We start from the raw sequence: 57671 nt of genomic DNA, 5'->3' as shown, positions 1-57671 counted from the left end.
TCAGGCGATTGCCACTCGTACCGAGCGCAGAAGCGGATTAAGCGCGATATTTGAATCTGTCTGAGTGAACGCCCTCTCCAGCAGGAGAGGGTGACTGTTATCCCAGGTCCGCCATTAACACCTTCGAGCGGCGCTGGTAGTTGTACATCTCTTTCTTACTTTCCGGCAGGGAATCAATATCCACCGGCGTGAAGCCGCGCTCCTGGAACCAGTGAATGCTGCGCGTGGTAAGCACGAACAGCTTGCTCAGACCCATCTGGCGCGCCTGTGCCGCCACGCGTTCAAGCAGCAGCTCCCCCCGTGAGGAGCTACGGTAATCAGGATGCACGGCGACGCACGCCATTTCGCCAATCTGCTCTTCCGGGAACGGATAAAGCGCCGCACAGGCAATGGTCAGGTTATCCCGCTGAATGATGGTGAACTTGTCGATCTCCATCTCCAGCTGCTCGCGGGATCGGCGAACCAGAATGCCCTGTTGTTCCAGCGGACGGATCAGCTCCAGAATGCCGCCGATATCGTTGATGGTGGCACGGCGGATCTGCTCGGCGCTCTCCATGACGATCTGCGTACCGATCCCGTCACGGGAGAACAGCTCCTGCAACAGCGCGCCGTCTTCCTGATAGCTGATCAGGTGGCTGCGGCGCACCCCGCTACGGCACGCTTTAACGGCGCCGCGCAGAAAACGCACGGTACCGGAATAGTAATCGCCTTCTGCTTCCAGCGCTTCGACGCGCGCCTGGGCTTCATTCGGAAAAAGTTCTGGCACAATCACGCCCTCATCGTTCACGACACCCTGTGAGGAGCAAAAGCCGATCATTTTTTCCGCTTTCAGCTTGATGGCCAACTGGGTGGCAATCTCTTCTGAGGTCAGATTAAAACTTTCACCCGTTACGGAGACGGCAACAGGGCCCATCAGAACGATCGCGCCATTGTCTAACTGGCGGTGAATGGCTTCTTCATCAATACGGCGGATGCGGCCGCTGTGGCAGTAGTCCACGCCATCGTCCACGCCGAGCGGCTGAGCGATGATAAAGTTGCCGCTCACCACGTTGATGTGCGCGCCCTGCAACGGCGTATTGTTCAGGCTCATCGACAGGCGGGCGGTGATATCGAGCTGCAACAGACCCGCCGCCTGTTTGACCAGCTCGAGGGTTTTCGCATCCGTCACGCGCGTGTGTTTGTGGTAGATCGGCTCATGGTGATGGGCGGCCAGGTTGGCTTCAATTTGCGGACGTGCGCCATACACCACCACCAGACGGATGCCGAGGCTGTGCAGCAGGCCGATATCATTGACGATGCTGGAAAAGTTTTCATGCTCAATGGCTTCGCCGCCAAGCATGATGACAAACGTTTTTCCCCGATGGGTGTTGATATAGGGAACAGAATGGCGGAATCCCTGGACCAGTTCGGTTCTGCGTTCCTTAACCATGACACAACCCTTTGTGAATGTTTATTCGTAATTTCTGTATTTTTATTCGATTGTGGCCGCGTGTGCAAGCCTAAATTTTCTGCGACCCACAGAAAATAATAAGTAATCCGTGCGTTAACGTATGATTGTTTACCCTTTTATAGATGACAGTTTATGCGTCATTCGTTAAAGTTTTCGGTCAATTTGGGCGTTTTGTTCATCAATCAGATTTCTTGCTCGGGAGAAGCATGTCGGGATCCAATTCAGCAATAAGCCGCCGCCGCCTGTTAAAAGGGGCCGGGGCGATGTGGTTGCTTAGCGTCAGCCAGGTGGGTCTTGCCGCCACAAGCCAGGTAGTCGCGGTGCGCGTCTGGCCGTCGTCGACCTATACGCGCGTGACGGTCGAGTCCAATCGCGTGCTGAAATACAAGCAATTTGCCCTCAGCAATCCTGAACGTGTGGTGGTTGATCTCGAAGGTGTGAACCTCAACTCCGTGCTTAAAGGCATGGCAGCTCAGATCCGTGGCGACGATCCGTTTATCAAATCGGCGCGCGTCGGGCAGTTCGATCCGCAAACCGTGCGCATGGTGTTTGAGCTGAAGCAGAACGTGAAACCTCAGCTCTTTGCCCTTGCGCCTGTAGCCGCCTTTAAGGAGCGTCTGGTGATGGATCTCTATCCGGCGAATGCGACGGATATTCAGGATCCGCTCCTGGCATTACTTGAGGATTACAACAAAGGCGATCTCGACAGCCAGGTTCCGCCAGCGCAAAGTGGCCCACAGCCGGGTAAGGCGGGGCGCGATCGCCCGATTGTGATCATGCTCGATCCTGGCCACGGCGGAGAAGATTCCGGCGCCGTCGGGAAATATCGCACCCGCGAAAAAGATGTGGTGCTGCAAATTGCCCGTCGTCTGAAGGCCTTGATCGACAAAGAGGGCAATATGCGCGCCTACATGACGCGCAACGAAGATGTCTTTATCCCGCTGAAGGTCCGCGTGGCAAAAGCGCAAAAGCAGCGCGCGGATCTGTTTGTCTCTATTCACGCGGATGCCTTCACCAGCCGCCAGCCGAGTGGATCTTCAGTGTTTGCCCTGTCAACGAAAGGGGCGACCAGTACCGCCGCGAGATACCTGGCGGACACGCAGAACGCCTCGGATTTAATCGGTGGCGTGAGCAAAAGTGGCGACCGTTACGTCGACCATACGATGTTTGATATGGTGCAGTCGCTGACCATTACCGACAGCCTGAAGTTTGGTAAAGCAGTGCTGGGCAAGCTGGGCCGGGTCAACAAGCTGCACAAAAACAGCGTCGAGCAGGCCGGATTTGCGGTCCTGAAAGCGCCAGATATTCCATCCATTCTGGTCGAAACCGCGTTTATCAGTAACGTGGAAGAGGAACGTAAGCTCAAGACGGCTAAATTCCAGCAGGAAGTGGCGGAGTCGATTCTGGCGGGGATCCGGGCCTACTTCTCAGACGGGGAAACGCTGGCGCGGCGGGGGTAGGGCATTAAGCCGGGTATCATGCCCGGCATTTTCACAAACGCCAGATACAAAAAAACACCCTTCAGGGTGTTTATTGTTTTAAGAAGTGTTGGTTGCGGGGGCCGGATTTGAACCGACGACCTTCGGGTTATGAGCCCGACGAGCTACCAGGCTGCTCCACCCCGCGTCCGTCTTTCTACACTTGTAGAAACTTACTTCTTCAAATTTGATTGGTTGCGGGGGCCGGATTTGAACCGACGACCTTCGGGTTATGAGCCCGACGAGCTACCAGGCTGCTCCACCCCGCGTCCGTCTTTCTACAGTCGTAGAAGATACTTCATCAAATTTTAATTGGTTGCGGGGGCCGGATTTGAACCGACGACCTTCGGGTTATGAGCCCGACGAGCTACCAGGCTGCTCCACCCCGCGTCCGTGGAAGCGCACTATACTCGGATAGGTTTGTGATGCAACCCCTTTTTCACATAATTCATTATTTTGTATGCAAAATGAACGGCAAAAGCCACTTTGGACTATTTTTTGTGCAGAATTTGCCAAAGGGAAGGCGATTGCATTTCATTAACACGGTGGGTTTGTTATCTTCATCTCGCGGAATTGGGCAACTAAAAGACGAGATATAATGAAAGGACGTTGGGCGAAGTATCTGATGACAGGCGCAATGGTGGCGATTCTTGCGGCCTGCTCTTCCAAACCGACCGATCGCGGTCAACAGTATAAAGACGGGAAGTTATCCCAGCCTTTCTCTTTAGTTAACCAGCCAGACGCCGTGGGCGCTCCGATCAATGCCGGAGACTTCTCCGAGCAGGTCTACCAGATCCGCACTGCTTCTCCGCGTTTATACGGTTCGCAGAACAACGTCTATAGCGCCGTGCAGGACTGGCTGCGTGCAGGCGGTGATACCCGCAATATGCGCCAGTTTGGTATCGATGCCTGGCAGATGGAGGGGGCGGATAACTACGGTAACGTCCAGTTTACCGGTTACTACACCCCGGTTGTCCAGGCGCGACACACACGCCAGGGCGAGTTCCAGTATCCCATTTACCGTATGCCGCCGAAACGCGGTCGTCTGCCGTCCCGCGCCGAGATCTACGCTGGCGCGCTGAGCGAAAATTACGTGCTGGCCTACAGCAACTCCCTGATGGACAACTTCATTATGGACGTGCAGGGCAGCGGCTATATTGATTTTGGCGACGGCTCGCCGCTGAACTTCTTTAGCTACGCCGGGAAAAATGGCCATGCCTATCGCAGCATCGGTAAGGTGCTCATCGACCGTGGCGAAGTGAAACGAGAAGATATGTCGATGCAGGCGATCCGCGAGTGGGGCGAAAAACACAGCGAAGCGGAAGTGCGTGAGCTGCTTGAGCAGAACCCATCGTTTGTCTTCTTCAAACCGCAGAACTTTGCGCCGGTGAAAGGGGCGAGCGCCGTCCCGCTGATTGGCCGCGCTTCTGTGGCATCGGATCGTTCGATTATCCCGGCAGGTACTACGCTGCTGGCGGAAGTTCCACTCCTCGACAACAACGGCAAATTCAATGGCAAGTATGAATTACGCCTGATGGTGGCGCTGGACGTGGGTGGGGCGATCAAAGGCCAGCACTTCGACATTTATCAGGGCATCGGCCCGGATGCCGGCCATCGTGCAGGCTGGTATAACCACTACGGACGCGTGTGGGTGCTGAAGGCAGCGCCGGGTACCGGAAACGTATTCAGCGGCTGATTGTGGTATTCTGAGGGCAAGACGGATTACGGTTCAGGGTGAGGAATACCTCACCCTTTTTACATCTGAGGTTTTATGTCTGTGGTAATCAGCGATGCCTGGCGCCAGCGTTTCGGCGGCACGGCACGGTTATATGGTGAAAAAGCCCTGCAACTGTTCGCGGATGCGCATGTCTGCGTGGTGGGCATTGGTGGTGTGGGTTCGTGGGCGGCAGAAGCGCTGGCGAGAACCGGCATTGGCGCAATTACGTTGATTGATATGGATGACGTCTGCGTCACTAACACTAACCGTCAGATCCACGCCCTGCGTGATAACGTCGGTCTGGCGAAGTCCGAGGTGATGGCGGAGCGTATTCGTCTCATCAACCCGGAGTGTAGGGTGACGGTGATCGACGACTTTGTGACGGCAGATAACGTCGCGGAGTACATGAGCAAAGGCTACAGCTATGTGATTGATGCCATCGACAGCGTGCGGCCAAAAGCGGCGCTGATCGCTTACTGTCGTCGTTACAAGGTGCCGCTGGTGACAACGGGCGGCGCGGGTGGACAAATTGATCCGACGCAGATCCAGGTGGCGGATCTGGCGAAAACCATTCAGGATCCGCTGGCCGCTAAGCTGCGCGAGCGCTTAAAAAGCGACTTCAACGTGGTGAAAAATAGCAAAGGCAAGCTGGGCGTGGACTGTGTGTTCTCGACAGAAGCGCTGGTTTATCCGCAGGCGGATGGTTCGGTCTGTGCAATGAAAAGCACGGCGGAAGGGCCAAAGCGGATGGATTGTGCCTCAGGGTTTGGAGCGGCCACCATGGTGACCGCCTCCTTCGGCTTTGTGGCGGTCTCTCACGCCCTGAAGAAGATGATGGCGAAGGCGGAACGTCAGGCCTGAGCCTGACGGGCGGCATCCAGTACCGCGTCGTTTAGCGCAATCAGTCCCTGACCGCGCGAGGCGCTAAGCTGCGCGCGAAGTCCCAGCTCATCAAACAGCGCCAGCGGAGAATGCGCCAGCAGCTCTGCGGCGCTTTTCCCTTCGATTGCGGTCAACAGCACCGCCAGCAGACCGCGAACAATGCGTCCCTCGCTGTCGCCGAAGAAATGCAGTTTCTCTCCGGATACGCTAAACCCAAGCCAGACGCGGTTCTCGCAGCCTGCGATCTCCTTCGCCTGTGATTTCAGCTCGTCTGACAGCGTGGGCAACTGTTTACCCAGCAGGATCAGCTGACGATATTTATCTTCCCACTGCGTGAGCGGGACGAAGGTCTGTTTTAACGTCTCTTCAGTAATAACGGTGCCGAACGGGTGCCCGGCTAAAGCTGAACTTGTCATTAATCCACCAGTAATTCCAGGGCGCGGTCGACGGCGGAAACCAGCGCATCGACGTCACTTTTTGTATTGTACGGTGCAAACGAGGCGCGCAGGGTACCGCTCACGCCAATAGCCGCCAGCAGCGGCTGGGCGCAGTGCTGTCCGGCACGCAGGGCAATGCCGTATCCGGCAAGCAACGTCACCATGTCGCTATGGTGCACGCCCGCGAAATCAAAGGCGAGCAGGCTGGAGTCCTGGACGCGGAACGAGCGAAAACCCGGACGTTTTTTCAGTTCTTCTTCCGCCAGCGTCGCCAGACCCCGGCTCCAGCTTTCAGCTTGAACCACGTCCGTTTCTGCCAGCCATTCGAGCGCTGCGCTCAGACCGATAACCCCGGCCACGTTTGGGGTACCGGCTTCCAGGCGGTAGGGCACATCCTGCGTTTTAAAACCGTCGAAGGTGACTTCGGTAATCATCTTGCCGCCGCCGAGCCACGGCGTCATCCGGGCCAGCAGTTCAGGTTTGCCGTACAGCGCGCCGATACCGGTTGGCCCGTACAATTTGTGTCCTGAGAAGGCATAGAAGTCGATATCCAGCGCCTGAACGTCAGCCGGAAAATGCACCACACCCTGCGCACCGTCGACCATCACCACCACGCCGCTGGCATGGGCAATCTCAATGGCACGCGCCAGATCCGGGCAGCCGCCGGTGACGTTGGACATCTGCCCCAGCGCCAGAATACGGCTGCGCGGCGTAATCAGCTCAGGCAGACGCGCCACGTCAGGCAGGAAGTCCGCACCCAACGGGAGCTTTACAACCCGTGCCCCGGTTTGTTCGGCCACCATCAGCCAGGGTACCAGGTTGGCGTGGTGTTCCGCCTCGCTGACGATGATCTCATCCCCGGGCTGCAATAGCGGACGCGCGTAACATTGCGCCACCATGTTAATGGCCTCTGTGGTGCCCCGCGTCCAGACGATGTTCTTACCGCTGTCAGCATTGATCAGGCGCGCGACCTGATCCCGTGCGGCTTCGTATTGCGCCGTTAAGCGCTGCGCGTCGGCATACTGGCTGCGGTGCACGTTCCCGGCGCTCAGGCTGTAAAACTGGCGGGTTGCCTCAATCACCGCCTGCGGTTTAAGGGCCGTGGCGGCGCTATCAAGATAAATGCCGGCATCGGCCAGCGCAGGAAACTGTGCGCGAAACTGCGCAGGACTGAAAGCGTTCATGGAATTCCTCATATCGATTCTACGATCGTCGCGCAAATTCATCGGCAGGGCAAGGAAGTTGATATCTATCAGATTTGTCTGCTTATCCTGGCGAGTCTGAAAAAGCAGGTTATGCTAAATAGTGTTAGGCGGATGTTTTAGCCTGTTATAAATCGAGGTTTGAATAGCATTAATTGCTAAAGGAGATAAACATGAAAAAGACAGCTGCAATCATTTCTGCCTGTGCGTTGACCTTTGCCCTGAGCGCCTGTTCTGGAAATAACTACGTAATGCATACCAACGATGGTCGATCTATCGTCTCTGAAGGGAAACCGACAACCGATAATGATACCGGGATGATTTCATACAAAGATGCTAACGGGAACAAACAGCAGATCAATCGCACTGACGTGAAAGAGATGAAGGAAATCGAGCATTAATAGTTAGATAAGCGAAAAAAAAGCACCGCAAGTTGGCGGTGCTACATTAATCACTATGGACAGACAGGGTAAATGTACAGGAAGTGAAAAATTGGTAGCGTTGCTACCGTGGTCTGAATCGCAGACCAATTGCAAACACAACAACACAACATCACAACCGTAAGCCAAAAGCCCTTCAGAACACGCATTCCAAAAAAAGCTTTTCGTTCCGGCTCAGGAAGTGCCGCCACTATAGGTATTTGCTGGTAGTTCCTCAACGGACAAATTATAATGGCTCAGATAAAAAAAACTAATAGGTTAAACGTTGTTTCCTATATGTTAAATCTCGTTAACATCTAAGCCAGATAACCATGTCCAAGCGATTGCCACCCCTTAATGCATTACGTGTTTTTGATGCAGCAGCACGCCACCTCAGCTTCACCCGCGCAGCCGATGAGCTTTTTGTGACACAGGCCGCAGTAAGTCATCAAATCAAGTCTCTGGAGGATTTTCTGGGGCTTAAGCTGTTCCGTCGACGCAACCGTTCGTTGCTGTTGACCGAAGAGGGGCAGAGCTATTTTCAGGATATTAAAGAGATTTTTTCCCAGCTGACGGAAGCCACTCGCAAGCTTCAGGCCCGGAGCGCAAAAGGCGCTCTGACTGTGAGTTTATTGCCCAGTTTTGCCATTCAGTGGCTGGTGCCGCGACTCTCAAGCTTTAACTCAACTTATCCGGGAATCGATGTCCGAATCCAGGCGGTGGACCGTCAGGAAGACAAGCTGGCAGATGATGTGGACGTGGCGATTTTTTACGGTCGCGGTAACTGGCCGGGCTTGCGTGTGGAAAAATTATACGCAGAATATCTGTTGCCGGTCTGTTCACCGCTGCTGCTGACGGGGGATAAAGCGCTCAAAACGCCCGCCGATCTGGCGCAACATACGCTTTTGCACGATGCTTCGCGTCGCGACTGGCAAACTTATACCCGCCAGTTAGGTCTTAATCATATAAACGTGCAGCAGGGGCCCATTTTTAGCCACAGCGCGATGGTGCTACAGGCTGCCATTCACGGGCAGGGCGTGGCGTTGGCAAACAACGTTATGGCGCAGTCCGAAATTGAGGCAGGCCGTCTGGTTTGCCCATTTAACGATGTACTGGTCAGCAAGAATGCATTTTATCTGGTTTGTCATGACAGTCAGGCAGAACTGGGTAAAATAGCCGCTTTCCGGCAGTGGATACTGGCGAAAGCGGCAAGCGAGCAAGAAAAATTCCGCTTCAGGTATGAACAATAACGTTTGTGTGCCGGGCACGCATCAATTCAGGACTTAAACATGACCAGCCGATTCATGCTGATTTTCGCCGCGGTGAGTGGCTTTATTTTTGTAGCTCTGGGCGCGTTTGGCGCGCATGTCTTAAGCAAATCTCTGGGCGTTGTGGAGATGGGTTGGATCCAGACCGGCCTTGAATATCAGGCGTTCCACACGCTGGCAATTTTTGGGCTGGCGGTGGCGATGCAGCGCCGCATCAGCATCTGGTTTTACTGGAGCAGCGTCTTTCTGGCGCTGGGTACCGTACTGTTCAGCGGCAGTCTTTACTGTCTGGCGCTGTCGCATTTACGCCTGTGGGCGTTTGTTACACCTGTCGGCGGCGTCAGCTTCCTGGCGGGTTGGGTGTTAATGTTTATCGGAGCTATCCGTCTGAAACGCAAGGGCGTTGTTCATGAATAAGGTTGTTTTATATTGTCGCCCGGGGTTTGAGAAAGAGTGCGCCGCGGAAATCACCGATAAAGCGGCGAAGCGTGAAGTCTTCGGATTCGCTCGCGTCAAAGAGAACGCGGGCTATGTGGTATTTGAATGCTATCAGCCTGATGATGCCGACAAGCTGGCGCGCGAACTGCCGTTCAGCTCATTGATTTTCGCCCGTCAGATGTTTGTCGCGGGCGAACTGCTGAAAGATCTTCCGCCGGAAGATCGCATCACGCCGATTGTTGGCCTGTTGCAGGGTGTGGTGGAGAAGGGCGGCGATTTGCGCGTGGAAGTGGCCGACACCAACGAAAGCAAAGAGCTGATGAAGTTCTGCCGTAAGTTCACCGTGCCGCTGCGCGCGGCGCTGCGTGATGCGGGTGTGCTGACAAACTACGAAACGCCAAAGCGCCCGGTCGTGCATATCTTCTTTATTGCGCCAGGATGTTGCTACGCCGGCTACTCGTATACCACCAATAATTCGCCGTTCTTTATGGGGATCCCGCGTCTGCGCTTCCCGGCAGATGCGCCGAGCCGTTCAACCCTGAAGCTGGAAGAGGCGTTTCACGTCTTTATCCCGGCGGACGAGTGGGACGAACGTCTGGCAAACGGCATGTATGCCATCGACCTTGGCGCGTGCCCGGGCGGCTGGACCTATCAGCTGGTGAAACGCAATATGTGGGTTTCGTCTGTGGATAACGGCCCTATGGCGCAAAGCCTGATGGATACCGGGCAGGTCACCTGGCTGCGTGAGGACGGCTTCCGCTATCGCCCGAACCGCAACAACATCTCCTGGATGGTGTGCGACATGGTAGAAAAACCGGCGAAAGTCGCGGCGCTGATGGCCTCATGGCTGGTGAACGGCTGGTGTCGTGAGACGATTTTCAACCTCAAGCTGCCGATGAAAAAGCGCTACGAAGAGGTGTCGCAGAACCTGGCCTATATTCAGCAGCAGCTGGACGAACACGGGATTAACGCGGAAATCCAGGCGCGTCAGCTTTATCACGACCGCGAAGAAGTGACGGTCCATATCCGTCGCTGGTGGGCGGCAGTGGGTGGGCGTCGCGACGAGCGATAACGTTTGTAACGCCCGGTGGCGCTGCGCTTACCGGGCCTACAAAATCGTGTAGTTGTTTTAACGTTCTAACCTTAACTGCTGTAAATTCCCGTCCAGCTGTAAATCCGTCTGTAGCGTCGCCACCTCCCGGCAGATAAACGCCATCTCTTTATGCGCCTCCAGCTTTTTGCGCCATTTTTCCGGCACTTCATCAAGCCTGGCGTAAATTCCTTCCAGACTCTGAAACTCCGTCAGCAGCTGTGCGGCGCTTTTGGGTCCAATACCGGCGACACCCGGCACTTTAGAGCTGCTGATCCCCGCCAGCCCCCAGTAATCCGGCAGTTGCTCAGGCGATACGCCAAACTCGCTGGCAATGAATGGCGCGTCCAGCCAGCGTTTTTGAAAGTAGTCCCGGATGCGGATCGTTGGAGAGAGCAGCTGGCAGTAGCCTTTGTCGGTTGAAACGATAGTCGCCTGATGCCCGGCGCTCGCGACTTTAACCGCCAGCGTTGCGGCTAAATCGTCAGCCTCATTACCGTGGGCGCCCCAGCACGGAACGCCGCGCTGCTCAAAGGCCGCGCGGATAGCGGGCATTTCTGCGTGCAGATCGTCCGGCATCGGCGCACGTCCGGCTTTGTAGTCCGGCAGGCGCTGGTGCCGCCAGCCGGTATTGCGTGCTTCATCGTCGAATACGGCAACAGCGTGGGTGGGTTCGCTATGGCGAATGAGCTGCTCCAGCGCGTGTAAACAGGTGTCCTTGCAGGGGGGGCCCTGTACCGCATGAATACGGCGAATCAGGTTAAGTGCATCGACGATAAGCAAATGAACGGCCACAGATAATCTCCCTTCTGTCTGATAGGTGAAGGGTAACACTGAGCGCAGCATGAAACTATGAATGGTGGCGAAAACAGGAAGAAGCCTCGCAAAACGAGGCTTCCTGAGAGGCTTAATCGCAGGTGACGATCTTCATCGCCAGGCCACCGCGGGAAGTTTCGCGGTATTTGGCGTTCATATCTTTACCGGTTTCGTACATGGTTTCGATAACCTTGTCGAGGCAGACGCGCGGTTCGCTGGTACGACGCAGCGCCATACGGGCCGCGTTCACCGCTTTCACAGAGGCGATGGCGTTACGCTCGATGCATGGCACCTGGACCTGTCCGCCGACCGGATCGCAGGTCAGCCCCAGGTTATGTTCCATGCCGATTTCCGCCGCAATACAAACCTGCGCAGGACTTGCGCCCAGTAATTCGGCCAGACCCGCCGCCGCCATAGAGCAGGCGACGCCCACTTCACCCTGACAGCCCACTTCCGCGCCGGAAATCGAGGCGTTCATCTTGTACAGTGAGCCAATCGCACTGGCGACCAGCATATACCGCGCGAGTGAGTTTGCATTCACTTCACGGATAAACTTGTCGTAATACGCCAGAACCGCCGGAACAATTCCGCACGCCCCGTTGGTTGGCGCGGTGACGACGCGGCCACCCGCGGCGTTCTCTTCGTTCACCGCCAGCGCGAACATGTTGATCCAGTCGACGACGGCCATCGGGTCGGTGGTGGTTTTGTCGGTGCTGACCAGCATGCGGCGCAGCGCAGCCGCACGACGCGGAACACGCAGTTTACCCGGCAGCACGCCTTCGGTGGTGATCCCGCGCTCAATGCCGCTGCGCATCACTTCCCAGACGTTAGCGAAGTGCTGTTCCAGCTCCTCTTTGCTGTGCAGGGCCAGCTCGTTTTTCATCATCAGGCCGGAGAGAGAAAGCCCTGTCTCCTGGCAGTGACGCTGTAAGTCGGCCGCGTTTTTATAAGGGTACGGCACATCAACGGCAGAATTGGTGCTTTGACCAAAATGGTCCTCGTCGACGATAAACCCGCCGCCGATGGAGTAATACGTCTGGCTGTAAACCGCTTTGTCGCCGGCCAGCGCGGTAATGCGCATGCCGTTTTCGTGAAGCGACAGGTTATCCGCATGGAAATTCATGCAGTGATCAACCGGGAATTCAACCTCATGCTCGCCGTTCGCCAGCAGCAAACGACCGTGGGTGTTCACGTCCTGGATAAAGCCAGGTATTGCATCAATATCAACGGTATCCGGCAGATTACCCGCCAGCCCCATGATAATGGCAATATCGGTATGGTGGCCTTTACCGGTCAGGGAAAGGGAACCATATACATCGACAACCACGCGGGTGATGTCGTGCAAAATGCCGCGTGCAATCAAGTCATCCGTGAATTGTTTACCGGCTTTCATTGGTCCGACGGTGTGAGAGCTGGAAGGACCAATACCGATTTTGAAGATATCGAATACGCTAATCATGATGCGTCCATTGCTTCAGTCAGAGGGGAGAAGTGCGCCGTCCGCAGACGGCGCAGGAGGTATTAGCTGAACAGCGAGTAGAAAATAGCGGAGATGGCAATCAGGCCCATCACAACAACGAACACGTTGCTGATATGGCCGCTGTATTTACGCATCGCAGGCACTTTCTGAATCGCGTACATCGGCATCAGGAACAGGATCATCGCGATAATCGGGCCGCCCAGGGTTTCAATCATGCCCAGAATGCTTGGGTTCAGGGTGGCTACCGCCCAGGTGGTCACCAGCATGAACAGCGCAGTGATTTTGTTCAGACGGTTGATTTCAATGGTCTTGCCTTTACCACGCAGAGATTTAATCACCATGCCGTTGAAGCCTTCACGTGCGCCCAGGTAGTGGCCCAGGAAGGATTTGGTGATGGCGATAATCGCGATGATCGGCGCCATCCACGCAATCAGCGGTGCGTTAAAGTGGTTTGCCAGGTAAGACAGAATAGAGATGTTCTGCTCTTTCGCCGCCGCCAGATCCGCCGGGGAGAGGCTCAGCACGCAGCTGAACACGAAGAACATTACGGTCAGTACCATCATGATGTGCGCGCGAGCCAGGATGCTGGAGCACTTCTTCTCTGCGCCATTGCCGTACTCTTCACGCTTCGCTACCGCGAAGGAAGAGATGATTGGCGAGTGGTTGAAGGAGAACACCATCACCGGGATTGCCAGCCACAGGGTCAGCAGCAGACCGTTGCCGGTCGTGGATGCGCTGCTCAGAGACAGGGTTTCCAGCGCAGCGCCGTTCCACTGTGGGATCAGGTACAGAGCCAGCACCATCAGGGCCGCAACAAACGGGAACACCAGCACGCTCATCGCTTTCACAATCATCTGCTCGCCGAAGCGCACGATGGTCATCATACCGACGATCAGGATCAGGGACAGAATCGCACGCGGCGGCGGGGTCATCTGAAGCTGGTGCATCATAAAGCTTTCTACGGTGTTGGTGATAGCAACGCTGTACACCAGCAGAATCGGGTAAATCGCGAAGAAGTAGAGCAGGGTAATCAGCTTACCTGCGCCGACGCCGAAGTGTTCTTCAACGACTTCAGTGATATCTTCGCCCGGGTTTTTACCGGACAGCACGAAGCGGGTCAGGCCTCGGTGCGCAAAGAAGGTCATCGGGAAGGCGATGAGAGCCATGATGATCAGCGGGATCATACCGCCGACACCTGCGTTGATAGGAAGGAACAGTACACCAGCGCCGATTGCTGTGCCGTACAGGCCAAGCATCCACATGGTATCCGTTTTGCGCCAACCGCTTCGGGATTCAATCGAAGCAACGGTGCTGGTTTGAGTGGTTTCCATCTGTATCTCCTGGAGGAAGCAAATTGTCAGGTTTTTAGTCAAATCCGATGAAAAAGCGCCTGACGGTAATATGAAATTCGTTCAGTGACGGTTTTTTAATAATTTTTGCCCGTAACTATTGGCGGGCGGAAAGATACATTCTAGTTATGAATCTATCAGTGATCGCGATCCCAAATGCAATAATCCACTTGTGATGTGGGTATCTTTAGACCATTTATCTGTTAAAAAAACATCAAAGAGAATTTACGGGCGCGAAGGCTACCATTAACGACATGTTTTCGAAAAGGTCGACCCGCGAGATAGGTGTCTTTCGCTGTAAAGAAATGGGATTTTAGGATTTTCTGGCGGGTAATTTCGATTAAGGCTGATTATTTATGGTTTCAAAAACGAGGTAATCGTTTGCGCAGACGTCAGATTTGTTAATAACATTGAAGATCGCTATGAATTGCAACACGAATAAAAAAGCCGGATGACGATCCGGCTTGAGAGGAGAGGAATGTCGCTTTACTTGATGATTTCGTAACACGGAATATAGGCAGAGCCTGGAAGCTTCATGCGGTGCTGAGCGACAAAGCCCTGCAACATATCATCCATGCGGCGCATCATCTCCGGATCACCGTGGATCTTATACGGGCCAAACTCTTCAATTGCGCGTATCCCCACCTCTTTCACGTTCCCCGCCACGATGCCAGAGAAGGCGCGACGCAGGTCGGCAGCCAGCACTTCCACCGGCTGATCCGGATAGAGTTTGAGGTTCGCCATGTTCTCATGCGACGGCTCGAAGGGGATCTGAAGATCCGGTGCGATACGGATGGACCAGTTAAAGCTGTAGGCATCCCCGGTATCACGACGATTCTCTTTCACCAGCGGCATTGCTTTTTTCATCTGACGGGCCACTTCTGCGGCATCGTCAATAATAATGCGGTAGTGACGGCGCGCGTCTTCGCCCAGCGTATGCACGATAAACTCGTCCAGCACGCGGAAGTAGTCGGCGCTCTCTTTCGGGCCGGTCAGGATCAGCGGCAGAACCTGATCTTTGTTGGCCGGGTTCATCAGGATCCCGAGCAGATAAAGCAGCTCTTCCGCCGTACCTACGCCGCCCGGGAAGATAATAATGCCGTGCGCGATACGGACAAACGCCTCAAGACGTTTTTCGATATCCGGCATAATAATCAGTTCGTTAACCAGCGGGTTAGGCGGCTCAGCGGCGATGATCGACGGCTCGGTCATGCCGATAAAACGGCCTTCTTTATAGCGTTGCTGCGCGTGACCTACTGCCGCGCCTTTCATTGGTGCTTCCATCGCGCCAGGACCGCAACCGGTACAGATATTCAGTTCGCGCAGGCCGAGCTGCGTCCCCACGCGGCGGGCATACAGGTATTCGGTTTCGTTAATAGAGTGACCACCCCAGCAGACGACCATGTTCGGCGCTTCGCCCACGTGCAGGGCGCGGGCGTTACGCAGAATAGAGAAGACCAGGTTAGTGATATGAACGGAACTTTCCAGGTCAAGATGCTGGAATCGTCCGGCGTTGCTGATCTGTCCGTTAACAAACAGAATGTCGCGCAGCACGGCAAACAGGTTGGCCTGAAGTGAGCGAATAATACGCCCGTCGACAAAAGCGTCTTCCGGCGGGTTGATCACTTCCAGCTTCACCCCGCGCTCGCGGCGCAGCACGTTGATATCAAAACTTTCGAAGCGGGACAGCAGCTCTTTACTGTTGTCGGTCAGGCTTCCGGAGTTCAGTACGGCAAGTGAACAGTTACGAAACAGTTGATAAAGGTCGCTACTGGCGGTGCGTTTAAGCATGTCCACTTCCAGCTGCGACAACATATCCATAGAGCCAAGCGGGCTAATATGTGTAATCAAGTGAGCTCCTTATGGGACGATTATCGTCTTTCCCTGTTGATTACAATAGCCCTGGCTTATGACGTTTCACAACACTTCGGGCGGAATACCGCCCGCATATTGTGAAAATATTTATCTTACTGGCGCACCAGCCGTCCGGTGGCAGGCACAAAATCGGTATTGGTGCGCCACGGATTGATATCCAGACCGCCGCGACGGGTGTAGCGGGCGTAAACGCTCAGCTTTTCGGGCTGGCAGAAACGCTGGATGTCGTTGAAGATGCGCTCCACGCACTGCTCGTGGAATTCGTTGTGATGACGGAATGACACCAGGTAACGCAGCAGCTTTTCACGGTCAATCTGCGGGCCGCGGTACTGGATCTGTACCGAGCCCCAGTCCGGCTGATGGGTGATAAGGCAGTTGGATTTCAGCAGATGGCTGACCAGCGTCTCGTTGACCACTTTTCCGCCCGCCGCATTTTCCAGGTAGTCGGTGCTAAATTCATAGCTTTCCACCTCAATGTCCTGATCGTCGATGCAGGTGCCGTGGAAATGGGCGACAGGCTGTCCTTCCAGCTCATGCAGACGGTATAACGAGACGGTTACGTTCCCCTGCGCGCACGCGCTTAAATCACGCTCAAGCGTCTGTTGCACCTCGTCCCAGCTGTTGAATTTGGTCTGGTTAAAGCTGTTGAGATAGAGCTTAAAGCTCTTGGATTCGACCAGGTTTACGCTGGCGTAATCCAGCTCGACGTGGCCCACGGCCACCTGCGGCAGACCGCGCGCATTCAGCCAGGAGAGTTCGTACAGCGTCCAGATGTCGCCGCCGACAAACGGCAGCGCGTCAGCGTGCAGCCCGAGCGGATCGCGGTTCAGACTGCGCGGCACGCCCTGCAACAGGCTTGCATCGTAGGTGTCGCGGTAATCGGTCGATTTACCCAGCGTTAAGCCCGTTAACGCCTGATGATTTTCGTAAGACATGTTTCATAGCCACTTTACAGGTACACTTATGGGCTGAGTTTATCCTGTCTTACAAGAAGAGAGAAATCGGTGGATATCGAAACTGCAAATGCCCTGACGTCCTTCACGACCCGCTATTGCGATGCCTGGCATGAAAAGCGGGGGACGTGGCCGCAAAGTGCTGACTTATATGGCGTGCCGTCACCGTGCATTATCGCTTCGCAGGATGATTACGTTATCTGGCAACCGAAACCGTTCACGGGCGAGCAGAATGTAAATGCGGTTGAACGCGCGATGGACCTTGTGATACAACCTGCGCTTCATACATTTTATACCACGCAGTTTGCCGGGGATATGACTGCATGTTTTGCAGGACAGCCGCTGACGCTGCTGCAAACCTGGAGCGAAGACGATCTGCAACGCGTTCAGGAAAACCTCATTGGTCACCTGGTCACGCAAAAACGCCTTAAGCTCTCTCCGACTCTCTTTATTGCGACGCTCGACAGTGAACTGGACGTCATTTCAGTCTGCAATCTGTCTGGCGAGGTCATCAAAGAGACGCTCGGCACCCGCAATCGCGACGTTCTCGCGCCTTCACTTGCGGATTTTCTTACCCGAATTGAGCCGCTTCTGTAATCCATGATGCTACTGGACGTGTGAGAGATCTCTTACACGCTCTGTGAGACATCGCCGAAACAATTAGCATTGTCTTAGGGATTTCAGATTAATATTAACTTCTCTTTCAACAAGTTAGTGGTTTTCTGAAAGGAAATCCCCCGTTTCGCCTGGCTTACATTGCTCACAAGGTGGGTTGTAAGACGAAGCAGAATAGCGGATTCTATCTGTGTCGACAGGATGCCGACACGAGAAACGAACATCAGGATGATGGCGTTTCTTACCAGGGACACGTCAGGATGACGCCGCAGGAAGGCTTCAGGATGAAGCAAAGTGGATCACGCAGGATGCGTAAGGGACACCTCCAGGAAGGAGAACGAGAGCCGGTCAGGATGGTCGGTGGGTCAGGATGGCCAGGACGTTTCAGGATGAAACCTACACATCAGGACGATGTGAGCAGGAAGCAAAAGGTAAAGGGATGACCAGGCCTTCGGGCATCAGGAAAAGTTGTCACGGATGAGCAGGGAGCACGTATTGTAGCTGGAATGCTGCGAAACGAACCGGGAGCACTGTTTTTACAGTGCTCCCTTTTTTTATTTCTGTCTTCCGCAATGCTATGCTTCGCGCCATTCCGTTTTTCAGTTGAGGTATATATGTCGCATCATGACAACGTTCGTGCGCAGTTGCACGCCATCGAAGCCCTTATGCGCCAGCATCAGCTGTGGCAGGATAACGCGCCGCAGCCAGACGCGTTCGCCAGCACCCAACCGTTTTGTCTGGATACGCTGGCCCCGTTCGAGTGGCTCCAGTGGGTCTTAATTCCGCGTATGCACGCGCTGCTGGAAGGTGGTCACGCGTTGCCCGCGTCTTTTGCCGTCTCTCCCTATTACGAAATGGCGCTGGAAGCGACCCACCCGGCGCGTGCCATGATGCTGGTGGAGCTGGAAAAGCTCGATGCGCTTTTCGCCGGTGACGATGCATGACGCTTGAGATCCTTTATCAGGATGAGTGGTTAGTGGCGGTGAATAAACCGTCCGGCTGGCTGGTGCACCGTAGCTGGCTCGATCGCGATGAGAAAGTGGTGGTCATGCAAACCGTGCGCGATCAGATCGGTCAGCACGTCTTTACTGCTCATCGTCTGGATCGGCCAACCTCTGGCGTTCTGCTGATGGGGCTTTCCAGTGAGGCGGGTCGACTGCTTTCGCAGCAGTTTGAGCAGCACCAGATGCAAAAGCGCTACCACGCCATCGTGCGTGGCTGGCTGACGGATTCCGCCACGCTTGATTATCCGCTGGTGGAGGAACTGGATAAAATCGCCGATAAATTTGCCCGCGAAGATAAAGGCCCGCAGCCTGCGGTGACCGACTATCGCGGTATGGCGACCACAGAACTGCCGGTGGCGACCAGCAAATTTCCGACCACGCGATACAGTCTGGTTGAGCTTTTGCCCAAAACCGGGCGCAAGCACCAGCTTCGCCGCCATCTTGCACATCTGCGCCACCCAATTATCGGCGACAGCAAGCACGGCGATCTGCGCCAGAACCGCAGCGCGGCCGAGCACTTTGGCTGTAACCGGCTGATGCTGCACGCCAGCGAGCTACGCCTGGCGCACCCGTTTACCGGCGAACCGCTGACTATTCGCGCGGGGCTGGACGAGGTCTGGATGCAGGCGCTGTCACAGTTTGGCTGGCTGGGACAACTCCCCGAAAATGAAAGGGTTGAGTTTGCCGCAGTCAACGTTCAGGATGAACAGCAAGCGCAATAATTACGGGAGCAAAGCATGGCTGAAGTAGGCATTTTTGTCGGCACGATGTACGGCAACTCGCTGCTGGTGGCGGAGGAAGCGGAAGCAATCCTTGTAAACCAGGGCCATAAAGCAACGGTCTATGAAGATCCGGAGCTGGCGGACTGGGAAAAGTATAAAGATAAATACATCCTGGTGGTGACCTCCACCACCGGGCAGGGCGATCTGCCGGACAGCATCGTCCCGCTTTTCCAGGGCATTAAAGACCAGCTCGGCTATCAGCCAGATGTTCACTATGGCATCATCGCCCTCGGCGATAGCTCTTACGCTAATTTCTGCGGTGGCGGTAAACAGTTCGACGCGCTGTTGCAGGAACAGAGCGCTCAGCGCGTCGGAGAGATGTTGCTGATTGATGCGGGTGAACACCCTGAGCCAGAAAGCGAGTCAAACCCGTGGGTCGAGCACTGGGCAACGCTGCTTAAATAACCCTGCGCTATACCAATGGTAGGCCGGGTCAGGCGTAGCCGCCACCCGGCATTACACCCCGCCCCAAACGCCATTTCCGTGAACCACCTTCCACTCCTCTGGGCTTATGCCCTAAACAACCTCCCTCACGCCCTTCAATACTGTGTTTTTGCACGGTGAGGTGAAGAGGCACTCCTTCATATACTTTTCCCGTCACTATAAAACGGCTTCTGGCCGTACCAAAACCAAACACAAATCTCTCATTCTGATTACCCTACAGGTGCTGTACAGAATGAACCAGGCGAAAGCTATGTTTCAGGAGTGCAACAATGAGTACATTAAGCCACGCGGCGAGCAGCGCTGAGAAGCGCACCAACGCCCGCTACTGGATAGTGGTGATGCTGTTTATCGTCACCTCTTTCAACTACGGCGACCGTGCCACGTTATCCATTGCCGGCTCTGAGATGGCGAAGGACATCGGACTTGATCCGGTAGGTATGGGTTATGTTTTCTCCGCATTTTCATGGGCCTACGTAATCGGCCAAATCCCTGGCGGCTGGCTGCTGGACCGCTTTGGTTCAAAACGGGTCTATTTCTGGTCCATTTTCATCTGGTCGATGTTTACCCTGTTACAGGGCTTCGTGGATATCTTCAGCGGCTTCGGCATTATCATTGCGCTCTTTACCCTCCGCTTCCTGGTGGGCTTAGCGGAAGCGCCATCGTTCCCTGGCAACAGCCGTATTGTGGCCGCCTGGTTCCCGGCGCAGGAGAGGGGAACGGCGGTAGCCATCTTTAACTCGGCGCAATACTTTGCGACGGTTATTTTCGCGCCAATCATGGGCTGGCTGACGCACGAAGTGGGCTGGTCGCACGTCTTCTTCTTCATGGGCGGGCTGGGGATCGTCATCAGCTTCATCTGGCTGAAAGTGATCCACGAACCAAACCAGCATCCGGGCGTGAACAAGAAAGAGCTGGACTACATTGCTGAAGGTGGGGCGCTGATCAACATGGATCAGAAAACCCAGAAAGCTAAAGTTCCGTTCAGCCAGAAATGGGGGCAGATCAAACAGCTCGTCGGCTCACGAATGATGATCGGTATCTATCTCGGCCAGTACTGCATTAACGCCTTAACCTACTTCTTTATCACCTGGTTCCCGGTTTACCTGGTGCAGGCGCGTGGGATGTCGATTCTGAAGGCGGGGTTTGTCGCCTCCGTGCCGGCCATCTGCGGCTTCGTGGGTGGGGTGCTTGGCGGGGTCATCTCCGACTGGCTGATGCGTCGTACCGGTTCGCTGAATATTGCGCGTAAAACGCCAATCGTACTCGGCATGCTGCTCTCCATGACCATGGTGTTCTGTAACTACGTCAGCGCGGAGTGGATGATTATCGGCTTTATGGCGATGGCCTTCTTCGGTAAAGGCATTGGCGCACTGGGCTGGGCGGTGATGGCAGATACCGCGCCGAAAGAGATCAGCGGCCTGAGCGGTGGTATGTTCAACATGTTTGGCAACATTTCCGGCATTGTCACCCCAATCGCTATCGGTTACATCGTCGGCACCACTGGCTCCTTCAACGGCGCGCTGATTTATGTAGGCGTCCATGCTCTGGTGGCGGTGCTCAGTTATCTGGTGCTGGTGGGTGACATCAAACGAATCGAACTGAAACCTGTTGGGGAGCGCGGATGATGACAACGCAATCAAGCCCGATCGTGACGGAGATGAAGGTCATTCCGGTGGCGGGGCAGGACAGCATGCTGCTCAACATTGGTGGCGCGCATAACGCCTGGTTCACCCGCAACATTGTGGTGCTGACCGACAGCGCAGGGAATACCGGCGTCGGGGAAGCGCCTGGCGGAGAGGTGATTTACCAGACGCTGGTCGACGCCATCCCGCAGGTGGTTGGGCAGGAGGTCGCCCGCCTGAACAAGGTGGTTCAGCGGGTGCATAAGGGTAACCAGTCGGCGGATTTTGATACCTTCGGCAAAGGCGCCTGGACGTTTGAACTGCGCGTTAACGCGGTGGCGGCGCTAGAGGCGGCCCTCCTCGATTTACTGGGCAAGGCGCTGAACGTGCCGGTCTGCGAACTGCTGGGGCCAGGCAAACAGCGTAATGCGGTAACGGTGCTGGGCTATCTTTTCTACGTTGGCGACCGGACGAAAACCGATCTGCCGTATCTGGAACGCTCGCCGGGCAGCCACGAGTGGTATCACCTGCGTCATCAGGAGGCGCTCTCTGGCGAGGCGGTGGTACGCCTTGCAGAGGCGGCGCAGGATCGCTACGGCTTCAAAGACTTCAAGCTGAAAGGCGGCGTTCTGCCCGGCGAGCAGGAGATTGACAGCGTGCGCGCGTTGAAAAAAGGCTTCCCGGAGGCACGCATCACCGTCGATCCGAACGGCGCCTGGCTACTGGATGAAGCTATCGCGCTGTGCAAAGGGCTGGGCGACGTGCTGACCTACGCGGAAGATCCGTGCGGCGCCGAGCAGGGATTTTCTGGCCGCGAGGTGATGGCCGAATTCCGCCGCGCTACCGGGCTGCCGGTTGCGACCAACATGATCGCCACCAACTGGCGTGAAATGGGTCATGCGGTGATGCTGAATGCGGTGGACATACCGCTGGCGGACCCGCACTTCTGGACCCTTTCCGGCGCGGTGCGCGTGGCGCAGCTGTGCGATGACTGGGGGCTCACCTGGGGCTGCCACTCCAATAACCATTTCGACATTTCGCTGGCGATGTTTACCCACGTTGGCGCGGCGGCGCCGGGCAACCCGACCGCCATCGATACGCACTGGATCTGGCAGGAAGGCGAAGCGCGCCTGACCAAAAATCCACTTGAAATCAAAAACGGCACCATTGCCGTACCGGATGCGCCGGGGCTGGGCGTGGAGCTTGACTGGGATCAGATCCACAAGGCGCATGAAGCGTATAAAAAACTGCCGGGCGGCGCGCGCAACGACGCAGGCCCGATGCAGTACCTTATCCCCGGCTGGACATTTGACCGTAAGCGCCCTGTATTTGGACGTCACTGATAAAAGGATCGAACGATGAGCACATTTTCTACCCCTGTAGTCACCTCCATGCAGATCATTCCTGTCGCGGGACATGACAGCATGCTGATGAACCTGAGCGGCGCCCATGCGCCGTTCTTCACCCGTAATATTGTGGTGATCAAGGACAACTCAGGGCATACCGGTGTCGGTGAAATCCCGGGCGGGGAGAAGATCCTTAAAACGCTGGAGGACGCCATTCCGCTGGTGGTGGGTAAAACGCTGGGCGAGTACAAAAATGTGCTGACTCGCGTGCGTACGACCTTTGCCGATCGTGATGCGGGTGGCCGTGGTCTGCAAACGTTTGATCTGCGCACCACTATCCATGTGGTCACGGGCATTGAAGCCGCGATGCTGGATCTGCTGGGCCAGCATCTTGGCGTCAATGTCGCCTCCCTGCTGGGCGACGGCCAACAGCGCAGCGAAGTGGAAATGCTCGGCTACCTGTTCTTTATCGGCAACCGCAAACTCACCCCGCTGCCGTACCAGAGCCAGCCGGACGAAAAATGCGACTGGTATCGTGTGCGTCACGATGAAGCGATGACCCCGGACGCGGTAGTGCGCCTGGCGGAAGCCGCGTATGAAAAATATGGCTTTAATGACTTCAAGCTGAAAGGCGGTGTACTGGCGGGTGAAGAAGAAGCAGAGGCGATCGCCGCGCTGGCGAAGCGCTTCCCGCAGGCGCGCGTCACGCTGGATCCGAACGGTGCCTGGTCGCTTGATGAGGCGATAAAAATCGGTAAGCAGCTTAAAGGCGTGCTGGCCTATGCGGAAGATCCGTGCGGTGCAGAGCAGGGGTTCTCCGGACGTGAAGTGATGGCGGAGTTCCGTCGCGCCACCGGGCTGCCAACCGCCACCAACATGATCGCGACCGACTGGCGTCAGATGGGGCACACGCTCTCGCTGCAATCGGTGGACATTCCGCTGGCAGACCCGCACTTCTGGACGATGCAGGGCTCGGTTCGCGTGGCGCAGATGTGCCATGAGTTCGGCCTGACCTGGGGCTCGCACTCCAACAACCACTTCGACATCTCGCTGGCGATGTTCACCCACGTGGCGGCTGCCGCGCCGGGCAACATTACCGCCATCGACACCCACTGGATCTGGCAGGAGGGCAACCAGCGCCTGACCAAACAGCCGTTTGAAATCAAAGGCGGTATGGTACAGGTTCCTGCTACGCCGGGTCTGGGCGTAGAGCTGGATATGGACCAGGTCATGAAAGCACATGAGCTGTACCAGAAACACGGCCTGGGTGCGCGTGATGACGCGCTGGCGATGCAATACCTGATCCCAGAGTGGACATTCGACAATAAACGTCCGTGCATGGTACGATAAGCACATTGGGACCGCTCCCATGAGTGGTCCCTTACGTGGTGTATGCTTAACGTAACTAACATGCGTAAGGATGGCTTATGAAAATTGTTATCGCTCCGGACTCGTATAAGGAAAGCTTGAGCGCGCTGGAGGTGGCGACAGCGATAGAGGTCGGTTTTCGCGACATTTTCCCGTCAGCGGACTATGTCAAATTACCGGTTGCCGATGGTGGCGAAGGGACGGTGGAAGCGATGGTGGCAGCCACGCATGGGCGTCTTGTCCATGTTCCCATTACCGGGCCTTTGGGTGAACGCGTGGAAGGGTTTTTCGGGTTATCCGGAGACGGGAAAAGCGCCTTTATCGAGATGGCGGCAGCGAGCGGTCTGGAGCTTGTTGCTCCGGCAAAGCGTAACCCGTTAATCACCACCTCCTGGGGAACCGGGGAACTGATCCGTCATGCGCTGGATGCGGGCGTTAAGCATATCATTATTGGCATTGGAGGCAGCGCGACCAATGACGGTGGCGCAGGCATGGTGCAGGCGCTGGGCGTAAAACTGCTGGATGCGAAAGCGCAGCCCGTAGGGCCGGGCGGCGGCGAACTGGCAAGCCTTGCGCATATCGATCTTAGCGGGCTGGATAAGCGGCTGGCAGACTGTCGAATTGAAGTGGCCTGCGATGTGACCAACCCCCTGATCGGCGAAGCTGGCGCTTCTGCGGTATTTGGTCCGCAGAAAGGGGCGACGCCGGAGATGGTCAGGACGCTGGACAACGCGCTGGCGCATTACGCAAAAATTATCGCCCGGGATCTGGATATTGACGTCTTAAACCTGGCGGGCGGCGGTGCGGCTGGCGGAATGGGGGCGGCGCTGTATGCATTTTGCGGCGCACAGCTCCGTCAGGGGATTGAGATTGTCACCGATGCCCTGCATCTTGATGAACAGGTCGCGGACGCCGATCTGGTGATCACGGGCGAAGGGCGTATCGACAGCCAGACGATCCACGGCAAAGTGCCCGTTGGCGTGGCGAGAGTCGCGAAACGCTATAACAAGCCGGTTATCGGCATTGCCGGCAGCCTGACGGCGGATGTTGGCGTGGTGCATGAGCATGGACTGGATGCCGTATTCAGCGTGATCTACACCATCTGCTCGCTGGAGGATGCGCTGGAAAATGCGCAACAGAATGTACAGATGGCCGCAAGGAATATTGCGGCGGTGATAAAGATGGGGCAGGGGATGTCGCGTTAACGTTCGTGCTTCTGTAGGCCCGGTAAGCGAAGCGCCACCGGGCTTTGGTCTTAGCTCCCCAACACCTTCATTGCTTCCCGCGTCACGTTGTCCATCTCGTCCAGCAGCTCCAGGAACTCCGGTTCGAGATCGGATTCTGGCGTACCCGCGCGGAGCTGCTGTTCAAGCAACTGGCAGAGATTTTTCAACCGCGGTACGCCGCTGTAGCCGCAGCTGCCATGCAGTTTATGAATGGCTTCCAGCAGTCCTTCGGGGTTTTCACCCACCAGCTGTTCTTCAACCTTGTTACGGATCTCAGGCAGGAAGTCCACCAGCATTTGCAGCATATCGCGGGCCAGATCGGGTTTGCCCGCCGCCTGGCGCAGCGCCAGTTGCCAGTCAAACGTGGCATTCTGGTTAACGCTGATCTCCGGCGATTCAGCTGTAATGGTGTATGTCCCGCCAATGTGCCCCGGCTTGTAGCGCAGCAGCAGGCTGTGCAGCTTCTCTTCGTCGATCGGTTTCGCCAGATAATCGTTCATGCCCGCACCCAGCAGTTTCTCCTTTTGCCCCGCCATCGCGTGCGCCGTCACGGCAATCACCGGCGTCTGCTGCTGGTGCGGAAGCTGGCGAATCAACTCGCAGGCGCGGATGCCATCCATGCCCGGCATCTGAATATCCATCAGGATCAGGTCGAACTGCATCTGTTTGGCTTGTTCCACGGCTTCGGCGCCGCTGGTACACAGCTCAACATGCTGAACCTGATCCTCAAGCAGCACGCCAATCAGCTTCAGGTTCGCCGGGTTGTCGTCCACGGCCATCACCGTCATCGGCAGCTTATGTTCGTCGTTTTCCAGCGGCAGGGACTGATGCGTCAGACGGCAATATTCGGTCAGCGCAGGTAACAGCCGTGTGGCGGTGAGGGGTTTCAGCAGACACGCCGCCGCTCCGTCGTTTTTCAGCTCTTCGGCGTTGATTTGGGCGTGGCACGGCAGCGCCAGCAGCAGGTAGTCCGTCATTGAGGCCGCCTTCGCCAGGCGTTCCTGCTGCATGGTCAGTTCTCCGGTAAACGTCACCGGAATCCCCAACAACAGGATATCGTAATGATCGTTAGCCAGCGCGGAGAAGGTCGGGCTGTAGATGACCTCCAGCGGCGTGCTGCTTAATACATCAAGCGTACACTGCGCCGCCGCGGCGTTCGGTTCCACATAGGCCAGACGCATCCCTTTCAGGCAGCCGGTGACCGGGCCGTCGGTCTGCACGTTCGGGTTAAGATCAAGGTTGATATGGAACCAGAAGGTTGAGCCCCGGTTAGGCTGGCTATGGAAGGAGATATCGCCTCCCATCTCTTTCACCAGCTTTTGGGTGATCACCAGCCCCAGGCCCGTTCCGCCGTGACGACGGGAAATGCTCGCATCGGCCTGGCGGAAAGCCTGGAACAGACGCGTCTGATCGCGCTCCGGAATACCGATGCCGGTATCCCGGATCTGCACTTCAATCTGGACTTTGTTATTACTGAGCGCCCTTTTTTCGACCAGAATGTCGATGTTGCCGCTCTCGGTGAACTTAATCGCGTTGCCCACCAGATTGGTAATGACCTGTTGCAGGCGCAGCGGGTCGCCAATGACGTTATCCGGCACATCATTTTTAATATTGAGCGTCAGTTCCAGACCCTTATCATGCGATGAGTGGGCAAGAAGCGTGACCACGTCATCCAGCGTGCTGCGCAGCGGGAAGGGAATACTCTCCAGAATCAGCTTGCCCGCTTCCAGCTTCGAGAAGTCCAGTACGTCGTTAATAATGGTCAGCAGGTTGTTGGCTGAGCGTTCAATGGTATGCAGATGGTCACGCTGGGTCGGGTTCAGCTCGCTTTTGAGCGTCAGACGGGTGAAGCCAATCACCCCGTTCAGCGGCGTGCGCAGCTCGTGCGACATGTTCGCCAGGAACTCAGACTTAATACGTGCCGCCTCCTGCGCACGTTTTTTCGCCAGATCCAGCTCCACGTTCTGGATCTCCATCTGCTCCAGCGTTTCGCGCAGGTCAGAGGTGGCCTGGTCAACGTTGTGCTGCATCTCTTCGTGATAAGCCGCCAGCGACATCGCCATTGAGTTGATGCCATTTTTCAGCATATCCAGCTCGCCGAGCATAAAGCCTTCCACGCGGCTGTCGAGCTGACCCCGGCGGATCCGGTCAACGGTATTCACCATGTTGCGGATAGGCCCCGTGACGTCGCGCATCAGTCGCCAGCCGAAGATCAGCGCGATGCCGATACAGAACAGCATCATCACGCCGGAGATGAATATTTCTTTGTACTGCTGGAGCCGTACCGACTTAAGATCCAGCTCCAGCGCCACATATCCCAGCATATTATTGCTGGACTTCGCATCGGACTGGGCGGATTCATCGGGTGAATAGCTTTCGGAGATAATCGGCGTGCGCAGGATCATGATATCGCCGCGCCGCAACACCGTAAGGTGACGCGGGAAGGGGGTACCATCCGGGATTTTCAGCGACGTGGGATCCAGATGGAAATTCGAGGTGACGAACAGACGGTTATGCTCATCGTAAACGGAAATGGCGCGCACAATCTCTGAATGACGGCGGTGCAGCACGCTGATTAACTGACCAATGGATTCACGGTTTTGCAGGTTCATACCGTACTCGCTGGAGACGGCCAGCGGTTCGATAATGCTGGCCCCGGCATCTTCAAGCTGTCTCTGCAAATCGTTATAGCGATGCACCACAAAGAAAATGCTCAGCAGCAAACCGATGAGAACGGTAGGAGCGAGGATCAAAATCATCATGCGCGCGCGCAGGCTGTAGTTGGTCATGGAGTTCCGTTATGGGACAATCAGGCTAATTATGTTTATTTGAGAACAATCTCGGCGATGGCGCAATTCTACTCTGCAAAACGACGCGTGACGACGCGTCAGATCATAACTGTTGAAGCCACGGACCTCGATCCTTTTGGACAGGGGGTGGCGCGTCACAAGGGTAAGACACTGTTTATCACAGGTTTGCTGCCAGGAGAACGCGCAGATATTACGCTGACGGAAGAAAAACGTCAGTATGCGCGCGGTCAGGTCAAGCGCCGTCTTAATGATAGCCCGGAGCGCGTGATGCCTCGCTGCCCCCATTTTGGCGTCTGCGGTGGCTGCCAGCAACAGCATGCCAGCACAGAATTACAGCAAAAAAGTAAAAGCAGCGCGCTGGCCCGCCTGGTCGGACACGACGTGAATGACATCATTGCCGATCGGCCCTGGGGCTACCGTCGCCGCGCTCGCCTGAGCCTCAGCTACCAGTCCAAAACCGAGCGGCTGGAGATGGGTTTTCGCAAAGCCGGCTCCAGCGATATCGTCTCTGTCACGCAGTGCCCTGTTTTGGTGCCCCATCTTGAGGCGTTGCTCCCGGACGTGCACCACTGTCTTGCATCGCTGGATGGCGTGCGTTCGCTGGGCCATGTCGAACTGGTGCTGGCCAACAGTGGCCCGCTGATGGTACTGCGCCACACCGCGCCGCTGTCAAAGGCAGATCGCGAAAAACTGGAACGCTTTTCGCATTCTCATGAGCTTGCGCTTTTCCTCGCGCCGCAAAGCGAGATACTTGAGCAGGTCAGCGGAGAAGCGCCCTGGTATGCGTCAGACGGGCTACGCTTAACGTTCAGCCCGCGGGATTTTATCCAGGTTAACGACGGCGTGAACCAGCAGATGGTAGCGAACGCGCTGGCGTGGCTGGACGTACATCCCACCGATCGGGTGCTCGATCTGTTCTGCGGTATGGGGAACTTTACCCTGCCGCTGGCCCGCAAAGCAGCAAGCGTGGTCGGGGTGGAAGGCGTTGAGGCGCTGGTGGTGAAAGGCCAGGAAAACGCCCAACAGAACGGCTTGCAAAATGTGACATTCTTTCATCAAAATCTTGAGGATGATGTTACTCAGCAACCGTGGGCTAAGCAGGGCTTTGATAAGATCCTGCTCGATCCGGCGCGCGCAGGTGCGCCGGGCGTGATGCAGCATATAATTAAACTCGCGCCTGAACGCGTGGTCTATGTTTCCTGTAACCCGGCGACGCTTGCCCGTGACAGCGAAGCATTATTGAGCGGGGGTTACCAGATTCGACGTCTGGCAATGCTGGACATGTTCCCGCACACTGGTCATCTGGAATCGATGGTGTTGTTCGAGCACATCTAATGAGTTTGGCTTGTCGACTTCGACAGGCCCTTGTCCCTAAAGGAGAGGACGATGGTTGCGGTAAGAAGTGCACATTTAAATAAAGCTGGTGAGTTTGACCCTCAAAAATGGATCGCAAGTCTGGGGATTTCCAGCCAGCAGTCGTGTGAACGCTTAACCGAAACCTGGGCCTATTGTTTACGCACAACGCAGGGGCATCCGGACGCTGAACTGCTGTTGTGGCGCGGCGTGGAGATGGTTGAAATTCTCTCCATGCTGAACATGGACATCGAAACGCTACAGGCCGCACTGCTGTTCCCCCTGGCGGACGCCGACGTGGTGACGGAAGACGTCCTGCGTGAAAGCGTCGGCCAGTCCGTCGTGGCGCTCATCCACGGCGTGCGTGACATGGCAGCCATTCGTCAGCTTAAAGCCGCGCAAACGGACTCTGTCTCTTCCGAGCAGGTGGATAACGTCCGTCGCATGCTGCTGGCGATGGTAGATGATTTCCGCTGCGTGGTTATCAAGCTGGCCGAACGGGTTGCCCATCTGCGTGAAGTGAAGGATGCGCCGGAAGACGAGCGCGTCCTGGCCGCTAAAGAGTGTACGAATATCTATGCGCCGCTGGCGAACCGTCTCGGTATCGGGCAACTGAAGTGGGAGCTGGAAGATTACTGCTTCCGCTACCTGCATCCGGCGGAATACAAACGCATTGCAAAATTGCTGCACGAACGCCGCATTGACCGCGAGCACTATATCGAGGAATTTGTCGGCGGGCTGCGCCAGTCGATGAAAGAGGAGAATGTGCGCGCCGAGGTTTACGGGCGTCCGAAGCACATCTACAGCATCTGGCGCAAAATGCAGAAGAAACACCTCGCCTTTGACGAGCTGTTTGACGTGCGCGCCGTACGTATCGTGGCGGAGCGTCTTCAGGACTGCTATGCCGCGCTGGGGATAGTGCATACTCACTTCCGCCATCTGCCGGATGAGTTCGATGACTACGTCGCCAACCCCAAACCAAACGGCTATCAGTCTATTCATACCGTGGTGCTCGGCCCTGGCGGCAAAACGGTGGAAATTCAGATCCGTACCAAACAGATGCACGAAGACGCCGAGCTGGGCGTGGCGGCGCACTGGAAATACAAAGAGGGTACCTCCGGTGGCGGTCGCTCCGGTCACGAGGACCGTATCGCCTGGCTGCGTAAGCTGATTGCGTGGCAGGAAGAGATGGCCGACTCCGGCGAAATGCTCGACGAAGTGCGCAGTCAGGTCTTCGACGATCGCGTCTACGTCTTTACCCCGAAAGGGGATGTTGTTGATTTGCCGGCAGGCTCTACGCCGCTCGATTTTGCCTACCACATCCACAGCGATGTGGGACACCGTTGCATCGGGGCGAAGATCGGCGGACGTATCGTACCGTTTACCTACCAGCTCCAGATGGGCGATCAGATTGAAATCATCACCCAGAAGCAGCCAAACCCAAGCCGCGACTGGTTGAATCCGAACCTCGGTTACGTTACCACCAGCCGTGGGCGCTCTAAAATTCACGCCTGGTTCCGTAAGCAGGATCGTGACAAGAACATCCTTGCCGGTCGCCAGATCCTGGACGACGAGCTGGAACATATTGGCATCAGCCTGAAAGAAGCGGAGAAATTCCTGCTGCCGCGCTACAACTTCAACGAGCTCGACGAACTGTTAGCGGCGATTGGTGGCGGCGATATCCGCCTGAACCAGATGGTGAACTTCCTGCAAGCGCAGTTCAACAAGCCAAGCGCAGCGGAGCAGGATGCGGCAGCGCTGAAACAACTCCAGCAGAAAACCTACGCTCCGCAGCAGCGCAGCAAGGACAATGGCCGCGTGGTGGTTGAAGGGGTGGGTAACCTCATGCACCATATTGCCCGCTGCTGCCAGCCGATCCCGGGAGACGATATTGTCGGCTTTATCACCCAGGGGCGCGGGATCTCGATTCACCGCTCCGACTGCGATCAGCTTGCAGAGCTGCAATCGCATGCGCCGGAACGTATCGTGGAAGCCGTCTGGGGGGAGAGCTACTCGGCGGGTTACTCGCTGGTGGTGCGCGTCACTGCCAACGACCGCAGCGGCCTGCTGCGCGACATCACCACCATTCTCGCCAACGAGAAGGTCAACGTGCTGGGCGTTGCCAGCCGCAGCGATACCCGCGAGCAGCTTGCCACCATCGATATGACTATCGAAATCTATAACCTTCAGGTGCTGGGCCGCGTACTCGGCAAACTGAATCAGGTGCCGGATGTGATTGACGCGCGTCGTCTGCACGGCGGCTAAACATCCTCTTCTGTAGGCCGGGTAAGGCAACGCCGCCACCCGGCTCAGGCATTTAATGGAATCTGTTATGACTCAAATCGACCGCCTGCTTGGCATCATGAAACGCCTGCGCGACCCGGAAAACGGCTGCCCGTGGGATAAAGAGCAGACTTTCGCCACCATTGCGCCTTACACGCTGGAAGAGACCTACGAAGTGCTGGACGCGATTTCGCGCGAAGATTTCGACGACCTGCGCGGTGAGCTGGGCGACCTGCTGTTCCAGGTTGTGTTCTACGCGCAGATGGCGCAGGAAGAGGGGCGCTTTAACTTTGACGATATCTGCGCCGCTATCAGCGACAAGCTGGAGCGTCGTCATCCGCATATTTTTGGCGATGCCTCCGCAGGCAACAGTGCGGAAGTGCTGGCGCGCTGGGAGCAGATAAAAAGCGCCGAACGCGCTGAAAAATCCCAGCACTCGGCGCTGGACGACATTCCCCTGAACCTTCCCGCGCTGATGCGCGCGCGCAAAATTCAAAAGCGCTGCTCGGCGGTAGGGTTTGACTGGAACTCTCTCGGCCCGGTGCTGGAAAAAGTGCACGAAGAGATCGACGAAGTGATGCATGAAGCGCAGCAGGCCGTTGTGGATGAAGCAAAGCTGGAAGAGGAGATGGGCGATCTGCTGTTTGCGACCGTCAACCTTTCGCGCCACCTCGGTGTAAAAGCGGAAACCGCCCTGCAAAAAGCGAACATTAAATTCGAACGACGCTTTCGCGAAGTTGAGCGGATTGTGGCCTCGCGCGGCCTGGAAATGAGCGGGATTGACCTCGACGCGATGGAAGAAGTCTGGCAGGAAGTAAAACGCCAGGAACATGATCTCTAACGAGATTTTGCGATCAAGCGCAATTTGTGTGATTTTTTAAATGACAAGCGCTTGATTTGCGTCAAAAACATTTACCCAAAAGGGGCTATTTTCTCACTCCTTATGTTTGTCATGGCCTGGAGTGGAGACGGAGAATGAAAGTTTGTGGCGCTCGTCGTGTTCGGGTATACTACTTTCCCGTCCTGGTTATTCCATCGTTTCACCCTAACTTCTCAGGTTCAGCATGACAACGAACTATATTTTTGTGACCGGCGGGGTCGTATCCTCTCTGGGTAAAGGCATTGCCGCAGCCTCCCTCGCAGCCATTCTTGAAGCCCGTGGCCTCAATGTGACCATGATGAAACTGGATCCGTACATCAACGTCGATCCTGGCACCATGAGCCCAACCCAACACGGGGAAGTGTTCGTTACTGAAGACGGCGCTGAAACCGATCTGGATCTTGGCCACTACGAGCGTTTCATCCGTACCAAAATGACCCGTCGTAACAACTTTACGACTGGCCGTATCTACTCTGACGTTCTGCGTAAAGAGCGCCGTGGTGACTACCTGGGCGCGACCGTGCAGGTCATCCCACACATCACTAACGCCATTAAAGAGCGTGTCCTTGCCGGTGGCGAAGGGCATGACGTTGTGCTGGTTGAAATCGGCGGTACCGTAGGGGATATCGAATCCCTGCCGTTCCTCGAAGCGATTCGTCAGCTGGCGGTAGATATTGGTCGTGAGCACGCGCTGTTCATGCACCTGACGCTGGTGCCTTACATGGCGGCAGCAGGTGAAGTGAAAACCAAACCGACTCAGCACTCTGTTAAAGAGCTGCTCTCCATCGGTATTCAGCCTGACATCCTGGTTTGCCGTTCCGATCGCGCGATTCCGGCGAACGAACGCGCGAAAATTGCATTGTTCTGTAACGTGCCTGAAAAAGCCGTTATTTCAATGAAAGATGTCGATTCCATTTATAAAATCCCGGGCCTGTTGAAATCACAGGGTCTGGACGATTATATTTGTAAACGATTCAGCTTGAACTGTCCGGAAGCTAACCTGTCTGAATGGGAGCAGGTGATTTACGAAGAAGCCAATCCGGGCGGCGAAGTGACTATCGGTATGGTCGGCAAGTACATCGAACTGCCGGATGCCTATAAGTCAGTTATCGAAGCGCTGAAACACGGTGGTCTGAAGAATCGCGTCTCTGTGATCATCAAGCTGATTGATTCACAGGATGTGGAGACGCGCGGCGTTGAAATTCTTAAAGATCTGGATGCTATCCTCATCCCTGGCGGCTTCGGCTACCGTGGTGTTGAAGGCAAGATCGCCACTGCACGCTATGCGCGTGAAAACAATATTCCATACCTCGGTATCTGCCTGGGTATGCAGGTTGCGCTGATTGAATTTGCGCGCAACGTAGCGGGAATGGAAAACGCGAACTCTACGGAATTTGTGCCAGACTGTAAGTACCCTGTTGTGGCGCTGATTACGGAATGGCGCGACGAAGACGGTAACGTCGAAGTCCGTACCGAGAAGAGCGATCTGGGTGGCACCATGCGTCTTGGCGCACAGGCCTGCCAGCTGTCCGACGATAGCGTGGTACGCAAGCTGTACGGCGAGCCGGTCATCACCGAGCGCCATCGTCACCGCTATGAAGTCAACAACATGTTGTTGAAACAAATTGAAGCTGCGGGTCTGCGTGTTGCGGGCCGTTCCGGGGATGATCAGTTAGTCGAGATCATCGAAGTGCCTAACCATCCGTGGTTCGTGGCCTGCCAATTCCACCCGGAATTTACTTCAACGCCGCGTGACGGGCATCCGCTGTTTGCAGGCTTCGTGAAAGCCGCCAGCGAGTACCAGAAGCGTCAGGCGAAGTAAAAAAAGTTAGAACGGCAACGCGTACCTTTGGTACGCGTTGTTTGTCTGGAGTTTTAGTTTAACTTGTACTGAGGAAAATCTAATGTCCAAAATCGTTAAAGTCATCGGTCGTGAAATCATCGACTCCCGTGGTAACCCGACCGTTGAAGCTGAAGTTCATCTGGAAGGTGGTTTCGTCGGTATGGCAGCGGCTCCATCAGGTGCTTCTACAGGTTCCCGCGAAGCGCTGGAACTGCGTGATGGCGACAAATCCCGTTTCATGGGCAAAGGCGTACTGAAAGCGGTTGGCGCTGTTAACGGTCCTATTGCTCAGGCTATCGTTGGCAAAGATGCTAAAGATCAGGCTGGCATCGACAAGATCATGATCGATCTGGACGGTACTGAAAACAAATCTAACTTCGGTGCGAACGCAATCCTGGCCGTTTCCCTGGCGAACGCCAAAGCGGCAGCGGCAGCTAAAGGCATGCCACTGTTCGAGCACATCGCTGAACTGAACGGCACCCCAGGCAAATACTCCATGCCTGTACCAATGATGAACATCATCAACGGTGGTGAGCACGCAGACAACAACGTTGATATTCAGGAATTCATGATTCAGCCAGTTGGCGCGAAAACCCTGAAAGAAGCGGTACGTATGGGTTCTGAAGTGTTCCACAACCTGGCTAAAGTTCTGAAAGCTAAAGGCATGAACACGGCTGTTGGTGACGAAGGCGGCTACGCGCCAAACCTGGGTTCTAACGCAGAAGCACTGGCTGTTATCGCTGAAGCAGTTAAAGCAGCAGGCTACGAGCTGGGCAAAGACATCACCCTGGCGATGGACTGCGCAGCATCTGAATTCTACAAAGACGGTAAATACGTTCTGGCTGGCGAAGGCAACAAAGCGTTCACCTCTGAAGAGTTCACCCACTTCCTGGAAGACCTGACCAAACAGTACCCAATCGTTTCTATCGAAGACGGTCTGGACGAGTCTGACTGGGATGGTTTCGCATACCAGACCAAAGTACTGGGCGACAAAATCCAGCTGGTTGGTGACGATCTGTTCGTAACCAACACCAAGATCCTGAAAGAAGGCATCGAGAAAGGCATCGTTAACTCCATCCTGATCAAATTCAACCAGATCGGTTCTCTGACCGAAACGCTGGCTGCGATCAAAATGGCGAAAGACGCTGGCTACACCGCGGTTATCTCTCACCGTTCTGGCGAAACTGAAGACGCTACCATCGCTGACCTGGCTGTTGGTACCGCTGCTGGCCAGATCAAAACCGGTTCTATGAGCCGTTCTGACCGTGTTGCTAAATACAACCAGCTGATTCGTATCGAAGAAGCGCTGGGCGAAAAAGCACCTTACAACGGTCGTAAAGAGATCAAAGGCCAGGCATAAGCCTGAACCTTCGTTCTTATGAAAAAACCCGCTTCGGCGGGTTTTTTGTTTTCTATAGCAGAAGCGGCAACGTGGCGCTTGCCGTTTGCTGGCTAACGTCACCGTAATGGCTGTCTACTGCAATAAGGGAAGTGGTTAGCAGTTCAACCAGCAGCATCACGCCAACCTTGGCATTGAGCGCACCCGCGCTCAGCGGTCCCTCGGGTTTGGCTGCAACCAGCTGTAAATCGCTCAGGGAGGCCAGCGGGCTGCGGGGCGTATTGCTGAGCGCCAGTACCTTAACGCCGCGCTTGCGAGCGAGTTTCACCACGTGAAGCAGATCCCGTGTAGAGCCGGAACTTGAGATGGCCACCACCAGCGTCTCTTTCGAGAGCGTCGTCGCATTCATGGCGGCGCGATGCATATCGCTAAACAGCTGTGCAGGTTTGCCGAGTCGCAGCAGCTTGTAATGCAAATACTCCCCCAGAATCGCGCTGGCCGCCACTCCGTAAATTTGCACTGACTGCGCCTGATGCAGGGCCAGTGTCGCCTGTTCAAGCTGGGCCCGGTCGAGGAGTTTTGCGGTATCTTGCAGCGCCTGGACAGACTCATCCACCACGTTATCTATTGCATCTCCTGCCTGACGCTCCGGCAAACCCTGCTGAATATCCAGCGCAAGCGCCATTTTAAATTCGTTATATCCCTTACAGCCCAGCGTGCGGCAAAGGCGTGTGACGCTGGCCTCGCTGGTGCCGCTTTCACGCGCCAGCTCGGTGATCGTCAGGTAGAGCACCCTGGCAGGATCGTTGAGGACAAACTCCCCCAGTTTTTGTTGCGTTGGGCTGTACCCGGAAGCCTCCTGGCGTAGCTTCAGCAGCAGGTTTTCATGGTCCGACATGCTAGATCCTTAATGCGTTTCTCTGCCAACTAGTGTGGCGGAAAGCGGGGGAGAGATGCCAGTCATTTCGAAAAAGTATGATCGGTGTCCTGGTTTTTGGTGGTAATTTTCACAGTTAAAAATATATATGGTAAAAATTTTCATCAATAACCAGGGGGATAAAAAAATGATGCAAATGTTCAGCGGAGCGTCTTCCGGCGGATGGTTTGAAAAAGCGCAGCGCTTCGGCAAATCCTTTATGTTACCCATCGCCATACTGCCCGCAGCAGGTCTGTTGCTGGGGATCGGCGGGGCGCTATCGAATCCGAATACGCTTACTGCGTATCCATTTTTAGACGTTGGCTGGCTACAGGCCATCTTTACCATCATGAGCAGCGCAGGCTCGATTGTGTTTGCAAACCTGTCGGTACTGTTTGCTGTTGGGGTCGCCGTTGGGCTGGCGAAAAATGATAAAGGCACGGCAGGGCTGGCGGCGTTGCTCGCTTATCTGGTGATGAATGCCACTATCAATGCGCTGCTGATCCTGACCGGAAAACTGGCGCATGAGAACCCGGGCGCCGTAGGGCAGGGCATGACGCTGGGTATTCAGACGCTTGAAACGGGCGTGTTTGGTGGGGTAGTTATTGGGCTGGTGACCTGCGCACTGCATCATCGATTTAATAAAATCGCGCTTCCGCAATTCATGGGCTTTTTTGGCGGCTCACGCTTCGTTCCCATTATCAGCTCACTGGCAGCGATACTCGTCGGCGCGCTGATGACCGTGGTCTGGCCGCATTTCCAGAAGCTGATCTTTGGCCTCGGCGGGCTGGTGGATGCCACCGGCTATCTGGGGACGTTGCTGTACGGCTTCATCCTGCGCATGCTTGGCCCGTTTGGTCTGCACCACATTTTCTATCTTCCGTTCTGGACCACCGCGCTTGGCGGCAGTGAAATTGTTAACGGTCACCTGGTTGAGGGCACGCAGCGGATCTTCTTCGCCCAGCTCGCCGACCCGAACACGCAGCATTTCTATGAGGGCACGTCGCGCTTCATGTCCGGGCGCTTTATTACCATGATGTTTGGTCTGCTCGGCGCCTGCCTTGCGATGTACCACACGGCCAGGCCGGAGAACAAAAAGCGGGTTGCCGGGCTGCTGCTCTCTGCGGCATTAACCTCATTCCTGACGGGAATTACCGAGCCCATAGAGTTCTCATTCCTGTTTATTGCCCCGGTGCTGTACGTCATTCATGCGCTGTTCGACGGGCTGGCGTTCATGCTCGCGCACATGCTGCACATCACCATCGGACAAACATTCTCCGGCGGGTTTATTGATTTCGTGCTGTTCGGCATTTTGCAGGGTGAAGCGAAAACTAACTGGATGTTCGTCCCGCTGGTGGGCGTACCGTGGTTCTTCCTTTACTACTGTACCTTCCGTTATCTGATCAAACGTTTTGATTTTGCCACGCCGGGCCGTGAAAAGGAGGCGTTGGCTGACGAGGCTACCCTGCCGCAAAGCGAGCGCGCCGCGGCGGTGATCGCCGGGCTGGGAGGAAAAGACAATCTGGATGACGTTGACTGCTGCGCCACGCGCCTTCGCGTCACGGTGAAAGACGGTAGCAAAGTCAATGAATCTGCACTGAAAGCGACCGGCGCCCGCGGCGTAATCGTCCGCGGCAACGGTGTCCAGGTCATCTATGGACCGCACGTCACCATTATCAAAAACGAAGTAGAAGAGATCTTATCGTAATGAAAACTGTACTGGATAACCTGAAAGGAAAACTGGTCGTCTCCTGCCAGGCGCTGGAAAACGAACCGCTGCACAGCCCGTTTATTATGTCGCGAATGGCGCTGGCGGCGGCCCAGGGCGGTGCCGCTGCGATCCGCGCCAATAGCGTGGTGGATATTGAGGCTATCAAAGGGCTGGTCTCACTGCCGGTAATCGGCATCATCAAACGAGACTATCCGGACAGCGAGGTGTTCATCACCGCAACGCTCAAAGAAGTGGATGAGTTGATGGCGGTCGGCCCGGAGATCGTTGCGCTGGATGCGACCGCCCGGAAACGGCCCGGTGGCGGATCGCTGGACATGCTGATCGCGCAGATCCGCACCCGTTACCCTTCGCTGCTGCTGATGGCGGATATTGCCACCGTGCAGGAGGCCGTGGCCGCGCAGGCGCTGGGGTTTGATTGCGTCGGAACCACCCTTTACGGTTATACGGCGGAGACTGCGGGCCATTCGCTACCGGAAAATGACTGCGCGTTTTTGAAAGAGGTGCTGTCTGCCGTCACGATCCCCGTGATTGCTGAAGGTAACGTGGATACGCCTGAACGCGCGGCCAGGTGTCTGGCGCTGGGGGGGCACACGGTTGTCGTCGGCGGGGCGATCACCCGACCACAGCAAATTACGGAACGGTTTATGGCGGCAATTGGCGCGCAAAGCACCGATGGAGCATGATCATCTGACGGGGATCTGCGATACTTATCGTTTATCCCCTTAACAGAGTTGACTATGCAGTACCCGATTAACGAGATGTTCCAGACCCTGCAAGGCGAGGGTTACTTTACCGGCGTTCCCGCTATCTTTATTCGTTTACAGGGATGCCCGGTTGGCTGCGCCTGGTGTGATACCAAACATACGTGGGATAAGCTCGCAGATCGGGAAGTGTCGCTGTTCAGCATTCTGGCGAAAACCAAAGAGAGCGATAAATGGGGCGCGGGCAGCGCGGAAGATCTGCTTGCCATTATTGGTCGTCAGGGCTGGACGGCGCGGCATGTGGTGATCACCGGCGGGGAACCCTGCATTCACGATCTGATGCCGCTCACCGAACTGCTCGAGAAGAACGGCTATAGCTGTCAGATCGAAACCAGCGGCACCCATGAAGTGCGCTGCTCCCATTCAACGTGGGTCACGGTTTCACCAAAAGTGAATATGCGCGGCGGGTATGACGTACTGTCGCAGGCGCTTGAGCGTGCTGATGAGATCAAACATCCGGTGGGGCGCGTGCGTGACATCGAAGCGCTGGATGAACTGCTGGCGACGCTGACGGACGAAAAGCAGCGCGTGATCGCGCTACAGCCTATCAGCCAGAAAGACGATGCGACCCGTCTGTGCATTGAAACCTGTATCGCCCGCAACTGGCGGCTGTCGATGCAGACGCACAAATATCTGAACATTGCCTGATACTTTTGTGGCCCCGCTTAACGCGGGGCTTTTGTTGTTGGCAGTAAAGCCCAGGTCACGACTGCCGACCCAAGGCAAATCGCACTGTTGAAAAGCAAGGCATACTGCGCGGCACTGGCCGTTCCCATCGGCAGCCATAGCGCGTACAGCGATGCGGTGACCGCGATACCCATTGCGCCGCCCAGGGAACTGCCCATCTTATAGATCCCAGAAGCCACCCCCACTTTGTTTTCAGGGGCATTCATTACCGCCGTGTCCGTTGAGGGCGTGGCGTAACATCCGAGCCCCAGCCCAAATAAAATATTGCTCAGAAAAACGGTAACAATGTAGACCTCTTTGCTTAAGAAGGTGCATGAAATCAGCGAAATACCTGTTGCGGTCAGCAGCGGGCCGGTCATCATCGGCAGCCTGGCGCCATAGCGCTGAAGCAGTTTTTCACCCACCCGGATCATCGCCAGTACGGTAACCAGATACCCCAGCGTCATCATGCCGGTCTGTAGCGGTGACAGATGATGGCCCTGCTGCAACCAGATGCTGGCGATCATCATGGTGCCAATGCAGCCGTTGAGCAGGAAATTTGAGAATACCGAGGCGCTATAGGCCCGGTTTTTAAACAGGGCGAAATCGATCAGCGCCGCATCGCCTTTCCGCCGCCCGGTAACGATAAAGCACATCAGTGCAATCACGGCTCCACACAGTACAAGAAGCGATAAACTGCTGCTCCAGCCCCAGCTGTGTCCTTTGCTGATAAACAGATTGAACAGCACCAGCATAAGGACAAAACTCACCAGGCCGCTGATATCCAGTTTGTGTCGACACGCATCAGGGCTGCGGCTTTCCGGCGTGGCGCGGATAAGCAATAGCGCGACCAGAGCCACCACCATCGACAGAATAAAAATCCAGCGCCAGCCCAGCGTGGTGGCGATGGCGCCTCCCACAAACGAGCTCAGGCCACTCCCGCCCCATGAACCGATAACCCAGAAACTAATTGCGCGCTGGCGTGCTTTACCTTCATACCAGGTTTTAATCAGCGCCAGCGTGGCGGGCATAATGCAGGCCGCTGATAGCCCCTGTATCGCTCGTCCCAACAGAAACAGGACGGGCTCCCATGAAATGAACAGCAGACCACTCCCGATCATGCTCAGGATCAGGCCAATCATGGTCAGGCGCATGCGCCCATACTTATCGGCAAACCCACCGCAGGCGACGACAAAACAGCCGCTGAACAACGCGCTCAGGCTGACGGCCAGCGTAAGGGTTTCGAGGGCAATATCGAGGCTATTCTGCATGGCCGGAACCACGTTGATAACCGACTGGGCAAACAGCCAGAATGTCAGAACGCTCATGACGATACCCGCCAGCAGCCGATCGTTACCGGCGTAGGCGGATGCGCCTGTCAGGGAAACGGTACTCATAGTGCAGCCCTCCCGGGAAGGTGCGAATCAGCGCAGATAGTGTTCGGTCAGTGCGGCCCACAGCGCCGCGCCGGTGAGGAGAATGTTGTCGTTAAAGTCGTAGCCCGGGTTATGTACCATGCAGCGGTCAGGCTCATCCCCGGCGCCAAGCGTGAAATAGCATCCATTGGGATTTTTCTCGAGCATGAAAGCAAAGTCCTCGCTGCCCATAAACGCATTGACCTCCGCGACGGCATCCTGACCGAACAGATCGGTGGCGACGCTGCGCACCATCTCGTTGGCTTGCGGATTGTTTTTCAGCACCGGGCTGCCGTTAATGTGTCGAATGGTGGCCGTCGCATTGAAACTTTCCGCCTGTGCAACGGCGATATCATGGATACGCTGTAGCACGGTTTGCCGCACGCTTTCATCCAGCGTGCGCACGGTAAGTTTCATCAATACTTTGTCGTTGATAATGTTAGGGGCGTGCCCGGCCTGAATGCTGCCTACGGTAACGACGGCTGGCTGGAAGGGGGTAATGTTGCGCGAAACAATGGACTGCAACGCGATAGTGATATGACAGGCAACCAGGGTGGCGTCAACGGTATGTTCTGGCACCGCGCCGTGACCACCCACGCCGTTAACCTCAATATGAAGGGTGTCGGAAGAGGCCATCATGGCGCCATCGCGCAGACCAATTTTTCCGAGGGGCTGTGACGGCATATTGTGTAGACCAAAGATGTGGTCGCAGGGGAACAGGTCAAACAAACCGTCCTCTACCATAACGCGTCCGCCATACAGAAGTTCTTCCGCGGGCTGAAAAATAAGGTGCAGCGTGCCGTTAAAATTACGGGTGCGTGCCAGGTACTCCGCTGCATACAGGAGCGTTGTGGTGTGGCCGTCATGACCGCAGCCGTGGAATTTACCCTCAACGGTACTGCTCCACGCCTTGCCGTTGTTTTCCTGCATTGGCAGCGCATCCATATCGGCGCGCAGACCCAGGCGTTTATGCCCGTTACCCACCTTCAGTGTGCCGACCACACCGGTTTTCGCCAGGCCGCGATGAACCTCATATCCCCATTCCTGAAGCAGCGCTGCAACGCGATCGCTCGTGTTGTGCTCCTCAAAACCAATTTCAGGATGCTGATGAAAATAGTGACGTAATTCAGTGAACCGGGCTTCGTTGCCACGCAGAGCTTCGATAATTGGATGTGTCATTTTTGTTATCCTTTTTCTGCCAAACGATGATAATTTCGAGTCTATGACGATCGTCCCGCCTGAAAATGCATTTTTTTGTTGTAAAGCGACGGCTTTATTTTGATTGTTTTTCATACAATTCAGTTATGACAAAAAAGATCAGGTCATTTTTTGTCTTTGGTGAGGGGTAAGATGGCGCAACGGGGAGATAAGTTTTGGATAGAGATTCAGGACATTCGCCACTGCGTGGAGGATGAAGGCGATACGCTAACGTTGCTCTGGGTGCTGGAAGGGCGGGCAGAGCTGAACACCGATGTGGGACATGACATCCTGGAGGCCAATACCCTTGCTATCATCAACCGTCATCGGCGCTGGCAGTTCACGAGCGAAACGGCAAATGTCACCCTGCGCGTAACCCTTTCCGGGCGCTGGGTCGTCCAGCTCTGCAATGATTTTTTTGCCCATGATTATGCTGTACCGGCAGAAGCCGGAGGCGTCTGGCCCCAATGCGATGCGCTTCGCGATCTGCTGCGCCAGCTTCTTGTGGTCACCCTCATCAACGACCCGCACCGCTACCGGCTGGAGGCGTACCGCTGGCTGAGCGAGATATTGCTGTTGCTGACCAGCCGCTTTCAACAGCCCGCCCGTATGCTGTCCCGGGAACTTTCCTCAGCGCACAGCAAACGCATCGCCCGGGTGATAGAGCGGATCAATGCCAGTTATTCCCGCCGTATTACGCTTGCGGAAATCGCCGCGAGTGAATATGTCTCTGAAGCCTGGCTCTCTCGTCTCTTTCGCAAGGAGGTGGGGATCAGTTTCATGCAGTACATCACCCACCTGCGGCTGGAAAAGGCGGCCGACGCTCTCCGGCTGACGAACCGACCGCTGCATCAGATTGCGCTTGAGCAGGGTTTCGCCAGCACGCGTATGATGAGCGATCGGTTCAGGCGTGTTCACAATATGTCTCCGGGTGAGTTTCGTAAGGCCCGGCGCCAGCACCCGGAGGCGGCACGTATTCGGACGGACAGGCGTGAGCAGCGCTATCCGGTCGCCGTGGACAAGCTGTTTAGCCTGCTCAATGAACCGGTGGCGCGCGGTTGGGGAGCCTCGCCGCTCATCGTTCATCCGCAGCAGGAGCAGAGCCTGGATCTTGAGCAGCTTAATCCTCTTTCTGCCTCGCTGCGCCGTATGCGGGTGGTCATTACCCTGCGTGAGCTCGACGATTTGCTGCGTGAGGACGTTCGACAAAATCTGGAGGCGATAAATGAGGCCATTCCCATTGAGGGGATTGATATCGCCGAACCTTTTCTCAGCAGTCGTCTGTTTGCCACCGGGTGGGATGACCCCCAGATGGCGGGCTACGCCTGCTGGTACAATCTGCATCAGCTCTTCACCTGGCTGGCAAAAAAGCAGTGGACGGTGCTACTGCACACCGGCGTAACGACCCGTCGCGATCTTCTTACCCGTTTTTTACAACAGTCGGTTAATCATTTTTCGCCAGAGATCACCGCGGGCTGGCACTTCGTCATGCACTGGTCAACACAGGCAAGTGAGGAGACCCGGGAGCAGGTCTGGCTGGCCCAGCAAAAGGCAATACGAACTTATCTTCCGCAGGCAAAGTTTGGTTTATGGCACCGATTTGCCCCCGTCAGCGCGGGCGTAAGCGACGATACCCTGTTCAGTTCAGCCATCCTGATGCAGGCCGATTTTCTTGCCTGTTCTGCCGATGCTAATGAACTTCTCGATCCCGCGCAGCTGGAGGCAACCCCTCTCTCTTCAACGGAAAATTATCCGATACTGAAGGTCCGCCAGATCCTCGCTGCCCTTCGCCTGCGTAAATGTTCGCTTCCCGTCTGGCTTCTCTCCTGGAATACCCTCACCGGCAACACACGGGCGACAAACGGCTGGTTTTTTCGTGGGGCGCTGCTGATGCAGAACCTGCTCGGGCTTTCGGAGCAGGTCTGGCTGGCGGGATTCTGGCTTAATTCGGGCCTTCAGGGAGAAGCTCGTGCGAACAACACCATCGATACCTCAAGCCTGGCGCTACAGTATAACCATGGTCTGCCGCGTCCGGTTTATTGGGTACTCTGGCTCTGGCAACGTCTGCGGGGCGAGGTGCTGGTCAATGATAAGCGTGTCCTGCTTACGCGCCATCGCAATGGTTATCAGCTGTTGCTGCGTAATGTGGTGGTTTTTAATCCGCTCCTTTCCAGTGAAGAAGCATTCATCCAGCGTTTTCGCCAGCAGTATCATTTACACCTGAAGGGAATGCGCGGTAAATGGCGAATTAAATGTCATCTGTTTGATCAGCACAACGGCGCGCTCTATCCGTTACTCGAAGGGGTTGGCAGCGAAAGCGGCCCTGATGAAGAGATGTGGCGCTGGATAGCGCATAAAGCGCGTCCAACGCTTTCCGTACGCGATGAACGCCTTTATGACGGCTGGCAACTGAGTGAATCACTGGAGAGTAATGCGCTGGTGCTCTACGAGTTTACGCCGCTCGTGCCTCGTGAGACCGCAACGGAGGAGATTCACTCCCCGCGGTAGACGCAGCCTGCCGTGCAGGTCTCTTTGATCATCACCGCGCTCAGCAGCGGAACCAGCGGTTTCATCTGATCCCAAATCCATTTCGCCAGCACTTCGCTGGTCGGGTTTTCAAGGCCCGGAATATCATTCAGATAGTAGTGATCGAGACGATCGTAGGTCGGCTTAAACGCAGCCTTCAGTTCGGCAAAGTCCATGATCCAGCCCGTATGGGGATCGACTTCACCGGTGATTTCAAGACGCACCATAAACGAGTGTCCATGCAGGCGGCCACATTTGTGTCCGGCAGGAACGTGTGGAAGGTGGTGTGCGGCTTCGAAGGTGAAATCTTTAAACAGTGTGGTGGACATCATAGCTCTCAGGAATGCGGAAAAAACCGCCGCATAGTACCGGAAAGCACAATTTTTATCATTAACTAAAACGGCTCTGAACGGTCACCGCCTCGTATTCATGGTGTTTATCGGCCTTTATTGTTTTATTTCAAATAGTTATTTAATCGCTTTTATCGTTAAGAACGATAACTAAAACAGGTTAGTCCATTTGGTTATTTATTATTTCCATCCCTTCTTTAATTGTTATTATCCCCGCCGTTAACCTTATCTTCAGTTTGGATTTATTCGCTTAAAGTCCGCTTTGCTACTGGAACATAACGACGCATGACAACACAGGCCCCACCTTCAAATTTGCTTCCCCTTAACCCGGAGCAACTGGCGCGCCTCCAGGCCGCGACTTCCGATTTTTCACCCACCCAGCTCGCCTGGGTCTCCGGCTATTTCTGGGGAATGCTCAATCAGCAGCCGGGTGCTGTGGCTGGCGTCCCGCCAACGGCCGTTGAAATTCCTGCCATCACGCTTATCTCCGCTTCGCAAACGGGTAATGCCCGTCGTGTGGCCGAAGCGCTGCGTGATGACCTGCTCGCCGCGAAGCTGAACGTTAACCTGGTCAACGCCGGGGATTATAAATTCAAACAGATCGCGTCAGAAAAACTGCTGGTGGTGGTGGCGTCAACGCAGGGGGAAGGTGAGCCTGCGGAAGAAGCCGTCGCGCTGCATAAGTTCCTGTTCTCGAAAAAAGCGCCCAGGCTGGAGGGCACCGCCTTTGCCGTCTTCGGCCTCGGTGATACGTCCTATGAATTTTTCTGCCAGTCCGGTAAAGACTTCGACAGCAAGCTGGCGGAGCTGGGTGCAGAGCGCCTGCTGGATCGCGTAGACGCTGATGTCGAATACCAGGCCGCCGCCGCCGAATGGCGGACGCGCATCGTTGAGGTGCTGAAGGCCCGCGTCCCGAAAGAGACGCCAGCGCAAGCCGCCGTTACCGCAGCGGGCACCGTCAACGAAATCCACACCAGCCCTTACACGAAAGAGGCGCCGCTGACGGCGAGCCTGTCGGTAAACCAGAAAATCACGGGCCGTGATTCGGAAAAAGACGTGCGCCATATCGAAATCGATCTCGGTGACTCCGGCCTGCGTTATCAGCCTGGCGATGCGCTGGGCGTCTGGTATCAGAACGATCCGGCGCTGGTGAAAGAGCTGGTCGAGCTGCTGTGGCTGAAAGGCACGGAGCCGGTCCAGGTGGAAGGTAAAACCTTACCGCTCTCTGAGGCGCTTCAGTGGCATTTCGAGCTGACGGTGAACACCGCCAATATCGTTGAAAACTACGCCACCTTAACGCGCAGCGAGTCCCTTCTGCCGCTGGTGGGGGACAAAGTGAAGTTACAGCATTACGCCGCGACGACGCCGATTGTCGACATGGTGCGTTTCTCCCCGGCACAGCTGGATGCCGACGCGCTGATCGGCCTGCTGCGTCCGCTGACGCCGCGTCTTTACTCCATCGCCTCCTCACAGGCGGAAGTGGAAAACGAAGTCCACATCACCGTTGGCGTGGTGCGTTACGACATCGAAGGCCGCGCGCGGGCGGGCGGGGCGTCGGGCTTCCTGGCCGACCGCGTGGAAGAAGAGGGCGAGGTGCGCGTCTTTATCGAACACAACGACAACTTCCGCCTGCCGGCAAACCCGGAAACGCCGGTGATCATGATTGGCCCGGGCACCGGCATCGCACCGTTCCGCGCCTTTATGCAGCAGCGTGCAGCGGACGAGGCGCCGGGTAAAAACTGGCTGTTCTTCGGCAACCCGCATTTTACTGAAGATTTCCTCTACCAGGTTGAATGGCAGCGCTACGTCAAAGAGGGCGTGCTGACCCGCATCGATCTGGCCTGGTCCCGCGATCAGAAAGAAAAAGTATACGTACAAGACAAACTGCGCGAACAGGGCGCAGAGCTGTGGCGCTGGATCAATGACGGCGCCCACATTTATGTCTGCGGCGACGCCAATCGCATGGCGAAAGACGTTGAGCAGGCACTGCTGGAAGTGATTGCCGAATTCGGCGGTATGGATGCCGAAACGGCGGATGAATTTTTAAGTGAGCTGCGCGTAGAGCGCCGTTATCAGCGAGATGTCTACTAATGAGCGAAAAACATCCTGGCCCACTGGTGGTCGAAGGCAAACTGTCTGATGCCGAGCGCATGAAGGTAGAGAGCAACTACCTGCGCGGTACCATTGCCGAAGATTTAAATGACGGCCTGACCGGCGGTTTCAAAGGCGACAACTTCCTGCTGATCCGTTTCCACGGTATGTACCAGCAGGACGACCGCGATATCCGCGCCGAACGTGCCGAACAGAAGCTGGAGCCGCGTCATGCGATGCTGCTGCGCTGCCGCCTGCCGGGTGGCATCATCACCACCAAACAGTGGCAGGCGATCGACAAGTTTGCCGGTGAAAACACGATTTACGGCAGCATCCGTCTGACTAACCGTCAGACCTTCCAGTTCCACGGCATTCTGAAGAAAAACGTCAAGCCGGTGCACCAGATGCTGCACTCCGTGGGGCTGGACGCGCTGGCGACCGCCAACGACATGAACCGTAACGTGCTTTGCACCTCGAACCCGTATGAGTCCGAGCTGCACGCCGAAGCGTACGAGTGGGCGAAGAAGATCTCCGAGCACCTGCTGCCACGCACGCGTGCCTATGCGGAGATCTGGCTCGATCAGGAGAAAGTCGCGACCACGGACGAAGAGCCGATCCTCGGTCAGACCTACCTGCCGCGCAAATTCAAGACCACGGTGGTTATCCCGCCGCAGAACGATATCGACCTGCACGCCAACGACATGAACTTCGTGGCGATTGCCGAAAATGGCAAGCTGGTCGGCTTTAACCTGCTGGTGGGCGGCGGTTTGTCCATCGAGCATGGGAACAAGAAAACCTACGCCCGCACCGCGAGCGAGTTCGGCTTCCTGCCGCTGGAGCACACGCTGGCCGTGGCTGAGGCGGTGGTTACTACCCAGCGCGACTGGGGCAACCGTACCGACCGTAAAAACGCGAAAACCAAATACACCCTGGAGCGTGTAGGCGTCGAGACGTTCAAAGAAGAAGTGGAGCGTCGCGCGGGGATCAAGTTTGAGCCGATCCGCCCTTACGAATTCACCGGTCGCGGCGATCGCATTGGCTGGGTAAAAGGTATCGATAATAAATGGCACCTGACGCTGTTTATTGAAAACGGTCGTATTCTGGATTATCCGGGCCGCCCGCTGAAAACCGGTCTGCTGGAAATTGCTAAGATCCATAAAGGCGAGTTCCGCATTACCGCCAACCAGAACCTGATTATTGCCGGCGTGCCGGAAAGCCAGAAGGCGAAGATCGAGAAGCTGGCGCGCGATCATGGGTTGATGAATGCGGTTAAACCGCAGCGTGAAAACTCGATGGCCTGCGTGTCGTTCCCGACCTGCCCGCTGGCGATGGCCGAAGCGGAACGTTTCCTGCCGTCCTTCACTGATAAAGTGGAAGCGATTCTGGAAAAACACGGTATTCCGGACGAGCATATTGTTATGCGCGTCACCGGCTGCCCGAACGGCTGCGGTCGCGCGATGCTGGCCGAGCTGGGTCTGGTGGGCAAAGCGCCGGGTCGTTACAACGTGCACCTTGGCGGCAACCGTATGGGGACGCGCATTCCGCGTATGTACCGTGAAAATATTACGGAACCGGAAATTCTTGATTCCATCGACGAGCTTGTCGGGCGCTGGGCGAAAGAGCGTGAAGCGGGTGAAGGCTTCGGCGACTTTACGGTGCGTGCGGGCATCATTCGCCCGGTGCTCGATCCCGCCAGGGATTTCTGGGAGTAACACATCCTTTGCCCGGTGGCGCTTCGCTTACCGGGCCTACGGGTTTTGTAGGCCGGGCAAACGCAGTGCCGCCCGGCAAAACAGGCAAACGAGGTTCTTATGTCCGTACTCGATCTAAACGCCCTAAATGACCTGCCAAAAGTCGAACGCATTCTGGCCCTGGCAGAAACCAACGCCCAGCTGGAAAAACTCGACGCCGAAGGGCGCGTGGCGTGGGCGCTGGAAAACCTGCCGGGTGACTATGTGCTGTCGTCAAGCTTTGGCATCCAGGCGGCGGTCAGCCTGCACTTGGTGAATCGGATCCGCCCGGACATTCCGGTGATCCTCACCGATACCGGCTATCTGTTCCCGGAGACCTACCAGTTTATTGACGAGCTGACGGACAAGCTCAAGCTGAACCTCAAAGTTTACCGCGCGACGGAAAGCGCGGCCTGGCAGGAGGCGCGCTACGGCAAGCTGTGGGAACAGGGCGTTGAGGGCATTGAGAAATACAATGAGATCAACAAGGTCGAGCCGATGAACCGGGCGCTGAAAGAGTTGAACGCTCAGACCTGGTTCGCGGGCCTGCGCCGCGAGCAGTCCGGGAGCCGGGCAACGCTGCCGGTGCTGGCGGTGCAGCGCGGCGTGTTCAAAGTGCTGCCGATCATCGACTGGGATAACCGCACGGTGTACCAGTATCTGCAAAAGCACGGGCTGAAGTACCATCCGCTGTGGGATCAAGGCTACCTGTCGGTAGGCGACACCCACACCACGCGTAAATGGGAACCGGGAATGGCGGAAGAAGAGACGCGATTCTTTGGGCTGAAGCGCGAGTGCGGATTGCACGAAGGGTAATGTTTTTTCGCCCGGTGGCGCTGCGCTTACCGGGCCTGCAACGGCACGAAACGTAGGCCCGGTAAGGCGTAGCCGCCACCGGGCTTAACGACATCAGGCTTTCCCCGCTTTCGCCAGCTCCTTCACCAGCGGCAGCATCACTTTCACGACATCCCGGCTGCGGTGCTCAATCCGCTGCGGCAGCGCTTTATCAATGTGCTGCTGATTATCCAGCCGCACATCATGCCAGCTGGTCCCGTCCGGAAAGGCTTTCGATTTGCTGCGCTGCTGATAGCCATCTTTTTTGCCCAGCGCCCAGTTCGTCGCCTCGACGTACAGCACCGGAATGCCCGCCTTATCAAACACTTCACCGTCATTACAGCAGCCTGTGCCTTTAGGATACTGCGGGTTACCGCCCGGATTTGTCGCGGCATAGACGCCATGTGTGCGGGCAAGCGCCAGCGCGCGGTCGCGGGTGAGTTTACGTACGCTGCTCGGTGTGCTCTGTCCGCTATTAAAATAGAGCTTATCCCCCACGATCAGATTATCGAGGTTAATCACCAGCAACGTATTTTTCTTCTCCTCAGCGCTCATGCGCTTAAGGAGATTCTCAGCGCCGAGTTTTCCTTCTTCTTCGCCGCTGGTCGCAACAAAGCGAATGCTGTATTTCGTCGGAATATTCTTCAGGCGTTCGGCCAGCTCAAGCATCACGCCCAGACCCGCCGCATTGTCATCCAGTCCCTGAAGCGTCAGCCCGCCGAGGTTATTATCGACATCGGCGTCGCTCAACGGCGTGTAGGTATCAAGGTGCGCCATAATAATAATCTGCTCAGCCGCCTTTCCTTCGTGCGCGGCAATGACCGTGCTGCCGGTTACGTTATGCCAGTTTTGCGTTTTATTGCGTGTGGTATAGATGTAGCGGCTGTGGAAAGCGCGAATGTCGCTCTCATAGCCCATATCCGCAAACTGCTGACGGATATAGTCTGCCGAGAGCATCTCGGCTGGGGTTCCGGTCATACGGCCCGGAAAGACCGTCGCAATATGCCGCGCCTGCATACTGGCTATTTCACCGTAAGATTGATTTTTTGCCTGAGCCGGAAGGATAAAGCAAACGCCGAGCGCCAGGGCAACGAATCGGTGGCGCATTGCGGAAAACATAGTGAGTCCTTAAAAACAGAGCAAAATTTTAACCCGCATAGTATGAAACTGTGATCGGGTAGACACAATTTGAATTGCTCCTAAATGCCCGAAATTTCGCGTGTTAAGCACTTTTTGATATTTGCTTTTCCACGGCGTTATTCCATTGAGTAACTACTCATTCCAATTCGTAATTTCATTCGATCTAAGCCGCCCCCTATAGTCCCTTTATTCGTGGTTGTTAGTGAGTTGTTGCCTGTGGACTATCTCCCCCTTTTTGCTGCCTTAAAAGACCGACCGGTACTGGTTGTCGGGACGGGTGAAATTGCCGATCGCAAAATCGCCTTCCTGCAACGCGCCGGGGCGCAGGTGCAGATCGTTGCAGAGGCGGATTTTGAAGAGTCTCAGATCGACAGCGTGGTGCTGGTGATTGCGGCAACCGAAGATCGGGCGCTCAACCGCCGCATCTCCGACGCAGCCCAGGCCCGTCACCGTCTGGTGAACGTGGTAGACGACCAGCCGTTATGCTCATTTATCTTCCCGTCGATTGTCGACCGCTCGCCGCTGCTGGTGGCGATCTCCTCCGGCGGCACCGCCCCGGTGCTGGCGCGCGTGCTGAGAGAAAAAATCGAAGCGCTGCTGCCGACCAGCCTCGGACGCATGGCGGAGAAGGCCAGCTACTGGCGCAACCATTTGAAAACGCGTCTGACCAGCGTGACGGAACGCCGTCGCTTCTGGGAGCGTGTGTTTCGCGGCCGCTTTGCCAGCCTGATGCAGGCCGGTAACGAGACGGCGGCGCAACAAATTCTCGAAGACGAACTGGATAACCCCGGCAGTACGGGCGGAGAGATCATTCTGGTGGGAGCCGGGCCGGGGGATGCCGGGCTGCTCACGCTGCGTGGCCTCCAGGTTCTACAGGATGCGGATGTCGTGTTCTATGACCACCTGGTCACCGACGGTATTCGCGAGCTGATCCGCCGTGACGCGGAGCAAATTTGCGTCGGCAAACGTGCCGGCGAGCACTCCGTGCCCCAGCACGACACCAACCAGATGCTGATTGCCGCTGCGAAAGCGGGCAAGACCGTGGTGCGCCTGAAAGGGGGCGACCCGTTTATCTTCGGTCGTGGTGGCGAGGAGTTGCAGGCGGCAGCCGAAGCGGGCGTCCCGTTCCAGGTGGTTCCCGGTATTACGGCGGCGTCTGCCGTCACGGCCTACGCCGGTATTCCGCTGACCCATCGCGATTACGCCCAGAGCGTGACCTTTGTGACCGGGCACTATAAAGCCGACAGCACGCCGTTTGACTGGTCGCATCTCGCCCAGAGCCGACAAACGCTGGCGATTTATATGGGCACGATGAAAGCGGCTGACATCAGCGAACAGCTTATTCAGCACGGTCGCGATGCGACGACGCCGGTAGCGGTGATCTCCCGCGGGACACGCGTCGATCAGCATGTCGCCATCGGCACCTTACAAGACCTTGCAACCTTGGCGAAAGACGCCCCAATGCCCGCCCTGATCGTGGTGGGCGAAGTGGTGCAGCTGCACAGCACGCTCGCCTGGTTCCAACACACAACCGACACAGAAGGCTTTGGCGCTTCTGTTATAAATTTGGCTTAAGGAACGGTTATGGACCAAAAACGACTTACTCACCTGCGGCAGCTCGAAGCGGAAAGTATCCACATTATCCGCGAAGTGGCCGCCGAGTTTTCTAACCCGGTGATGATGTACTCCATCGGTAAAGATTCCAGCGTCATGCTGCACCTGGCGCGCAAAGCGTTTTATCCGGGTACGCTGCCGTTCCCGCTGTTACACGTGGATACCGGCTGGAAATTCCGCGAGATGTACGAGTTTCGTGACCGTACCGCCAAAGCCTACGGCTGCGAGCTGCTGGTGCACAAAAACCCGGAAGGGGTGGCGATGGGCATCAACCCGTTCGTGCACGGCAGCGCCAAGCATACCGACATCATGAAAACCGAAGGGCTGAAGCAGGCGCTGAATAAATACTGTTTTGATGCGGCCTTCGGCGGCGCGCGACGTGACGAAGAGAAATCCCGCGCCAAAGAGCGTATCTACTCTTTCCGCGACCGCTTCCACCGCTGGGACCCGAAAAACCAGCGTCCGGAGCTGTGGCACAACTACAACGGCCAGATCAACAAGGGCGAAAGCATTCGCGTCTTCCCGCTCTCCAACTGGACCGAGCTGGATATCTGGCAGTACATCTATCTGGAAAATATTGAGATCGTTCCGCTGTATCTGGCGGCCGAGCGCCCGGTGCTGGAGCGCGACGGCATGCTGATGATGATCGACGACGATCGCATTGATTTACAGCCGGGCGAAGTGATCAAAAAACAGATGGTCCGTTTCCGTACTCTCGGCTGCTGGCCGTTGACCGGCGCGGTGGAATCCAGTGCGCAGACGCTGCCCGAGATCATCGAGGAGATGCTGGTGTCGACCACCAGTGAGCGACAGGGCCGCGTGATTGACCGCGACCAGGCAGGCTCCATGGAGCTGAAGAAACGTCAGGGTTATTTCTAAGGAGCCGCCATGAATACGACTATTGCCCAACAAATTGCCGATGAAGGCGGCGTAGAAGCTTATCTGCACGCCCAACAGTACAAAAGCCTGCTGCGTTTCCTGACCTGCGGCAGCGTGGATGACGGGAAAAGTACCCTGATTGGTCGTCTGCTGCACGACACGCGCCAGATCTACGAAGATCAGCTCTCTTCCCTGCACAATGACAGCAAACGCCACGGCACCCAGGGCGAAAAACTCGACCTGGCGCTGCTGGTGGACGGCTTGCAGGCGGAGCGCGAGCAGGGCATTACCATTGATGTCGCCTATCGCTACTTCTCTACCGAAAAGCGCAAATTTATTATCGCCGACACCCCGGGGCACGAGCAGTACACCCGTAACATGGCGACCGGCGCGTCCACCTGTGACCTGGCGATCCTGCTGATCGACGCCCGTAAAGGTGTGCTGGATCAGACTCGTCGTCACAGCTTTATCTCTACGCTGCTGGGGATCAAGCATCTGGTGGTGGCGGTGAACAAAATGGATCTGGTGGACTACAGCGAAGCGCGTTTCGACGAGATCCGCCAGAGCTACCTGACCTTTGCTGAACAGCTGCCGGGCAACCTCGATATTCGCTTTGTGCCGCTGTCGGCGCTGGAAGGGGATAACGTCGCCTCTCAGAGCGCGAACATGCCGTGGTACAGCGGCCCGACGCTGCTGGAAGTGCTGGAAACCGTTGAAATTCAGCGCGTGGTCGATACCCAGCCGATGCGCTTCCCGGTGCAGTACGTGAACCGTCCGAACCTCGATTTCCGCGGCTTCTCCGGTACTCTCGCTTCAGGCTCCGTGAAGGTGGGTCAGCGCGTCAAGGTGCTGCCATCCGGCGTGGAATCGACCATCGCCCGTATCGTCACCTTTGATGGCGATCTGGACGAAGCCGGGGCAGGTGAAGCGGTAACCCTGGTACTGAAAGACGAAATTGATATCAGCCGCGGCGACCTGCTGGTCGACGCGCAGGAAACGCTGGCGGCGGTGCAGGGCGCATCCGTGGATGTAGTGTGGATGGCGGAACAGCCGCTGACCGCAGGCCAGAGCTATGACATTAAAATCGCCGGCAAGAAAACCCGCGCCCGCGTGGACGGCATTCAGTTCCAGGTGGACATCAACAACCTGACCCACCGTGACGTGAGCGAGCTGCCGCTGAACGGCATCGGCCTGGTGGATCTGACCTTCGACGAGCCGCTGGTGCTGGATCCGTACCAGCAGAATCCGGTGACGGGCGGGCTGATCTTCATTGACCGCCTGACCAACGTCACCGTCGGTGCCGGCATGGTGCGCGAGCCTAACGCGCAGGCGAGCGTGACGTCTGAGTTCAGCGCCTTCGAGCTGGAACTGAACGCGCTGGTGCGTAAGCACTTCCCGCACTGGGGCGCACGCGATCTGCTGGGAGGCAAGTGATGGCCGCCCATGATGAGAACGTCGTCTGGCATCCTCATCCGGTCACCGTCGCCCAGCGCGAACAGCTCCACGGTCACCGTGGGGTTGTGCTGTGGTTTACCGGGCTGTCTGGCTCCGGTAAATCCACGGTGGCAGGCGCACTGGAAGAGGCGCTGCATCAGCAGGGGGTGAGCACCTACCTGCTGGACGGCGACAACGTGCGTCACGGCCTGTGCAGCGATTTAGGGTTCAGCGATGAAGACCGTAAAGAGAACATTCGTCGGGTAGGGGAAGTCGCCAGCCTGATGGCGGATGCCGGGCTGGTGGTGCTAACGGCGTTTATCTCACCGCACCGCGCCGAACGTCAGATGGTGCGTGAGCGCGTTGGGCAGAATCGCTTTATTGAAGTGTTTGTGGATACCCCGCTGGCAATCTGCGAAGCGCGCGATCCAAAAGGGCTGTACAAAAAAGCCCGCGCGGGAGAGCTGCGAAACTTCACCGGCATTGACTCGGTTTACGAAGCGCCTGAATCCCCTGAGATTCATCTGGAAGGCCAACAATTGGTAACAAATTTAGTAAGCCAATTATTAGACCTGCTCAGACGGGACGATATTATCAGATCCTGAGACGGTATCGTTCGGGAGCTGTCTTCCCGAGCGATGAGTCACGGTCACAGGATTAGCTATGCGCAACAGTGAAAACTACATGATTACCACCGGGTCGGAACCGTTAACGACCGACGACGAGACGACCTGGTCCTTCCCTGGGGCGATAGTCGGCTTCGTGTCGTGGTTACTGGCGCTGGGTATCCCGTTTTTGATCTATGGTGGTAACACTCTCTTTTTCTTCCTCTATACCTGGCCTTTCTTTCTGGCGCTGATGCCCGTTGCGGTGGTTGTGGGCGTGGCGCTGCACTCCCTTTTCAACGGCAAGCTCCTGTATAGTACGTTCATCACTATCGCCACCGTTGTGGTCATCTTTGGCCTGCTGTTTTTATGGCTGATGGGCTAACTTACGGCATAATTAAAACCCCGCAGTAGAGTCCAGCGGAAAGTTATGGGATGATGATGCCGTTTTTTCAGGGGGCAGGATGGGTAAACTAACGCTGCTGTTGCTGGCTTTGCTGGTCTGGCTGCAATATTCGCTGTGGTTCGGCAAAAACGGACTGCACGACTACAGCCGGGTGAGCGATGACGTCGCGGCACAGCAGGCGACAAACGCCAAACTTAAAGCGCGTAACGATCAACTTTTTGCTGAAATTGATGACCTCAATGGCGGCCAGGAGGCGATTGAGGAGCGCGCACGCAATGAACTCAGTATGACTAAGCCGGGCGAAACGTTTTATCGCCTGGTTCCGGATGCGTCTAAACGCAATCAGGGCTCCGCACAAAACAATCGATAATCAGGCCCAGGATTACGACATGGCAGCAACTTTTTCGGACGTCTGTGCCGTGGTGCCGGCCGCAGGTTTTGGCCGGCGCATGCAGACAGAGTGTCCCAAGCAGTACCTCTCAATTGGTGATAAAACGATCCTCGAGCACGCCGTGGCAGCGCTGCTGGCGCATGCCCGGGTGAAACGCGTGGTTATTGCCATCAGCCCCGGCGATGCGCGTTTTGCGCAACTCCCGCTGGCACATCATCCCCAGATTACCGTTGTTGACGGCGGCGCCGAGCGGGCCGACTCTGTTCTGGCGGGCATTCAGGCTGCCGGGAACGCGCAGTGGGTGCTGGTGCACGATGCCGCGCGTCCCTGTCTGCATCACGACGATCTGTCACGTCTGCTGGCCCTGAGTGAAACCAGTAACGTGGGCGGCATTCTGGCCGCCCCGGTGCGTGACACCATGAAGCGTGCCGAACCGGGTAAACTGGCGATTGCCCACACCGTCGAGCGCGTGGATTTATGGCACGCGCTGACGCCACAATTTTTTCCCCGCGAATTACTTCACGACTGCTTAACGCGTGCGCTCAAAGAAGGTGCGACCATTACGGACGAAGCCTCGGCGCTGGAGTATTGCGGTTTCCACCCAACGCTTGTTGAAGGGCGCGCTGATAATATAAAAGTGACGCGCCCGGAAGACTTACAGCTCGCGGAATTTTATCTTACCCGTACGACCCCTCAGGAGAAGGCATAATGCGTATTGGACACGGTTTTGATGTACACGCCTTTGGCGGCGTTGGCCCAATTATCATTGGCGGCGTGCGCATTCCATACGAAAAAGGTTTGCTGGCGCATTCTGATGGCGACGTGGCGCTGCATGCGCTGACCGACGCGCTGCTGGGTGCCGCCGCGTTGGGCGACATTGGTAAACTGTTCCCGGACACCGATCCTGCTTTTAAAGGCGCAGACAGCCGCGAACTGCTGCGCGAAGCCTGGCGTCGTATTCAGGCCAAAGGCTACACCCTCGGCAACGTTGATGTGACGATCATTGCTCAGGCACCGAAGATGCTGCCGCACATCCCTCAGATGCGCGTGTTTATCGCTGAAGATCTGGGCTGCCATATGGACGACGTCAACGTCAAAGCGACCACCACGGAGAAGCTGGGCTTTACCGGTCGTGGCGAAGGCATTGCCTGTGAAGCCGTGGCGCTGCTGGTGAAGGCGGTCAAATGACGGATTTCGACAACCTGACGTATCTGC

Annotated in this window: 51 protein-coding genes and 3 tRNA genes (2 of these 54 cut by a window edge); 37 read left to right on the top strand and 17 right to left on the bottom strand. The window is 56.2% G+C overall.

All coding sequences use genetic code 11. The features are described from left to right. Window positions 1–64, top strand: partial view of an exodeoxyribonuclease V subunit alpha gene (recD, locus tag ACWKXX_RS17700; protein WP_261666041.1) — the end only. The gene continues 1757 nt to the left of window position 1, outside the view; only the last 64 of its 1821 coding nucleotides appear in the window; the start codon falls outside the window, past its left edge; it ends in the stop codon at window positions 62–64. Window positions 65–97: 33 nt separating this feature from the next. Here recD and argA read toward each other — a convergent pair whose 3' ends face one another. After that, the gene (gene argA, locus ACWKXX_RS17695; RefSeq protein ID WP_015571744.1) at window positions 98–1429 is read right to left on the bottom strand and encodes an amino-acid N-acetyltransferase; all 1332 of its coding nucleotides are present in this window, start codon (window positions 1427–1429) and stop codon (window positions 98–100) included. A gap of 227 nt (window positions 1430–1656) precedes the next feature. Between argA and amiC the strand changes: the two genes are divergently transcribed. Then, window positions 1657–2910, top strand: a complete 1254-nt coding sequence (gene amiC / locus ACWKXX_RS17690; RefSeq protein ID WP_017382840.1) for an N-acetylmuramoyl-L-alanine amidase AmiC — start codon at window positions 1657–1659, stop codon at window positions 2908–2910. Window positions 2911–2999: 89 nt separating this feature from the next. Here the strand turns inward: amiC and ACWKXX_RS17685 are convergent. From ACWKXX_RS17685 to ACWKXX_RS17675, 3 genes are all read right to left on the bottom strand, one after another. Then, window positions 3000–3076, bottom strand: a tRNA-Met gene (locus ACWKXX_RS17685). A 44-nt stretch (window positions 3077–3120) separates the two neighbouring features. Beyond that, a tRNA-Met gene (locus tag ACWKXX_RS17680) sits at window positions 3121–3197 on the bottom strand. A gap of 44 nt (window positions 3198–3241) precedes the next feature. Continuing rightward, window positions 3242–3318 (bottom strand) — tRNA-Met (locus ACWKXX_RS17675). Between the two features lie 208 nt (window positions 3319–3526). Here ACWKXX_RS17675 and mltA point away from each other — a divergent pair. Continuing rightward, window positions 3527–4624, top strand: a complete 1098-nt coding sequence (gene mltA, locus ACWKXX_RS17670) for a murein transglycosylase A (RefSeq protein ID WP_015571742.1) — start codon at window positions 3527–3529, stop codon at window positions 4622–4624. A 75-nt stretch (window positions 4625–4699) separates the two neighbouring features. Further along, window positions 4700–5506, top strand: a complete 807-nt coding sequence (gene tcdA / locus ACWKXX_RS17665; protein WP_006811804.1) for a tRNA cyclic N6-threonylcarbamoyladenosine(37) synthase TcdA — start codon at window positions 4700–4702, stop codon at window positions 5504–5506. On the opposite strand, the gene csdE is transcribed toward tcdA, so the two are convergent. Together csdE and csdA are read right to left on the bottom strand one after the other, a co-directional pair. Further along, complete coding sequence (csdE, locus tag ACWKXX_RS17660) at window positions 5497–5943, bottom strand: cysteine desulfurase sulfur acceptor subunit CsdE (RefSeq protein WP_017382839.1); 447 nt, start codon at window positions 5941–5943, stop codon at window positions 5497–5499. The two genes, tcdA and csdE, sit on opposite strands and share 10 nt — an antisense overlap. Beyond that, window positions 5943–7148: a cysteine desulfurase CsdA gene (csdA, locus tag ACWKXX_RS17655; protein WP_045338404.1), complete on the bottom strand. Its 1206-nt coding sequence runs from the start codon at window positions 7146–7148 to the stop codon at window positions 5943–5945. Before csdA ends, csdE begins: the two co-directional genes overlap by 1 nt. 191 nt (window positions 7149–7339) lie before the next feature. On the opposite strand from csdA, the gene ACWKXX_RS17650 reads away from it, so the two are divergent. From ACWKXX_RS17650 to rlmM, 4 genes are all read left to right on the top strand, one after another. Next, complete coding sequence (locus tag ACWKXX_RS17650; protein WP_003862759.1) at window positions 7340–7567, top strand: YgdI/YgdR family lipoprotein; 228 nt, start codon at window positions 7340–7342, stop codon at window positions 7565–7567. A gap of 350 nt (window positions 7568–7917) precedes the next feature. Beyond that, window positions 7918–8835 carry a glycine cleavage system transcriptional regulator GcvA gene (gcvA, locus tag ACWKXX_RS17645; RefSeq protein ID WP_003862758.1) on the top strand — a complete coding sequence of 306 codons (918 nt, stop codon included), beginning with the start codon at window positions 7918–7920 and terminating at the stop codon, window positions 8833–8835. A 39-nt stretch (window positions 8836–8874) separates the two neighbouring features. Further along, on the top strand, window positions 8875–9270 hold the full coding sequence (locus ACWKXX_RS17640) for a DUF423 domain-containing protein (protein ID WP_003862756.1): 396 nt from the start codon (window positions 8875–8877) through the stop codon (window positions 9268–9270). Further along, on the top strand, window positions 9263–10363 hold the full coding sequence (gene rlmM, locus ACWKXX_RS17635; protein WP_045340018.1) for a 23S rRNA (cytidine(2498)-2'-O)-methyltransferase RlmM: 1101 nt from the start codon (window positions 9263–9265) through the stop codon (window positions 10361–10363). Before ACWKXX_RS17640 ends, rlmM begins: the two co-directional genes overlap by 8 nt. A 57-nt stretch (window positions 10364–10420) precedes the next feature. Here rlmM and xni read toward each other — a convergent pair whose 3' ends face one another. The 5 genes from xni to queF form a co-directional block, all read right to left on the bottom strand. Further along, window positions 10421–11176 carry a flap endonuclease Xni gene (gene xni / locus ACWKXX_RS17630; RefSeq protein WP_086626077.1) on the bottom strand — a complete coding sequence of 252 codons (756 nt, stop codon included), beginning with the start codon at window positions 11174–11176 and terminating at the stop codon, window positions 10421–10423. A 112-nt stretch (window positions 11177–11288) separates the two neighbouring features. Beyond that, window positions 11289–12656 (bottom strand): L-serine ammonia-lyase, encoded by a 1368-nt coding sequence (locus tag ACWKXX_RS17625; RefSeq protein ID WP_015571736.1) that lies wholly within the window; start codon window positions 12654–12656, stop codon window positions 11289–11291. Window positions 12657–12718: 62 nt separating this feature from the next. Next, a complete protein-coding gene (locus ACWKXX_RS17620; RefSeq protein ID WP_003862749.1) occupies window positions 12719–14008 on the bottom strand; it encodes an HAAAP family serine/threonine permease in 1290 nt (429 codons plus the stop codon). A gap of 504 nt (window positions 14009–14512) precedes the next feature. After that, window positions 14513–15877, bottom strand: a complete 1365-nt coding sequence (gene ppnN, locus ACWKXX_RS17615; RefSeq protein WP_003862748.1) for a nucleotide 5'-monophosphate nucleosidase PpnN — start codon at window positions 15875–15877, stop codon at window positions 14513–14515. A gap of 116 nt (window positions 15878–15993) precedes the next feature. After that, window positions 15994–16836, bottom strand: coding sequence for an NADPH-dependent 7-cyano-7-deazaguanine reductase QueF (gene queF, locus ACWKXX_RS17610; protein WP_015571734.1), 843 nt, complete (start codon window positions 16834–16836; stop codon window positions 15994–15996). 69 nt (window positions 16837–16905) lie between these two features. On the opposite strand from queF, the gene syd reads away from it, so the two are divergent. The 8 genes from syd (at window position 16906) to ACWKXX_RS17570 (ending at window position 25240) form a co-directional block, all read left to right on the top strand. Continuing rightward, window positions 16906–17451, top strand: coding sequence for a SecY-interacting protein (syd, locus tag ACWKXX_RS17605; protein ID WP_261666042.1), 546 nt, complete (start codon window positions 16906–16908; stop codon window positions 17449–17451). A gap of 632 nt (window positions 17452–18083) precedes the next feature. Beyond that, window positions 18084–18413 (top strand): YqcC family protein, encoded by a 330-nt coding sequence (locus ACWKXX_RS17600; protein WP_017382834.1) that lies wholly within the window; start codon window positions 18084–18086, stop codon window positions 18411–18413. Beyond that, the gene (truC, locus tag ACWKXX_RS17595) at window positions 18410–19195 is read left to right on the top strand and encodes a tRNA pseudouridine(65) synthase TruC (RefSeq protein WP_032649337.1); all 786 of its coding nucleotides are present in this window, start codon (window positions 18410–18412) and stop codon (window positions 19193–19195) included. Before ACWKXX_RS17600 ends, truC begins: the two co-directional genes overlap by 4 nt. A gap of 15 nt (window positions 19196–19210) precedes the next feature. After that, a complete protein-coding gene (locus tag ACWKXX_RS17590; protein ID WP_015571732.1) occupies window positions 19211–19660 on the top strand; it encodes a flavodoxin in 450 nt (149 codons plus the stop codon). A 308-nt stretch (window positions 19661–19968) separates the two neighbouring features. Then, window positions 19969–21324, top strand: coding sequence for a galactarate/glucarate/glycerate transporter GudP (gudP, locus tag ACWKXX_RS17585; RefSeq protein ID WP_261666043.1), 1356 nt, complete (start codon window positions 19969–19971; stop codon window positions 21322–21324). Continuing rightward, entirely contained in the window at window positions 21324–22664 is a 1341-nt protein-coding gene (locus tag ACWKXX_RS17580) for an enolase C-terminal domain-like protein (protein WP_045142000.1), read from the top strand. The genes gudP and ACWKXX_RS17580 overlap by 1 nt, the downstream gene beginning before the upstream one ends. 15 nt (window positions 22665–22679) lie before the next feature. Then, window positions 22680–24017 (top strand): glucarate dehydratase, encoded by a 1338-nt coding sequence (gudD, locus tag ACWKXX_RS17575; RefSeq protein WP_261666044.1) that lies wholly within the window; start codon window positions 22680–22682, stop codon window positions 24015–24017. A 77-nt stretch (window positions 24018–24094) separates the two neighbouring features. Next, window positions 24095–25240, top strand: a complete 1146-nt coding sequence (locus tag ACWKXX_RS17570) for a glycerate kinase (RefSeq protein WP_040118044.1) — start codon at window positions 24095–24097, stop codon at window positions 25238–25240. Between the two features lie 50 nt (window positions 25241–25290). Here the strand turns inward: ACWKXX_RS17570 and barA are convergent, their stop codons facing one another. Then, the gene (gene barA, locus ACWKXX_RS17565; RefSeq protein ID WP_003862726.1) at window positions 25291–28050 is read right to left on the bottom strand and encodes a two-component sensor histidine kinase BarA; all 2760 of its coding nucleotides are present in this window, start codon (window positions 28048–28050) and stop codon (window positions 25291–25293) included. Window positions 28051–28107: 57 nt separating this feature from the next. Between barA and rlmD the strand changes: the two genes are divergently transcribed. The 5 genes from rlmD to eno all read left to right on the top strand — a co-directional run bounded on the left by rlmD (window position 28108) and on the right by eno (window position 35790). Continuing rightward, window positions 28108–29406, top strand: a complete 1299-nt coding sequence (rlmD, locus tag ACWKXX_RS17560) for a 23S rRNA (uracil(1939)-C(5))-methyltransferase RlmD (protein ID WP_261666045.1) — start codon at window positions 28108–28110, stop codon at window positions 29404–29406. Window positions 29407–29457: 51 nt separating this feature from the next. Further along, on the top strand, window positions 29458–31689 hold the full coding sequence (relA, locus tag ACWKXX_RS17555; RefSeq protein ID WP_032654831.1) for a GTP diphosphokinase: 2232 nt from the start codon (window positions 29458–29460) through the stop codon (window positions 31687–31689). A 67-nt stretch (window positions 31690–31756) separates the two neighbouring features. Then, window positions 31757–32548 carry a nucleoside triphosphate pyrophosphohydrolase gene (mazG, locus tag ACWKXX_RS17550; protein WP_261666046.1) on the top strand — a complete coding sequence of 264 codons (792 nt, stop codon included), beginning with the start codon at window positions 31757–31759 and terminating at the stop codon, window positions 32546–32548. Window positions 32549–32771: 223 nt separating this feature from the next. Then, on the top strand, window positions 32772–34409 hold the full coding sequence (gene pyrG, locus ACWKXX_RS17545) for a glutamine hydrolyzing CTP synthase (protein ID WP_454540837.1): 1638 nt from the start codon (window positions 32772–32774) through the stop codon (window positions 34407–34409). Between the two features lie 82 nt (window positions 34410–34491). Beyond that, entirely contained in the window at window positions 34492–35790 is a 1299-nt protein-coding gene (eno, locus tag ACWKXX_RS17540) for a phosphopyruvate hydratase (RefSeq protein ID WP_006811784.1), read from the top strand. A gap of 52 nt (window positions 35791–35842) precedes the next feature. On the opposite strand, the gene ACWKXX_RS17535 is transcribed toward eno, so the two are convergent. Further along, a complete protein-coding gene (locus ACWKXX_RS17535; protein ID WP_015571725.1) occupies window positions 35843–36667 on the bottom strand; it encodes a MurR/RpiR family transcriptional regulator in 825 nt (274 codons plus the stop codon). Between the two features lie 166 nt (window positions 36668–36833). On the opposite strand from ACWKXX_RS17535, the gene ACWKXX_RS17530 reads away from it, so the two are divergent. Genes ACWKXX_RS17530 through queE form a run of 3 tightly spaced genes read left to right on the top strand, consistent with a single transcriptional unit; the run spans window position 36834 to window position 39826 of the window. Then, a complete protein-coding gene (locus ACWKXX_RS17530; RefSeq protein ID WP_045338406.1) occupies window positions 36834–38393 on the top strand; it encodes a PTS transporter subunit EIIC in 1560 nt (519 codons plus the stop codon). After that, entirely contained in the window at window positions 38393–39100 is a 708-nt protein-coding gene (locus tag ACWKXX_RS17525; protein ID WP_023304336.1) for an N-acetylmannosamine-6-phosphate 2-epimerase, read from the top strand. The genes ACWKXX_RS17530 and ACWKXX_RS17525 overlap by 1 nt, the downstream gene beginning before the upstream one ends. Window positions 39101–39154: 54 nt before the next feature. Beyond that, window positions 39155–39826: a 7-carboxy-7-deazaguanine synthase QueE gene (gene queE / locus ACWKXX_RS17520; RefSeq protein ID WP_006811780.1), complete on the top strand. Its 672-nt coding sequence runs from the start codon at window positions 39155–39157 to the stop codon at window positions 39824–39826. Window positions 39827–39843: 17 nt separating this feature from the next. On the opposite strand, the gene ACWKXX_RS17515 is transcribed toward queE, so the two are convergent. Both ACWKXX_RS17515 and ACWKXX_RS17510 read right to left on the bottom strand, forming a co-directional pair. After that, window positions 39844–41241: an MFS transporter gene (locus ACWKXX_RS17515; protein WP_045331240.1), complete on the bottom strand. Its 1398-nt coding sequence runs from the start codon at window positions 41239–41241 to the stop codon at window positions 39844–39846. Between the two features lie 27 nt (window positions 41242–41268). Beyond that, a complete protein-coding gene (locus ACWKXX_RS17510; protein WP_023304334.1) occupies window positions 41269–42438 on the bottom strand; it encodes a M20 aminoacylase family protein in 1170 nt (389 codons plus the stop codon). Between the two features lie 171 nt (window positions 42439–42609). On the opposite strand from ACWKXX_RS17510, the gene ACWKXX_RS17505 reads away from it, so the two are divergent. Then, window positions 42610–44964, top strand: coding sequence for a helix-turn-helix domain-containing protein (locus tag ACWKXX_RS17505; protein ID WP_023304333.1), 2355 nt, complete (start codon window positions 42610–42612; stop codon window positions 44962–44964). Here ACWKXX_RS17505 and queD read toward each other — a convergent pair. Next, entirely contained in the window at window positions 44949–45314 is a 366-nt protein-coding gene (queD, locus tag ACWKXX_RS17500; protein ID WP_006811776.1) for a 6-carboxytetrahydropterin synthase QueD, read from the bottom strand. The genes ACWKXX_RS17505 and queD overlap by 16 nt on opposite strands. Window positions 45315–45617: 303 nt before the next feature. Here queD and cysJ point away from each other — a divergent pair, with 303 nt between their 5' ends. From cysJ to cysH, 3 genes are all read left to right on the top strand, one after another. Next, window positions 45618–47423, top strand: coding sequence for an NADPH-dependent assimilatory sulfite reductase flavoprotein subunit (gene cysJ / locus ACWKXX_RS17495; protein ID WP_032619140.1), 1806 nt, complete (start codon window positions 45618–45620; stop codon window positions 47421–47423). Beyond that, a complete protein-coding gene (cysI, locus tag ACWKXX_RS17490; protein ID WP_015571717.1) occupies window positions 47423–49135 on the top strand; it encodes an assimilatory sulfite reductase (NADPH) hemoprotein subunit in 1713 nt (570 codons plus the stop codon). Before cysJ ends, cysI begins: the two co-directional genes overlap by 1 nt. Before the next feature lie 99 nt (window positions 49136–49234). Beyond that, the gene (gene cysH / locus ACWKXX_RS17485; protein WP_017382820.1) at window positions 49235–49969 is read left to right on the top strand and encodes a phosphoadenosine phosphosulfate reductase; all 735 of its coding nucleotides are present in this window, start codon (window positions 49235–49237) and stop codon (window positions 49967–49969) included. A 93-nt stretch (window positions 49970–50062) separates the two neighbouring features. On the opposite strand, the gene ACWKXX_RS17480 is transcribed toward cysH, so the two are convergent. Further along, entirely contained in the window at window positions 50063–51106 is a 1044-nt protein-coding gene (locus ACWKXX_RS17480; RefSeq protein WP_015571715.1) for an aminopeptidase, read from the bottom strand. Between the two features lie 237 nt (window positions 51107–51343). On the opposite strand from ACWKXX_RS17480, the gene cysG reads away from it, so the two are divergent. From cysG to truD, 9 genes are all read left to right on the top strand, one after another. Next, entirely contained in the window at window positions 51344–52702 is a 1359-nt protein-coding gene (cysG, locus tag ACWKXX_RS17475) for a siroheme synthase CysG (RefSeq protein WP_023304331.1), read from the top strand. A gap of 9 nt (window positions 52703–52711) precedes the next feature. Continuing rightward, window positions 52712–53620, top strand: coding sequence for a sulfate adenylyltransferase subunit CysD (gene cysD, locus ACWKXX_RS17470; RefSeq protein ID WP_261666049.1), 909 nt, complete (start codon window positions 52712–52714; stop codon window positions 53618–53620). A gap of 9 nt (window positions 53621–53629) precedes the next feature. Beyond that, complete coding sequence (cysN, locus tag ACWKXX_RS17465; RefSeq protein WP_261666050.1) at window positions 53630–55054, top strand: sulfate adenylyltransferase subunit CysN; 1425 nt, start codon at window positions 53630–53632, stop codon at window positions 55052–55054. Next, window positions 55054–55659 carry an adenylyl-sulfate kinase gene (gene cysC, locus ACWKXX_RS17460; RefSeq protein ID WP_015571713.1) on the top strand — a complete coding sequence of 202 codons (606 nt, stop codon included), beginning with the start codon at window positions 55054–55056 and terminating at the stop codon, window positions 55657–55659. Before cysN ends, cysC begins: the two co-directional genes overlap by 1 nt. 58 nt (window positions 55660–55717) lie before the next feature. After that, the gene (locus ACWKXX_RS17455) at window positions 55718–56044 is read left to right on the top strand and encodes a DUF3561 family protein (protein ID WP_023304328.1); all 327 of its coding nucleotides are present in this window, start codon (window positions 55718–55720) and stop codon (window positions 56042–56044) included. Between the two features lie 79 nt (window positions 56045–56123). Beyond that, window positions 56124–56435 carry a cell division protein FtsB gene (ftsB, locus tag ACWKXX_RS17450; protein ID WP_003862095.1) on the top strand — a complete coding sequence of 104 codons (312 nt, stop codon included), beginning with the start codon at window positions 56124–56126 and terminating at the stop codon, window positions 56433–56435. Window positions 56436–56454: 19 nt separating this feature from the next. Then, window positions 56455–57165 (top strand): 2-C-methyl-D-erythritol 4-phosphate cytidylyltransferase, encoded by a 711-nt coding sequence (gene ispD, locus ACWKXX_RS17445; RefSeq protein ID WP_045349489.1) that lies wholly within the window; start codon window positions 56455–56457, stop codon window positions 57163–57165. Beyond that, window positions 57165–57644 (top strand): 2-C-methyl-D-erythritol 2,4-cyclodiphosphate synthase, encoded by a 480-nt coding sequence (ispF, locus tag ACWKXX_RS17440; RefSeq protein WP_015571711.1) that lies wholly within the window; start codon window positions 57165–57167, stop codon window positions 57642–57644. The genes ispD and ispF overlap by 1 nt, the downstream gene beginning before the upstream one ends. Next, on the top strand, window positions 57641–57671 hold the 5' end (the start) of the coding sequence (truD, locus tag ACWKXX_RS17435; protein WP_032619143.1) for a tRNA pseudouridine(13) synthase TruD. The gene runs 1019 nt beyond the window's last position; only the first 31 of its 1050 coding nucleotides appear in the window; the start codon lies at window positions 57641–57643; its stop codon lies off the right edge, out of view. Before ispF ends, truD begins: the two co-directional genes overlap by 4 nt.

This window comes from Enterobacter sp. UPMP2061 (genome assembly GCF_053709615.1).
The sequence above is the reverse complement of the archived record's forward strand: the minus strand, read 5'-3'. Positions and strand labels throughout refer to the sequence as shown.

Bases quoted from the DNA above. Each gene is read 5' to 3' on its own strand.
- argA (WP_015571744.1), bottom strand. From the start codon at position 1,429: ATGGTTAAGGAACGCAGAACCGAACTGGTCCAGGGATTCCGCCATTCT.
- amiC (WP_017382840.1), top strand. From the start codon at position 1,657: ATGTCGGGATCCAATTCAGCAATAAGCCGCCGCCGCCTGTTAAAAGGG.
- mltA (WP_015571742.1), top strand. From the start codon at position 3,527: ATGAAAGGACGTTGGGCGAAGTATCTGATGACAGGCGCAATGGTGGCG.
- tcdA (WP_006811804.1), top strand. From the start codon at position 4,700: ATGTCTGTGGTAATCAGCGATGCCTGGCGCCAGCGTTTCGGCGGCACG.
- csdE (WP_017382839.1), bottom strand. From the start codon at position 5,943: ATGACAAGTTCAGCTTTAGCCGGGCACCCGTTCGGCACCGTTATTACT.
- csdA (WP_045338404.1), bottom strand. From the start codon at position 7,148: ATGAACGCTTTCAGTCCTGCGCAGTTTCGCGCACAGTTTCCTGCGCTG.
- ACWKXX_RS17650 (WP_003862759.1), top strand. From the start codon at position 7,340: ATGAAAAAGACAGCTGCAATCATTTCTGCCTGTGCGTTGACCTTTGCC.
- gcvA (WP_003862758.1), top strand. From the start codon at position 7,918: ATGTCCAAGCGATTGCCACCCCTTAATGCATTACGTGTTTTTGATGCA.
- ACWKXX_RS17640 (WP_003862756.1), top strand. From the start codon at position 8,875: ATGACCAGCCGATTCATGCTGATTTTCGCCGCGGTGAGTGGCTTTATT.
- rlmM (WP_045340018.1), top strand. From the start codon at position 9,263: ATGAATAAGGTTGTTTTATATTGTCGCCCGGGGTTTGAGAAAGAGTGC.
- ACWKXX_RS17625 (WP_015571736.1), bottom strand. From the start codon at position 12,656: ATGATTAGCGTATTCGATATCTTCAAAATCGGTATTGGTCCTTCCAGC.
- ACWKXX_RS17620 (WP_003862749.1), bottom strand. From the start codon at position 14,008: ATGGAAACCACTCAAACCAGCACCGTTGCTTCGATTGAATCCCGAAGC.
- queF (WP_015571734.1), bottom strand. From the start codon at position 16,836: ATGTCTTACGAAAATCATCAGGCGTTAACGGGCTTAACGCTGGGTAAA.
- ACWKXX_RS17600 (WP_017382834.1), top strand. From the start codon at position 18,084: ATGTCGCATCATGACAACGTTCGTGCGCAGTTGCACGCCATCGAAGCC.
- truC (WP_032649337.1), top strand. From the start codon at position 18,410: ATGACGCTTGAGATCCTTTATCAGGATGAGTGGTTAGTGGCGGTGAAT.
- ACWKXX_RS17590 (WP_015571732.1), top strand. From the start codon at position 19,211: ATGGCTGAAGTAGGCATTTTTGTCGGCACGATGTACGGCAACTCGCTG.
- gudP (WP_261666043.1), top strand. From the start codon at position 19,969: ATGAGTACATTAAGCCACGCGGCGAGCAGCGCTGAGAAGCGCACCAAC.
- ACWKXX_RS17580 (WP_045142000.1), top strand. From the start codon at position 21,324: ATGACAACGCAATCAAGCCCGATCGTGACGGAGATGAAGGTCATTCCG.
- gudD (WP_261666044.1), top strand. From the start codon at position 22,680: ATGAGCACATTTTCTACCCCTGTAGTCACCTCCATGCAGATCATTCCT.
- ACWKXX_RS17570 (WP_040118044.1), top strand. From the start codon at position 24,095: ATGAAAATTGTTATCGCTCCGGACTCGTATAAGGAAAGCTTGAGCGCG.
- barA (WP_003862726.1), bottom strand. From the start codon at position 28,050: ATGACCAACTACAGCCTGCGCGCGCGCATGATGATTTTGATCCTCGCT.
- rlmD (WP_261666045.1), top strand. From the start codon at position 28,108: ATGGCGCAATTCTACTCTGCAAAACGACGCGTGACGACGCGTCAGATC.
- relA (WP_032654831.1), top strand. From the start codon at position 29,458: ATGGTTGCGGTAAGAAGTGCACATTTAAATAAAGCTGGTGAGTTTGAC.
- mazG (WP_261666046.1), top strand. From the start codon at position 31,757: ATGACTCAAATCGACCGCCTGCTTGGCATCATGAAACGCCTGCGCGAC.
- pyrG (WP_454540837.1), top strand. From the start codon at position 32,772: ATGACAACGAACTATATTTTTGTGACCGGCGGGGTCGTATCCTCTCTG.
- eno (WP_006811784.1), top strand. From the start codon at position 34,492: ATGTCCAAAATCGTTAAAGTCATCGGTCGTGAAATCATCGACTCCCGT.
- ACWKXX_RS17535 (WP_015571725.1), bottom strand. From the start codon at position 36,667: ATGTCGGACCATGAAAACCTGCTGCTGAAGCTACGCCAGGAGGCTTCC.
- ACWKXX_RS17530 (WP_045338406.1), top strand. From the start codon at position 36,834: ATGATGCAAATGTTCAGCGGAGCGTCTTCCGGCGGATGGTTTGAAAAA.
- ACWKXX_RS17525 (WP_023304336.1), top strand. From the start codon at position 38,393: ATGAAAACTGTACTGGATAACCTGAAAGGAAAACTGGTCGTCTCCTGC.
- queE (WP_006811780.1), top strand. From the start codon at position 39,155: ATGCAGTACCCGATTAACGAGATGTTCCAGACCCTGCAAGGCGAGGGT.
- ACWKXX_RS17515 (WP_045331240.1), bottom strand. From the start codon at position 41,241: ATGAGTACCGTTTCCCTGACAGGCGCATCCGCCTACGCCGGTAACGAT.
- ACWKXX_RS17510 (WP_023304334.1), bottom strand. From the start codon at position 42,438: ATGACACATCCAATTATCGAAGCTCTGCGTGGCAACGAAGCCCGGTTC.
- ACWKXX_RS17505 (WP_023304333.1), top strand. From the start codon at position 42,610: ATGGCGCAACGGGGAGATAAGTTTTGGATAGAGATTCAGGACATTCGC.
- queD (WP_006811776.1), bottom strand. From the start codon at position 45,314: ATGATGTCCACCACACTGTTTAAAGATTTCACCTTCGAAGCCGCACAC.
- cysJ (WP_032619140.1), top strand. From the start codon at position 45,618: ATGACAACACAGGCCCCACCTTCAAATTTGCTTCCCCTTAACCCGGAG.
- cysI (WP_015571717.1), top strand. From the start codon at position 47,423: ATGAGCGAAAAACATCCTGGCCCACTGGTGGTCGAAGGCAAACTGTCT.
- cysH (WP_017382820.1), top strand. From the start codon at position 49,235: ATGTCCGTACTCGATCTAAACGCCCTAAATGACCTGCCAAAAGTCGAA.
- ACWKXX_RS17480 (WP_015571715.1), bottom strand. From the start codon at position 51,106: ATGTTTTCCGCAATGCGCCACCGATTCGTTGCCCTGGCGCTCGGCGTT.
- cysD (WP_261666049.1), top strand. From the start codon at position 52,712: ATGGACCAAAAACGACTTACTCACCTGCGGCAGCTCGAAGCGGAAAGT.
- cysN (WP_261666050.1), top strand. From the start codon at position 53,630: ATGAATACGACTATTGCCCAACAAATTGCCGATGAAGGCGGCGTAGAA.
- cysC (WP_015571713.1), top strand. From the start codon at position 55,054: ATGGCCGCCCATGATGAGAACGTCGTCTGGCATCCTCATCCGGTCACC.
- ACWKXX_RS17455 (WP_023304328.1), top strand. From the start codon at position 55,718: ATGCGCAACAGTGAAAACTACATGATTACCACCGGGTCGGAACCGTTA.
- ftsB (WP_003862095.1), top strand. From the start codon at position 56,124: ATGGGTAAACTAACGCTGCTGTTGCTGGCTTTGCTGGTCTGGCTGCAA.
- ispD (WP_045349489.1), top strand. From the start codon at position 56,455: ATGGCAGCAACTTTTTCGGACGTCTGTGCCGTGGTGCCGGCCGCAGGT.
- ispF (WP_015571711.1), top strand. From the start codon at position 57,165: ATGCGTATTGGACACGGTTTTGATGTACACGCCTTTGGCGGCGTTGGC.